The 57,671-nt window shown below is 45.8% G+C and carries 57 protein-coding genes, 2 pseudogenes, 2 riboswitches and 1 other annotated feature (2 of these 62 cut by a window edge); of the genes and pseudogenes, 15 read left to right on the forward strand and 44 right to left on the reverse strand.

Going from position 1 to position 57,671, the window contains the following annotated elements:
* From leuS to KNP94_RS08200, 5 genes are all read right to left on the reverse strand, one after another.
* Nucleotides 1–1,685 carry the 5' portion of a leucine--tRNA ligase gene (leuS, locus tag KNP94_RS08180; protein ID WP_214767963.1) on the reverse strand. Its footprint begins 721 nt before the window's first position, so 1,685 of the gene's 2,406 nt are visible here — the first part of the coding sequence; it begins with the start codon at nucleotides 1,683–1,685; the stop codon falls past the left edge of the window.
* 46 nt (nucleotides 1,686–1,731) lie between these two features.
* Nucleotides 1,732–1,954 (reverse strand) — a binding site (T-box leader).
* 39 nt (nucleotides 1,955–1,993) lie between these two features.
* The gene (locus KNP94_RS08185) at nucleotides 1,994–2,638 is read right to left on the reverse strand and encodes an HAD family hydrolase (protein WP_088837655.1); all 645 of its coding nucleotides are present in this window, start codon (nucleotides 2,636–2,638) and stop codon (nucleotides 1,994–1,996) included.
* A 61-nt stretch (nucleotides 2,639–2,699) separates the two neighbouring features.
* Nucleotides 2,700–3,428, reverse strand: a complete 729-nt coding sequence (locus KNP94_RS08190; RefSeq protein ID WP_088837656.1) for a peptidoglycan bridge formation glycyltransferase FemA/FemB family protein — start codon at nucleotides 3,426–3,428, stop codon at nucleotides 2,700–2,702.
* Between the two features lie 33 nt (nucleotides 3,429–3,461).
* Nucleotides 3,462–3,605, reverse strand: coding sequence for a hypothetical protein (locus tag KNP94_RS08195; RefSeq protein ID WP_215115538.1), 144 nt, complete (start codon nucleotides 3,603–3,605; stop codon nucleotides 3,462–3,464).
* A gap of 300 nt (nucleotides 3,606–3,905) precedes the next feature.
* Nucleotides 3,906–5,081, reverse strand: a complete 1,176-nt coding sequence (locus KNP94_RS08200) for an MDR family MFS transporter (protein ID WP_088837658.1) — start codon at nucleotides 5,079–5,081, stop codon at nucleotides 3,906–3,908.
* A gap of 126 nt (nucleotides 5,082–5,207) precedes the next feature.
* On the opposite strand from KNP94_RS08200, the gene mnmM reads away from it, so the two are divergent.
* Nucleotides 5,208–5,843 carry a tRNA 5-(aminomethyl)-2-thiouridylate-methyltransferase MnmM gene (gene mnmM / locus KNP94_RS08205; RefSeq protein WP_157898525.1) on the forward strand — a complete coding sequence of 212 codons (636 nt, stop codon included), beginning with the start codon at nucleotides 5,208–5,210 and terminating at the stop codon, nucleotides 5,841–5,843.
* 38 nt (nucleotides 5,844–5,881) lie between these two features.
* Here mnmM and KNP94_RS08210 read toward each other — a convergent pair whose 3' ends face one another.
* The 3 genes from KNP94_RS08210 to metK form a co-directional block, all read right to left on the reverse strand.
* Entirely contained in the window at nucleotides 5,882–6,586 is a 705-nt protein-coding gene (locus KNP94_RS08210) for an alpha/beta fold hydrolase (RefSeq protein WP_088837660.1), read from the reverse strand.
* Nucleotides 6,587–6,663: 77 nt separating this feature from the next.
* Complete coding sequence (locus KNP94_RS08215; protein WP_088837661.1) at nucleotides 6,664–7,152, reverse strand: GNAT family N-acetyltransferase; 489 nt, start codon at nucleotides 7,150–7,152, stop codon at nucleotides 6,664–6,666.
* A 141-nt stretch (nucleotides 7,153–7,293) separates the two neighbouring features.
* Entirely contained in the window at nucleotides 7,294–8,502 is a 1,209-nt protein-coding gene (gene metK, locus KNP94_RS08220; protein ID WP_088837662.1) for a methionine adenosyltransferase, read from the reverse strand.
* 128 nt (nucleotides 8,503–8,630) lie between these two features.
* Nucleotides 8,631–8,757: riboswitch (SAM riboswitch) on the reverse strand.
* A 232-nt stretch (nucleotides 8,758–8,989) separates the two neighbouring features.
* Between metK and pckA the strand changes: the two genes are divergently transcribed.
* Nucleotides 8,990–10,558 (forward strand): phosphoenolpyruvate carboxykinase (ATP), encoded by a 1,569-nt coding sequence (pckA, locus tag KNP94_RS08225; protein ID WP_214768776.1) that lies wholly within the window; start codon nucleotides 8,990–8,992, stop codon nucleotides 10,556–10,558.
* Between the two features lie 67 nt (nucleotides 10,559–10,625).
* Here pckA and KNP94_RS08230 read toward each other — a convergent pair whose 3' ends face one another.
* From KNP94_RS08230 to KNP94_RS08270, 9 genes are all read right to left on the reverse strand, one after another.
* Nucleotides 10,626–11,882, reverse strand: coding sequence for an EAL and HDOD domain-containing protein (locus KNP94_RS08230; protein WP_088837664.1), 1,257 nt, complete (start codon nucleotides 11,880–11,882; stop codon nucleotides 10,626–10,628).
* Nucleotides 11,883–12,046: 164 nt separating this feature from the next.
* A complete protein-coding gene (locus KNP94_RS08235; RefSeq protein ID WP_239456741.1) occupies nucleotides 12,047–12,787 on the reverse strand; it encodes an alpha/beta hydrolase family protein in 741 nt (246 codons plus the stop codon).
* Complete coding sequence (ytkD, locus tag KNP94_RS08240) at nucleotides 12,759–13,232, reverse strand: RNA deprotection pyrophosphohydrolase (RefSeq protein WP_029331221.1); 474 nt, start codon at nucleotides 13,230–13,232, stop codon at nucleotides 12,759–12,761. The genes KNP94_RS08235 and ytkD overlap by 29 nt, the downstream gene beginning before the upstream one ends.
* 133 nt (nucleotides 13,233–13,365) lie before the next feature.
* Nucleotides 13,366–14,715, reverse strand: a complete 1,350-nt coding sequence (locus tag KNP94_RS08245) for a glucose-6-phosphate isomerase (RefSeq protein WP_029331222.1) — start codon at nucleotides 14,713–14,715, stop codon at nucleotides 13,366–13,368.
* A 113-nt stretch (nucleotides 14,716–14,828) separates the two neighbouring features.
* Nucleotides 14,829–15,995, reverse strand: coding sequence for an iron-containing alcohol dehydrogenase (locus tag KNP94_RS08250; RefSeq protein WP_088837665.1), 1,167 nt, complete (start codon nucleotides 15,993–15,995; stop codon nucleotides 14,829–14,831).
* A 127-nt stretch (nucleotides 15,996–16,122) separates the two neighbouring features.
* Entirely contained in the window at nucleotides 16,123–16,515 is a 393-nt protein-coding gene (gene yugI, locus KNP94_RS08255) for a S1 domain-containing post-transcriptional regulator GSP13 (RefSeq protein ID WP_012371159.1), read from the reverse strand.
* 866 nt (nucleotides 16,516–17,381) lie between these two features.
* Nucleotides 17,382–18,425 (reverse strand): ribonucleotide-diphosphate reductase subunit beta, encoded by a 1,044-nt coding sequence (locus KNP94_RS08260; RefSeq protein WP_214766931.1) that lies wholly within the window; start codon nucleotides 18,423–18,425, stop codon nucleotides 17,382–17,384.
* Nucleotides 18,394–18,882: a flavodoxin domain-containing protein gene (locus KNP94_RS08265; RefSeq protein WP_029331225.1), complete on the reverse strand. Its 489-nt coding sequence runs from the start codon at nucleotides 18,880–18,882 to the stop codon at nucleotides 18,394–18,396. The genes KNP94_RS08260 and KNP94_RS08265 overlap by 32 nt, the downstream gene beginning before the upstream one ends.
* Nucleotides 18,883–18,898: 16 nt before the next feature.
* Complete coding sequence (locus KNP94_RS08270) at nucleotides 18,899–21,124, reverse strand: ribonucleoside-diphosphate reductase subunit alpha (protein ID WP_251132187.1); 2,226 nt, start codon at nucleotides 21,122–21,124, stop codon at nucleotides 18,899–18,901.
* Between the two features lie 317 nt (nucleotides 21,125–21,441).
* Between KNP94_RS08270 and KNP94_RS08275 the strand changes: the two genes are divergently transcribed.
* Genes KNP94_RS08275 through KNP94_RS08295 form a run of 5 tightly spaced genes read left to right on the forward strand, consistent with a single transcriptional unit; the run spans nucleotide 21,442 to nucleotide 24,467 of the window.
* The gene (locus KNP94_RS08275; RefSeq protein ID WP_215115539.1) at nucleotides 21,442–21,675 is read left to right on the forward strand and encodes a DUF1871 family protein; all 234 of its coding nucleotides are present in this window, start codon (nucleotides 21,442–21,444) and stop codon (nucleotides 21,673–21,675) included.
* A gap of 13 nt (nucleotides 21,676–21,688) precedes the next feature.
* Nucleotides 21,689–21,928 carry a NifU N-terminal domain-containing protein gene (locus KNP94_RS08280; protein ID WP_088837669.1) on the forward strand — a complete coding sequence of 80 codons (240 nt, stop codon included), beginning with the start codon at nucleotides 21,689–21,691 and terminating at the stop codon, nucleotides 21,926–21,928.
* 57 nt (nucleotides 21,929–21,985) lie between these two features.
* Nucleotides 21,986–22,780: a glycosyltransferase family 2 protein gene (locus tag KNP94_RS08285; RefSeq protein WP_214768784.1), complete on the forward strand. Its 795-nt coding sequence runs from the start codon at nucleotides 21,986–21,988 to the stop codon at nucleotides 22,778–22,780.
* A gap of 5 nt (nucleotides 22,781–22,785) precedes the next feature.
* Nucleotides 22,786–23,283 (forward strand): Lrp/AsnC family transcriptional regulator, encoded by a 498-nt coding sequence (locus KNP94_RS08290; protein ID WP_051667304.1) that lies wholly within the window; start codon nucleotides 22,786–22,788, stop codon nucleotides 23,281–23,283.
* Nucleotides 23,280–24,467, forward strand: coding sequence for an aminotransferase (locus KNP94_RS08295; RefSeq protein WP_215115540.1), 1,188 nt, complete (start codon nucleotides 23,280–23,282; stop codon nucleotides 24,465–24,467). Before KNP94_RS08290 ends, KNP94_RS08295 begins: the two co-directional genes overlap by 4 nt.
* Nucleotides 24,468–24,546: 79 nt before the next feature.
* Here KNP94_RS08295 and KNP94_RS08300 read toward each other — a convergent pair whose 3' ends face one another.
* Together KNP94_RS08300 and KNP94_RS08305 are read right to left on the reverse strand one after the other, a co-directional pair.
* Nucleotides 24,547–25,437 (reverse strand): MazG nucleotide pyrophosphohydrolase domain-containing protein, encoded by an 891-nt coding sequence (locus KNP94_RS08300; protein WP_251132453.1) that lies wholly within the window; start codon nucleotides 25,435–25,437, stop codon nucleotides 24,547–24,549.
* Entirely contained in the window at nucleotides 25,400–25,588 is a 189-nt protein-coding gene (locus KNP94_RS08305) for a hypothetical protein (RefSeq protein ID WP_214766923.1), read from the reverse strand. The genes KNP94_RS08300 and KNP94_RS08305 overlap by 38 nt, the downstream gene beginning before the upstream one ends.
* 85 nt (nucleotides 25,589–25,673) lie before the next feature.
* Between KNP94_RS08305 and ytvI the strand changes: the two genes are divergently transcribed.
* On the forward strand, nucleotides 25,674–26,798 hold the full coding sequence (gene ytvI / locus KNP94_RS08310) for a sporulation integral membrane protein YtvI (protein ID WP_088837672.1): 1,125 nt from the start codon (nucleotides 25,674–25,676) through the stop codon (nucleotides 26,796–26,798).
* Here ytvI and KNP94_RS08315 read toward each other — a convergent pair.
* Genes KNP94_RS08315 through KNP94_RS08325 form a run of 3 tightly spaced genes read right to left on the reverse strand, consistent with a single transcriptional unit; the run spans nucleotide 26,778 to nucleotide 29,030 of the window.
* A complete protein-coding gene (locus KNP94_RS08315; RefSeq protein ID WP_215115541.1) occupies nucleotides 26,778–27,449 on the reverse strand; it encodes a DUF429 domain-containing protein in 672 nt (223 codons plus the stop codon). The two genes, ytvI and KNP94_RS08315, sit on opposite strands and share 21 nt — an antisense overlap.
* Nucleotides 27,430–27,600: a hypothetical protein gene (locus KNP94_RS08320; RefSeq protein ID WP_157898492.1), complete on the reverse strand. Its 171-nt coding sequence runs from the start codon at nucleotides 27,598–27,600 to the stop codon at nucleotides 27,430–27,432. The genes KNP94_RS08315 and KNP94_RS08320 overlap by 20 nt, the downstream gene beginning before the upstream one ends.
* A complete protein-coding gene (locus tag KNP94_RS08325) occupies nucleotides 27,597–29,030 on the reverse strand; it encodes a leucyl aminopeptidase (RefSeq protein WP_214766919.1) in 1,434 nt (477 codons plus the stop codon). The genes KNP94_RS08320 and KNP94_RS08325 overlap by 4 nt, the downstream gene beginning before the upstream one ends.
* A gap of 355 nt (nucleotides 29,031–29,385) precedes the next feature.
* Between KNP94_RS08325 and ptsP the strand changes: the two genes are divergently transcribed.
* Nucleotides 29,386–31,110 (forward strand): phosphoenolpyruvate--protein phosphotransferase, encoded by a 1,725-nt coding sequence (ptsP, locus tag KNP94_RS08330; protein ID WP_214766917.1) that lies wholly within the window; start codon nucleotides 29,386–29,388, stop codon nucleotides 31,108–31,110.
* A gap of 690 nt (nucleotides 31,111–31,800) precedes the next feature.
* Here the strand turns inward: ptsP and KNP94_RS08335 are convergent.
* The 6 genes from KNP94_RS08335 to KNP94_RS08360 all read right to left on the reverse strand — a co-directional run bounded on the left by KNP94_RS08335 (nucleotide 31,801) and on the right by KNP94_RS08360 (nucleotide 40,040).
* Complete coding sequence (locus KNP94_RS08335; RefSeq protein WP_214804325.1) at nucleotides 31,801–33,324, reverse strand: MDR family MFS transporter; 1,524 nt, start codon at nucleotides 33,322–33,324, stop codon at nucleotides 31,801–31,803.
* 164 nt (nucleotides 33,325–33,488) lie between these two features.
* The gene (gene ptsG, locus KNP94_RS08340; protein ID WP_214766915.1) at nucleotides 33,489–35,582 is read right to left on the reverse strand and encodes a glucose-specific PTS transporter subunit IIBC; all 2,094 of its coding nucleotides are present in this window, start codon (nucleotides 35,580–35,582) and stop codon (nucleotides 33,489–33,491) included.
* A 139-nt stretch (nucleotides 35,583–35,721) separates the two neighbouring features.
* Nucleotides 35,722–37,245, reverse strand: a complete 1,524-nt coding sequence (ptsG, locus tag KNP94_RS08345) for a glucose-specific PTS transporter subunit IIBC (RefSeq protein WP_088837677.1) — start codon at nucleotides 37,243–37,245, stop codon at nucleotides 35,722–35,724.
* 223 nt (nucleotides 37,246–37,468) lie between these two features.
* Entirely contained in the window at nucleotides 37,469–38,326 is an 858-nt protein-coding gene (gene glcT, locus KNP94_RS08350) for a glucose PTS transporter transcription antiterminator GlcT (protein ID WP_215115542.1), read from the reverse strand.
* Between the two features lie 100 nt (nucleotides 38,327–38,426).
* Nucleotides 38,427–38,744, reverse strand: coding sequence for a YuiB family protein (locus KNP94_RS08355; RefSeq protein WP_029331243.1), 318 nt, complete (start codon nucleotides 38,742–38,744; stop codon nucleotides 38,427–38,429).
* 84 nt (nucleotides 38,745–38,828) lie between these two features.
* Nucleotides 38,829–40,040 (reverse strand): NAD(P)/FAD-dependent oxidoreductase, encoded by a 1,212-nt coding sequence (locus KNP94_RS08360; protein WP_088837678.1) that lies wholly within the window; start codon nucleotides 40,038–40,040, stop codon nucleotides 38,829–38,831.
* A gap of 243 nt (nucleotides 40,041–40,283) precedes the next feature.
* Here KNP94_RS08360 and KNP94_RS08365 point away from each other — a divergent pair, with 243 nt between their 5' ends.
* The gene (locus KNP94_RS08365) at nucleotides 40,284–41,279 is read left to right on the forward strand and encodes an NAD(P)/FAD-dependent oxidoreductase (RefSeq protein ID WP_214804324.1); all 996 of its coding nucleotides are present in this window, start codon (nucleotides 40,284–40,286) and stop codon (nucleotides 41,277–41,279) included.
* A gap of 81 nt (nucleotides 41,280–41,360) precedes the next feature.
* Here KNP94_RS08365 and KNP94_RS08370 read toward each other — a convergent pair whose 3' ends face one another.
* From KNP94_RS08370 to KNP94_RS08385, 4 genes are all read right to left on the reverse strand, one after another.
* Nucleotides 41,361–41,858 carry a GNAT family N-acetyltransferase gene (locus KNP94_RS08370; RefSeq protein WP_215115543.1) on the reverse strand — a complete coding sequence of 166 codons (498 nt, stop codon included), beginning with the start codon at nucleotides 41,856–41,858 and terminating at the stop codon, nucleotides 41,361–41,363.
* 58 nt (nucleotides 41,859–41,916) lie between these two features.
* Entirely contained in the window at nucleotides 41,917–42,426 is a 510-nt protein-coding gene (locus tag KNP94_RS08375) for a GNAT family N-acetyltransferase (RefSeq protein ID WP_215115544.1), read from the reverse strand.
* Nucleotides 42,423–43,289, reverse strand: a complete 867-nt coding sequence (locus KNP94_RS08380; RefSeq protein ID WP_088837682.1) for an NAD-dependent epimerase/dehydratase family protein — start codon at nucleotides 43,287–43,289, stop codon at nucleotides 42,423–42,425. The genes KNP94_RS08375 and KNP94_RS08380 overlap by 4 nt, the downstream gene beginning before the upstream one ends.
* Before the next feature lie 124 nt (nucleotides 43,290–43,413).
* On the reverse strand, nucleotides 43,414–43,764 hold the full coding sequence (locus tag KNP94_RS08385) for a HesB/IscA family protein (protein WP_029331252.1): 351 nt from the start codon (nucleotides 43,762–43,764) through the stop codon (nucleotides 43,414–43,416).
* A gap of 116 nt (nucleotides 43,765–43,880) precedes the next feature.
* A riboswitch (FMN riboswitch) is annotated at nucleotides 43,881–44,020 on the forward strand.
* 157 nt (nucleotides 44,021–44,177) lie between these two features.
* Here KNP94_RS08385 and KNP94_RS08390 point away from each other — a divergent pair.
* A complete protein-coding gene (locus KNP94_RS08390; protein ID WP_088837683.1) occupies nucleotides 44,178–44,744 on the forward strand; it encodes an ECF transporter S component in 567 nt (188 codons plus the stop codon).
* A 60-nt stretch (nucleotides 44,745–44,804) separates the two neighbouring features.
* Here KNP94_RS08390 and KNP94_RS08395 read toward each other — a convergent pair whose 3' ends face one another.
* Complete coding sequence (locus KNP94_RS08395; protein WP_088837684.1) at nucleotides 44,805–45,038, reverse strand: YuzB family protein; 234 nt, start codon at nucleotides 45,036–45,038, stop codon at nucleotides 44,805–44,807.
* A gap of 92 nt (nucleotides 45,039–45,130) precedes the next feature.
* Between KNP94_RS08395 and KNP94_RS08400 the strand changes: the two genes are divergently transcribed.
* A complete protein-coding gene (locus tag KNP94_RS08400; RefSeq protein WP_088837685.1) occupies nucleotides 45,131–46,183 on the forward strand; it encodes an NAD(P)/FAD-dependent oxidoreductase in 1,053 nt (350 codons plus the stop codon).
* Nucleotides 46,184–46,534: 351 nt separating this feature from the next.
* Here KNP94_RS08400 and KNP94_RS08405 read toward each other — a convergent pair whose 3' ends face one another.
* Nucleotides 46,535–46,837, reverse strand: a complete 303-nt coding sequence (locus tag KNP94_RS08405; RefSeq protein ID WP_215115545.1) for a DUF1462 family protein — start codon at nucleotides 46,835–46,837, stop codon at nucleotides 46,535–46,537.
* A gap of 109 nt (nucleotides 46,838–46,946) precedes the next feature.
* Here KNP94_RS08405 and KNP94_RS08410 point away from each other — a divergent pair, with 109 nt between their 5' ends.
* Nucleotides 46,947–47,174, forward strand: coding sequence for a NifU family protein (locus KNP94_RS08410; protein ID WP_012371190.1), 228 nt, complete (start codon nucleotides 46,947–46,949; stop codon nucleotides 47,172–47,174).
* 47 nt (nucleotides 47,175–47,221) lie between these two features.
* Here the strand turns inward: KNP94_RS08410 and KNP94_RS08415 are convergent, their stop codons facing one another.
* Together KNP94_RS08415 and KNP94_RS08420 are read right to left on the reverse strand one after the other, a co-directional pair.
* Nucleotides 47,222–47,986 (reverse strand): TIGR01457 family HAD-type hydrolase, encoded by a 765-nt coding sequence (locus KNP94_RS08415; RefSeq protein WP_088837688.1) that lies wholly within the window; start codon nucleotides 47,984–47,986, stop codon nucleotides 47,222–47,224.
* 6 nt (nucleotides 47,987–47,992) lie between these two features.
* The gene (locus KNP94_RS08420) at nucleotides 47,993–48,436 is read right to left on the reverse strand and encodes a DUF86 domain-containing protein (RefSeq protein ID WP_088837689.1); all 444 of its coding nucleotides are present in this window, start codon (nucleotides 48,434–48,436) and stop codon (nucleotides 47,993–47,995) included.
* Nucleotides 48,437–48,591: 155 nt separating this feature from the next.
* Here KNP94_RS08420 and glpX point away from each other — a divergent pair, with 155 nt between their 5' ends.
* Entirely contained in the window at nucleotides 48,592–49,572 is a 981-nt protein-coding gene (gene glpX / locus KNP94_RS08425; protein ID WP_088837690.1) for a class II fructose-bisphosphatase, read from the forward strand.
* A gap of 38 nt (nucleotides 49,573–49,610) precedes the next feature.
* Nucleotides 49,611–49,889, forward strand: a complete 279-nt coding sequence (locus tag KNP94_RS08430; RefSeq protein ID WP_088837691.1) for a DUF3055 domain-containing protein — start codon at nucleotides 49,611–49,613, stop codon at nucleotides 49,887–49,889.
* A gap of 47 nt (nucleotides 49,890–49,936) precedes the next feature.
* Here the strand turns inward: KNP94_RS08430 and KNP94_RS08435 are convergent, their stop codons facing one another.
* The 8 genes and pseudogenes from KNP94_RS08435 to KNP94_RS08470 all read right to left on the reverse strand — a co-directional run.
* Complete coding sequence (locus KNP94_RS08435; RefSeq protein WP_088837692.1) at nucleotides 49,937–50,389, reverse strand: general stress protein; 453 nt, start codon at nucleotides 50,387–50,389, stop codon at nucleotides 49,937–49,939.
* Nucleotides 50,390–50,477: 88 nt separating this feature from the next.
* Complete coding sequence (locus KNP94_RS08440) at nucleotides 50,478–50,843, reverse strand: YutD family protein (RefSeq protein ID WP_088837693.1); 366 nt, start codon at nucleotides 50,841–50,843, stop codon at nucleotides 50,478–50,480.
* Nucleotides 50,844–50,948: 105 nt separating this feature from the next.
* Nucleotides 50,949–51,848 (reverse strand): lipoyl synthase, encoded by a 900-nt coding sequence (gene lipA / locus KNP94_RS08445; RefSeq protein ID WP_088837694.1) that lies wholly within the window; start codon nucleotides 51,846–51,848, stop codon nucleotides 50,949–50,951.
* 64 nt (nucleotides 51,849–51,912) lie between these two features.
* Nucleotides 51,913–53,217 (reverse strand): bifunctional metallophosphatase/5'-nucleotidase, encoded by a 1,305-nt coding sequence (locus tag KNP94_RS08450; protein ID WP_215115546.1) that lies wholly within the window; start codon nucleotides 53,215–53,217, stop codon nucleotides 51,913–51,915.
* A gap of 20 nt (nucleotides 53,218–53,237) precedes the next feature.
* Nucleotides 53,238–54,080, reverse strand: coding sequence for a DUF72 domain-containing protein (locus tag KNP94_RS08455; RefSeq protein WP_215115547.1), 843 nt, complete (start codon nucleotides 54,078–54,080; stop codon nucleotides 53,238–53,240).
* Between the two features lie 187 nt (nucleotides 54,081–54,267).
* Nucleotides 54,268–55,028, reverse strand: a pseudogene (locus KNP94_RS16125) (transposase).
* 155 nt (nucleotides 55,029–55,183) lie between these two features.
* A pseudogene (locus tag KNP94_RS16130) lies at nucleotides 55,184–56,259 on the reverse strand (acyltransferase).
* Nucleotides 56,260–57,069: 810 nt separating this feature from the next.
* On the reverse strand, nucleotides 57,070–57,671 hold the 3' portion of the coding sequence (locus KNP94_RS08470; protein WP_215115548.1) for a glycosyltransferase. It continues 883 nt past the right edge of the window; only the last 602 of its 1,485 coding nucleotides appear in the window; its start codon lies off the right edge, out of view — the gene reads right to left on this strand; it ends in the stop codon at nucleotides 57,070–57,072.

A 57,671-nucleotide genomic window follows, 5' to 3' on the forward strand; every position in this document is an offset into this window, starting at 1 on the left:
TTTTGGAATGGCTCTTTCGTCGGAACAACGCCGATGTCGTATAACACTTTGTGCCAGAAACGTGCGTACAGTAAGTGAAGGACCGCATGTTCTGCCCCACCGATATAAATATCGACCGGAAGCCAGTATTTTAATTTCTCCGGATCCGCGAGTGCCTCTTCATTATGCGGATCGATGAAACGAAGGTAGTACCAGCAGCTACCGCCCCATTGTGGCATCGTGTTCGTTTCGCGGCGTCCTTTCATCCCTGTCACAGGATCCGTATAGTCGAGCCACTCTTCTGCAAGAGCAAGCGGCGACTCTCCTGTTCCCGACGGTTTGATTTCAGGAATCATCGGAAGTTCAAGCGGCAACTCTTCTTTATCCAGCGTCTTCATCGTTCCATCTTCCATATGGACGACTGGAATCGGCTCGCCCCAATAGCGTTGACGGCTAAAGAGCCAGTCACGCAGACGATACGTAATTTTCTTCCGTCCGACTTGGTTCGTTTCGAGTTCCGCGATGATGGTTTCGATTGCGTCCGCCTTCGAGAGACCGTCGAGCATTTGTGAATTGACATGCTCCCCTTCTCCCGTATACGCTGCTTCGTCGACATTTCCGCCTTTTACGACTTCGATGATTGGAAGGTCAAACTGTTTCGCAAACTCATGATCGCGTTCGTCATGTGCCGGAACGGCCATGATGGCACCTGTTCCATACGTCGCAAGAACATAGTCGGCAATCCAGATCGGAAGACGTTCGCCAGAAATCGGGTTGACGGCGAACGCACCCGTGAAGACACCTGTCTTCTCTTTTGCAAGATCCGTCCGTTCAAGATCCGATTTCGTCTGAACAGACGCGATATAACGTTCGACTGCTGCCTGATGTTCTGCTGTCATGATGTCCGCGACGAATGGATGCTCCGGTGCTAAGACGAGGTACGTTGCGCCGAAGACTGTATCCGGACGTGTCGTGAAGACCGTGACTTGTTTTTTGTGGCCGTCAATCGTAAAGTCGATTTCCGCACCTTCCGATTTACCAATCCAGTTCCGCTGCATTTCTTTCACCGACTCCGGCCAATCGAGTTCATCTAAATCGTCGAGGAGACGGTCCGCGTATTCCGTAATCTTAAGGACCCACTGGCGCATCGGGACACGGACGACGGGATGATTTCCACGTTCAGACAATCCATCGATGACTTCTTCATTCGCAAGGACCGTTCCAAGTGCCGGGCACCAGTTGACTGCCACTTCATCGACGAACGCAAGTCCTTTTTCGTACAGTTGTGTAAAGATCCACTGTGTCCATTTGTAGTATTTCGGATCCGTCGTATTGATTTCACGGTCCCAATCATATGAAAAACCGAGGTCTTTCAACTGACGTTTGAACGTTTCAATATTTTGTGCCGTGAACTCACGCGGGTCATTCCCCGTATCGAGTGCATACTGTTCTGCCGGGAGTCCGAACGCATCCCATCCCATTGGGTGAAGGACGTTATACCCTTGCATCCGTTTCATCCGTGCGAGGATATCCGTTGCCGTGTATCCTTCCGGGTGTCCGACATGCAGTCCTGCTCCCGATGGATAAGGAAACATGTCGAGGGCATAAAAGCCTTCCTTACTTGGGTCTTCCGTCGTTACGAACGCGTTATCCTGTTCCCAGCGCGCTTGCCATTTTGGTTCAATCTCACGATGATTATACGACATCTATTCTTCCTCCTCTGATTAAAAAAACCGGTCCTCCGCCCCTAAGAATAGGGACGAAAGACCGGTTTGGCTTCCGCGGTACCACCCACGTTGTCTGTCAATGACAGACCGCTTGACTCACAGATAACGGTGTGAAGGACCGGATTCGCTACTCGTTGTTCACGAATCATGCTCCCTGACGAGTTCATGGACAGTTCCGACTGGTTTGCACCACCCACCAGTTCTCTAAACGGAATGTCTCCACTACTACTTCAGTTCGTTGCATCTGACTATCTATTAGTTAGTTTAATCTGAATCTTAATCAACCGTCAACGTTTCCGTAAAATTTCTCCAATCGCAGCATGTGTTGAAACCTGATGATCCGCGTGATGTAACATCTGCCCCGGCATCCGGTCGTCGAGTAACGCGATGACTTCCATCCCAGCTTTTTTCGCCCCCATCATGCCGTTCGCCGCGTCCTCAATGACGATACATGACTCTGGGGCGAGACCCATCCGTTTTGCTGTCAGCTCGAAGATAGCTGGGTCCGGTTTAGAGCGCGGGACTTCAAAACCGCTCGTGTAGGCGTCGACTGTCAACCCATAAAATGCGATGACGCGTTCAATTTTTTCAAGCGAACTCGATGATGCAATTGCAATCCCGTAACCTTCGCTTCGAGCGATACTCATCAACTCATGAACCCCTTCCTTTAATCCACAGTCTTCCGGCTTGGCGTGTTGTTGAAATAAGTCATGTTCCTGTGCAAGTAACACATCCGTTTGATGCGGTAAGCGATGTTGTTCAATTAATTCCTGCCACATCTCGTCGCCCGTCTTACCCATGAAGGTCGCATATTGAACTAAATCAAGTGGAATCCCGAGTTGATGAAACATTTTTTTATGTACCCCAAAGTAGCGAATTTCACTATCTAAAATGACGCCATCCATATCGAAGATTAAACCCCTCGTTTGCATCCCATTCACTCCTTTTTTTGATTTTAACAAAAAAAACGACAGTGATGGACTGTCGTTTTTATCATTTCGAAATCAGTGTTGGTTGCGAACGATATCCCGGAAAATAATGTTCCAACTCTCCGTCTCCATAGAGCTGGCACAGTTGTTCATATTGAGCAGGCAGTAGAACATTTTTTCCTAAATGATATTCAAATAAACGATAGCCCGTATAGCGACACTTACTCTCGAACAGGCTATCACGCTCTTTATACCCGCCACCTAAATGCTGTTCGACCAACCCGGCATCTTTCGCACATAAAATAGCCTCAAATTCTAACCGTTGATTTGGATAGACCTTATGTTCATCCCGCTTACAGCCAATCAAATGACCATGTGCAAATTCTCGGCCAAGTAAAACGAAGTAACCTCCGATGATTTCCTCGTTAAGTTCTGCAATCAAGAGGAGCGGCGTACAGAGGCTCGTCGACTCAAATAACTGTTCGAAGTAGTCTCGAGAAAAGTAGTAATGGCTCGAGGCATCCTTTCGGTCCATCGTCTGATAATACAACTGAATGAATGATTGTAAATCTTCGTGTGTCCCTCGTCGGACAACTAAGTCAGAAGCCAATGATTTCCGAACCATACTCCGCGTCTTTTTATGAAATGTCTGTGTAATTTCTTCTACGGATGGTCGTAAGTCGATACTCGTAGTATGTCGAATAAATTCTTTTTGCGTCCAGTGGTGCGCAAACCGCTGATTTTCAGTCAACGGATTGTATCGGATCAACTCTGTGACAATCTTTTTCTGCAATGCCCAGTCATAAAAGGAAGTTCGAGCCTCTGCTCACTCCTTTTCAGTCAAATCACCCACCACTTCAGGACCGCCATATCCGTATGGAGTAATCAAATCCCAATACTCCGTATCAAAAATAGCTCGTTTTAAGAAAGGATAAAACAGTTTCCCGGCCTCTCCTTGAAAATAAATCAACCCGGGATGTTCCCCTTCTCGTGCATTTAACATAACGTATTCATAACTGTAAAAGATGTCTAGCGGCTGATTGCGAATAAGTGCTGTCCAAGTTGCCTAATCGTCGATGAAAACGCACTTTGCCATTATGGTACACCTCCTGTTAAAAAACAGACCATAAAAATAAAATTAAATTTCTTTAATTTGGTTAATTAATTAAATTTTACCTCTTTAAGTCACTACCCTGTTTGATTTCTTTTTATTCCGTCCAGCAAAAAAAGACCAACTATTTCTTTTTCGAAACAGTTGGTCTAAGATATCTTAATTGATTTTAGGAATTGCTCGAACAAATACGATACCTGCAAGTAAAATCAATCCGATTAGCGTCAAGAAGACCGCATTCATCCCAGATAAATCGTAAATCAATCCACCGACCGTCGGACTAATCATCCGTCCAGCGGAAGCCGCAATGTTGACGTACCCTTGGAATTCCCCTTCTTTACCGATCGGTGCAAGTCGTGCCGCCATCGCAGGGACAGCTGGCCAGATGAACATCTCTCCAACCGTTAAAATGACCATCGCAACAAGAAACATTTCAAACCCTTCAGCAAACGGTACGATGAGATAGGATAATAAGAAGATGCCCGTTCCCGTCAATAATTGACGTTTTAAATCATCTCCGAACCATCTTAAAATCGGCGTCAAGAGCGGTTGTGCGAAGACGATTAATGCTCCATTGATTGTCCATAAAATCGAGTACTCGGAAATCGTCACACCAAGTGATTTCGTGTGGACGGCAAACGTTCCTTGCCATTGTACGTAAACGAACCAAAGCAACGCATACCCGACTGAAACGTAGAGCATCGTCCGAACCGACTCCTTCGATAACGGCTCACGGACTTCTTCCGTCGTAAACTCTTTTTGTCGTTTAACCTGCGGCGCCTGAATCCAGTTCAAACCTATGAACAGAACAATCGCAAACACTACATAGAGCAATAAGTTCGCGATGAAGATAAATTGAATATCAATCGCAGCAATTTGACCACTGACTGCCGTACCGAGCGCAACTCCAACGTTTTGTGCTACATAGATTGCATTAAAGGCACGTCGTCCGCCTTTTGGCCAAATCAGACCGGTTAATGCGTAAATCGTCGGGAACACCATCCCCCCGACGAAACCGATCAATCCAAGCATCGTCACATAACCAATGAATGTCTGATGGAACAACAGCAGACCAATCGAAGCAATCACGAGTCCGATGACACTGATGATGAGCGTCCGCTTCCCACCTAAACGATCAAACGCTTTTCCACCCATGTAATTTCCGACGATTGCGAGCGCAGAGTTGACGAACAAGGCCATTCCTGCCTTGGTCATGGATTCGCCTAAGTATTCATGAATATATAATGTATTAAACGGCCATAAAAAAGAGGCTCCTGTCGTATTGATCGCCATCGCCAACACGAGGATCCAGACCGCACGAGGTAATTTCGGCATAATAGGTGTCCTCCAATATAGTTCTCACCCTTGCCACTTTACGAAATTGTTCTGTGCTCTGTCAAGAAACTTCATTTTGAATGAATTATCGGAATAATGGTATAATCAGGAACAAAAGAATACGTGATGAACGAACAAAGAATAATCTTACTTGAACAGGAGTCTGAACCCATGTCACTAGCCCGCGTCTTACCTTATGCCAAAGAACTCTTAGAATCTGTCATCCACGAAGGAGATTGTGTCGTCGATATGACTGCCGGAAATGGTCACGATACCTTGTTTCTTGCGGAACAAGTCGGACCAGACGGTCGTGTCATCGCCTTCGATGTACAAGAACAAGCGATTGAAGAAACGAAACGTCGTCTAGAAACCGCTCACGTCAAAGAGTGGGTCGATCTTTACCACGAAAGTCATATTCATGTTGGCGCACGCCTCGTTAATGAAGCCCGTCCGATTCGAGCGGGCGTTTTCAATCTTGGTTATTTACCAGGAAGTGACAAGTCCGTCACGACGACCGGTGAAGATACGTTAGAAGCGCTAGGTGCTTTGTTACCTGTCCTCGTACCCGGCGGTTTAATCGTCCTCGTCATCTATCATGGACATGTAGAAGGAAGACGTGAACGGGATGCTGTTCTCGATTATGTCGAAAGTCTTTCGCAGCAAGACTACGCCGTCTTACAGTATCGTTTTCTCAATCAACAAAACAATCCTCCTTTCATCATCGCCATCGAAAAAAAATTAAAAAAGCAAACACTCGATTAATAGTAAAAGACGCTGTCAGCACGACAGCGTCTTTTTTGTCATTCCTCAACCATCTTCAAAAAAAGCAATAATTTTTCAGCGAACCGCGTATTGAGACGTTCAAAGCTGAAATGCGGAAATCCATGGAGCCGTTGAAGATAGATTTGATCGCCACCCATTTTCCGGCAAATCTCTAACGTATATTTTACGTCCGCGAATTGATCGTCCGGTGCATAAAAACAAGCGAGGTTGACTCGTGGTAATTTCTTCCGCTCTTCATCATGTAGGACGATTTCTTCTTCAATCTCCCGGTACTGTGCATATGTCAACTCTCCGAGACGTGCCGTATCTTCACTATTTTGACCAAACGGCAACATCCCGAGTGGCGCATCCGGTCGAAAACGATCGAATGCACTTGCAAATACTTGTTTGACGCCACCGAGTTGTTTTGAATTATGCCAATCAAATAACGGCGAAATATACGACAAACTCGCAATCGGCAATTCATATTCCTGCAGTAGCCGGTTGACGACGAGTGCGCCCATGCTGCAGGCTATGATGTGAATCGGTAACTTTCGTTTTCCGGCTTCTCGTAAAGCATCCTTCAGCAGTTGTTGATGTTCCTCAAGCGATATCCGGCGCGGAGCATCTACACGTAACACTTCATAATCCTTTTCAAGGACTCGAATTAACGCATCGCTCGGCGTCGCTCGCAGTTGAAGGGGATAGACAAGTACGATAATTCCTGTTGCTTGATCTTCCACAAACTCACCTCTTCATACAAGTATCTCTGTATTATAACGTTTACATCTTGATGTCAAAACCATCTTAAGTTGGATTTTCATTCATATATACGCTTTAAGCGTGTCACAGGTTCCACTTGACCGAAAATTTCTTCAGTCGTTTCACTTTCTTCTTTAAAACCGAAAGAGACTAGAAACTGGCGCGCTTTATAATTTCTTGATTCAACGTAGACTTCAATTGGGGAAGCACCTTGGTGTTCAAGTTCACGAATCAACTTTCGCCCAATCCCATTTTGTTGATATTTCGGTAGTACGTACAAGCGAACGATTTCCCACGTGCCGTCAACATCGATTGCATGGATGAAACCGACGATTTCTTCCTCGATAATGGCGACATTGAAATATTCTCCCCGCGCTTCCTCCGCCGTCCGAATTGCTCGAACGACTTCTTCTTGCGGATACGCCTCTTGTACGAAATGGGCTTTCGAGCTTTCCGAGTAAATCTCTTCATACGTATCCATCCAAGAGGTGATGGCAATATCATGAATGCGTGCCGCATCAGTAGGAATTGCTTCGCGTATCTCCATATCGGACTCCCCCTTTTTTCCGTTTACCGGTACATGTTCTTTTACCCTGTTCTAGAAAAATCATTCGTTTCCCTCCAAAATTCGAGACAAACAAAAAAAGTTCAGAAACAAACTCGTGCGAGTCTGCTTCTGAACTGAAAATTAAGCGAATCGTTTCGCTTGTTCTTCAAGAATTGCTGCTTTATCAGTTTGCTCCCATGGTAATTCGATATCTGTACGACCGAAATGACCATAAGCTGCTGTCTGACGATAAATCGGACGGCGAAGATCAAGCATCTTGATGATCCCTGCTGGGCGAAGATCGAAATTTTCGGCAACGAGTTCGACGAGTTGTGCTTCTGGAAGTTTACCTGTTCCAAACGTATCAACTGCAATCGATACTGGGTGCGCGACACCAATCGCATACGCAAGTTGAACTTCTGCTTTATCTGCAAGACCAGAAGCTACGAGGTTTTTCGCGACGTAACGTGCTGCATATGCTGCAGAACGGTCAACTTTTGTTGGATCTTTACCAGAGAATGCGCCGCCGCCATGACGTGCATAGCCACCATACGTATCAACGATGATTTTACGTCCAGTTAATCCTGCATCACCTTGTGGTCCACCGATGACGAAGCGACCTGTCGGGTTAATGAAGAACTTTGTTTCCGCATCGATGTATTCTGATGGAATCACAGGTGCGATGACATGCTCTTTCAGGTCTGCTTGGATTTGCTCAAGCGTCACTTCTTCTGCATGTTGTGTTGAGATGACGATTGTATCGACACGAACCGGTTCGTTGTTCTCATTGTATTCTACAGTTACTTGCGTCTTACCATCCGGACGGAGGTAGTCAAGTTGTCCAGTTTTACGGACTTCTGCGAGACGACGAGCAAGTTTGTGTGAAAGTGAGATCGGAAGTGGCATCAATTCAGGCGTTTCTTTCGTTGCATAACCGAACATGAGACCTTGGTCCCCTGCACCGATTGCATCGATTTCTTCATCTGACATGTTACCTTCGCGTGCTTCAAGCGCTTGGTCAACACCGAGAGCGATATCTGCTGATTGCTCATCGATTGAAGTCAATACAGCACAAGTGTCTGCATCGAAACCATATTTAGCGCGTGTATAGCCAATCTCACGAATTGTTTCGCGAACGACTTTCGGGATATCGACATAAGTCGATGTCGTGATTTCACCTGCGACGAGGACAAGTCCTGTCGTGACAGATGTTTCAGCAGCGACACGAGCATTCGGATCGGCTGCGAGGATTGCATCTAAGATAGAATCCGAGATTTGGTCACAGATTTTATCCGGGTGACCTTCAGTAACTGACTCCGACGTAAATAGTCGGCGATTAAGGTTTGTCATGTTTGACCCTCCCAAAAAAGAATTTGACGGTGTACTCATTTCCCCTAGTTGAGTGGGACGGTAAAATGAAAAAAACCTCTCCATGTCCAAAAAATGGTCAGGGAAAGGTTGTGCGTTCTTCCTTTACCCTCTTATCGTTCGAAGTGTTTACTTCGCTTCAGGAGAGCACCTTTTCCTTCATTAATAGAATTCTTAATGTAGGACGGTTGCCGGGTTTCTTCGGGCCTTGTTCCCTCCACCTGCTCAGAATAAGAGTATCCGTTACGAATTACATGATATAAAGTTGTGACCACTCTGTCAAGCTACGTTTTAATTTCTAGTCGAAACTTTCCCGAAGAGATGTTAAACTGTTAATGCTGAAAGCGTTTCCAAATAAATAGAAATCAGCGCTAAAAAAGGATTGCTCATCCTTTAGTATGTCATATATAATAAATGTGTCATACTAAATGCCAGAGCTAAACCAACGTAGGGGAAAGGTGGGGTCAGGATGCCGATGACGGTCCTGAATATCGAAGAGCTACTCAAGAAGGAGCATGTGTTCAAACAACTATCTGTTGCTGAGCTAGTCGAACATGCAATTCGTAACGAAGAAGGGGTTCTTGCTGAAAATGGCGCTCTGTCTGTAGAAACGGGGAAATTTACAGGTCGTTCACCTAAAGACAAGTTCATTGTTCGCGATCAGTCATGCGAGTCACATATCGATTGGGGCCATGTCAATCAACCGATGGAAGCAGACAACTTCGAGCAACTTTTACAAAAAGTTCTTCGCTACATGAATGAAGCAGATCAGCTCTACTACACAGAAGCTGCTGCTGGTGCAGACACTCATTTTACCCTTCCGGTTCGGATCGTGACACAATATGCTTGGCATAATTTGTTTGCAAAACAACTATTTTTGCGTGAATATCCGACAGAAGCTGCTTTTGAGCCTTTCACGGTTATTTATGCGCCTCACTTCAAAGCAGATCCGAAAGTCGATGGAACGAATTCCGAAACGTTCATCGCCATGTCATTCGAACATCGGATTGTCTTAATCGGTGGAACAGAATATGCGGGCGAAATCAAAAAATCGATTTTCTCTGTCATGAACTACCTTTTACCTCAACGAGACGTCTTATCGATGCATTGCTCGGCTAACGTCGGTCATGAGGGTGACGTCGCCTTATTCTTCGGATTATCCGGTACTGGTAAGACCACACTGTCTGCTGACGACAGTCGTCAATTGATTGGTGACGATGAGCACGGGTGGTCCAACGACGGCGTCTTCAATATCGAAGGTGGCTGTTACGCAAAAACGGTCAACCTATCGCGCGAAAAAGAACCACAAATCTTTGATGCGATTCGGTTTGGCACTGTCCTTGAAAACGTCGTCCTCGATGATGCACGAATTCCTGACTATGATGATACGTCAAAAACGGAAAACACACGGGCCGCTTATCCGATTACAGCGATTGATAATATTGCAGTACCATCACGCGCCGGACATCCGAAAACGATTGTCTTTTTAACAGCTGATGCTTACGGCGTCCTGCCGCCAATCAGTAAGTTGACGAAGGAGCAAGCGATGTATCACTTCTTATCCGGGTATACATCGAAGTTAGCCGGGACAGAGCGTGGCGTAACAGAACCGGAAGCGACATTCTCGACATGCTTCGGTTCACCCTTCTTACCGCTCATTCCTGAAAAATATGCAACGATGCTCGGTGAGCTCATCGACCGGCACGGTGTCACGGTTTACCTCGTCAATACAGGCTGGACGGGTGGCGCATATGGGACGGGAAGTCGGATGAAGCTTGCATATACACGGACGATGGTCAATGCAGCTGTCAACGGCACACTCGCTGATATCCCGACGGAAGAGCATCCGATTTTCGGGCTACACATGCCGCTCGAAGTCCCTGGTGTCCCAAGCGACTTGCTCAACCCTGTCAAAGTTTGGTCGGATGCTGATGCGTATGAACAACAAGCACGGGCTTTGGCGACTAAATTCAAACAAAATTTCACACGGTTCGACAGTGCAACTACTGAAATCAAATCAGCAGGGCCACGTGTTTAATTAAATTAAGATAATTAAAAGGCACCAGACACTGTATGTTCAGTGAGCTGGTGCCTTTTAACGTCCATCAGACGATTGAATCTTCTTCATCCGGTTGCAAATGAAGTTCTTTTTTAGTCAACCAATCTTGACTCTCTTTTAATAGTGCATAGGCACGCTGTTTTGAAATACCAAAACGATGGGTTAGTTTTTCAAACTGTTCAAATTCACCACGGTCGGCACTAATCGCGAGCAATAAACAATCACGAAACGGATGATCTTTTCCTTGTAACACGATTTTCAACGTCGACTCGATTGGTAATTGATCAATGATTTCATCAATATCGACTGACAGTAATGCATCGATATGCGAGAGTAAGCCAATCATGTAGGCACTTTCCGGACGTAACGTCTTTGTTTCAAGTGCAAATAACTCGCATAACTTGGCACAATGCAGTGAAGAACGCAACAACTCGTCTGACCACTTGTACGGACTCGCAAGTCGCATCTCTCGTAAAACGATTAACGAAATCCAACTTTTAAGTTGTGAAAACCCGAGTAGTGAAATCGCTTGACGAACGGATTCGACGGTATTTCGAAGACCAATCCCGGGAGAATTGATGAGCTGGAGGACTTGCACACTAATGTATGGATTTCCTTCGATTTCATCGACGACTTGGTCATAATACTCATCTGATTCGAGCCACTTCAACATCTTTAACAATACAGGCAATTGTGGCGGAACAGCCTTCCCTTTCATCAACATCGGTTTTGCATAAAAATAGCCTTGGAACCAGTCGTACCCCATGCTCAAACTACGAAGATGATCTTCATGCGTTTCGACACGCTCTGCCAACAAACGGATATGCGGATAGTTTCGTTTAACGATATGTAAAATCGCACTTTGTTCACGTGGGTTGATTGCTTCGATATCAATTTTTATTAAATCAATTAAATCAAACAACTCTGGACCATGATTTCGTAATAAATCCGTCACGAAATCATCCAAGGCCAATTGAAATCCAGCCTCTTTCCATTTTTTCAAAACCGACAGCATATGTGAATCGATGACGACGGTCTCAAGCACCTCGATGACAAATCGTTCCGGATCTAAGTGATCAATCAGCTCACCTTGTAATAAATCACCGGTGAAATTGATGAATAAACGTTTTCCTTCTGCCACTCGATCGACACCTAAATGGACGAGCGTATTCGTCAACACGTCCATCGTCGCTAATTCACCATCAAAAATAGCAGGCGCTTCCACTGAACGATATAATAATTCAAATGCATCGATGGCACCGGATCGATTCACGATTGGTTGTCGTGCCAGCAAGATTTCCATCCCGTTCTCCCCTTTTGTCTTCCACCCTATTGTTCACTTCATATTTTCTAGTATACCAAATATTGTTTTTTGTTTAAAAAATGCTTTTTTAAAACATATCAATGTTACTGATTTCCTAAAAAAAGTCACCCCGGCTGTTCGAGGTGACTACATCCTATGTTCCATCAGCGCAACATCCAATCGATGATTTCCTTCGTCACAGCAAATTTTTCGTGCAACGGAAATTGATGGGCCTGCTCGTAAATACGAAGCCGCGTCTGACTCGGATAGCGCGCAGCATAATTCGTTGCATGACGTAAGCGAACCTTTTGATCGTACCGTCCGTGAATCAGCAAGACTTGCCCTTGTGGAGCGGCGTAGAGCGGCGAACGGATTTGATACGCTTGTTGTTGCGTCTCTGGCAATCCACCCGTGAAACGGCGTAACATTTTTTGCATCGTTCTCTGTTCTTCATATGTCCAGACGAGATTCGTCACCCCTGCCCATGAGACCGTGCGCGCGACCGGGCGATGATGTGCCAACAACAAGGCCATCTGCCCACCACGAGAGAAGCCAAACACCGAGACGCGTTCCGCGTGACGGGTTAACCAATCATATGCCCCTGTTGCATCACGAATATCATGATGACCAAAATCTTCCTTCCCTGTGCCTCCTAAGTTCCCTCGGTAAAAAGGGGCCATGACTAAAAATCCGGCTTGAGCAAACTGCATCAGTCGCGTCGGTCGAACCATTCCGATATTACGTGTCCCGCCACGTAAATACAGCATCCCTTGCCCATTCGGACGTGTCGGTAAAACGACATAGGCACCGACCCGTTCGTGATCAGATGTTTCATAGTATATACGAAACGTCCGGAAGGGACCTTGCTTCGGCAATTCAAACCAATCGGCGTTCGGCGAGTACACGAAGTGTCTCCGGAAGGACACGGTCCTTCATCATAAAGCTGTATTTTCGATTCGCGTCAAGACGCTGCGGGAGGTCGTCCAACAAAAAGGCTCCGTCTGTCTCATCGACAGCGAGATGCGGAACGAGTGATTCGATTTCGGCGAAGTAGATATTCTTAATGATTGTATCGCCTCGTCCTTCGACACGATATTGACCAATGTAGGCGAGGCTTGCGATGCTACCGCCTGTCTCCTCCATCACTTCCCGGCGTGCCGCTTCTTCCGCTGTTTCACCCGGTTCGACTTTTCCCCCAGGAAACTCGTACCCGCGCTGCTTATGATGCGTCAATAGCCATTTCCCCTCGTACACGGCAATGACCCAGACATGGAGAGGTTTTGTCGAGAAAGGATGATCATCGAAACTCAACTCAACTTGATTTTGATAGTAATCTAAAAATCTAATCACGTACGTGCACCTCATTTCTTCTTCTACCTTCACTTTACCTGTTTCGAAAGCATTCTAAAAGTGAAAGTGCGTAGGAATCGAGGAGAATGACAAAAAAAGGCATCCCCTGTCATCCAGGAGATGCCTTTCCAACTTATTTCAAGCGTGCTTCGAGCTCTGCTTTTTCTGCTTCAAAACCAGGTTTTCCGAGAAGTGCGAACATATTTTTCTTATATGCCTCAACACCCGGTTGGTCGAATGGGTTAACTCCAAGAAGATAACCGCTCATCGCGCAAGCTTTTTCGAAGAAGTAGAACAAGAATCCGAGATGGTACGGCGTCATCTCTGGTAATTCGACTGTTAAGTTCGGAACTTGACCATCTGTATGAGCAAGTAACGTCCCTTCTGCCGCTTTATCGTTGACGAATTGGATTGATTTCCCTTCGAGGAAGTTCAAGCCGTCAAGATCTTGTGCATCTTTTTCAATCGTCAATTCATGACGCGCTTGACCGACTTTAATGACCGTCTCAAACAAATCACGACGCCCCTCTTGCACGTATTGACCCATCGAGTGTAAATCTGTCGAGAAGTCGACCGCTGCCGGGAAGATCCCTTTGAAGTCTTTTCCTTCTGATTCTCCGTACAACTGTTTCCACCATTCTGATACATAATGTAACGCTGGTTCGTAGTTAACGAGAAGCTCGATCGTTTTTCCTTTTGCATATAATGCATTTCGGACGACAGCATATTGATATGCTTCATTTTCAGCCAGGTTTTCGTTCGCAAATTTCTCTTGTGCGTCACGCGCGCCAGCCATCAATTCTTCGATTGAAATACCAGCAGCAGCGATTGGCAAAAGACCGACCGGTGTCAAGACAGAGAAACGTCCACCGACATCATCCGGAATGACGAACGTCTGGTATCCTTCTGAGTCAGCAAGTGTTTTTAACGCCCCACGTGCTTTGTCCGTCGTTGCATAAATTCGGTTTTTTGCTTCAGCCTGACCGTATTTCTCTTCCATGAACGATTTCAACAATCGGAATGAAATTGCCGGCTCCGTCGTCGTCCCTGATTTAGAGATGATGTTGACCGAGACGTCTTTTCCTTCAAGCACTTCAAATAAATCGTGCAGATACGTCGATGAAATGTTATGACCCGCATAAATGATTTGTGGCGCCTTCCGCTCGTCTTTTGATAACAGGTTGTGGAAGGAATGACCTAACATCTCGATTGCGGCACGCGCTCCGAGGTAAGATCCACCGATTCCGACGACGAGCAAGACGTCTGAATCTGATTTGATTTTTTCAGCTGATTCTTGAATGCGAGCGAACTCCGCTTTGTCATAGTTCGTCGGTAAGTCGACCCATCCGAGGAAGTCGCTGCCGGCACCTGTGCCATTATGAATCGCTCCATGTAATGTCTTAACCGTGTCTGCCATGTAATCTACTTCATGTTGCCCTACGAATTGTAATGCTTTCGAATAATCAAAACGTACCGTTGTCATTCCATCGTCCTCCTTATTCATTCGCAAACAAATGCGACCTTCCTTCTCATTAAAACGCAAGAAGGAAGGTCGTTCAAGTCTTTTGTGAAAAGATTAGCAAATGTTAGAGAAACTTATAACGCTGCCGTTACGATTTCACGAACATCTTCATTACCAAGTGATTTGAAGTTACCGAAATCACCGCGCGTCATTGCTGACTTGACGATTGAATCGACTGTATCTTCTTTAATGTCGTAGTCCGCGAGACGGTTTGGTGCACCGAGTGATGTCCAGAATGCACTGATTGCATCGATCGTCGCATGAGCTGCTTCGATTTCTGATTTACCTTCTGTGTCGACGTTAAAGACGTTTTCACCGAGTGTCACGAAACGATGTGCGTTTGACTCGTCTAACACGTGGCGCATCCAGTTCGGGAAGAGGATTGCAAGACCACCTGCGTGTGGGATGTCATGAACCGCTGAGACGGCATGCTCGATATTATGTGAAGCCCAGTCACCGCGTGCTCCCATTTGAAGTACGCCGTTAAGTGCCATCGTACCTGCGAAGAGAATCGTTCCGCGAAGTTCAATGTTTTCAAGATCGTTGACGAGTTTTGGTGCTGCTTCGACGACAGCTTTCATGACGCCTTCTGTCATCCGTTCTTGGACAGGTGCGTGTGCTGTGTGGAAGTACTGCTCAAGACAGTGACTCATCATGTCGACAATCCCGTAAATTGTTTGGTCTTTTGGAACACTGACCGTGTATTTTGGATCAAGGATTGAAAACGTCGGGAATGTAAGCGGGCTACCCCAACCGTATTTCTCTTGCGTTTTCCAGTTCGTGATGACAGAACCAGAGTTCATTTCTGAACCGGTTGCTGCAAGTGTCAAGACGGTACCGAATGGAATGACTGTTTCCGGAGTCGCTTTCCCGATGACGAGATCCCATGCTGAACCTTCATACGGAATACCTGCTGCGATCAGTTTTGTACAGTCGATGACAGAACCACCACCTAGTGCGAGCAATGCATCAACATCTGCTTCACGTGCGATCTTAATGCCGCGCTCTGCTGTTTCAATGCGTGGGTTTGGTTCAACGCCATCACATTCGACGTATTCGATTCCTGCTTCGTTCAGTTCGCGTGTAACGTCGTCATAGACGCCGTTGCGTTTAATACTTCCGCCACCAAAGACGAGCATGACTTTCTTAGCATTTAGTGTTTTAAGTTCTTCTTTGATTTGGCTGACTTGACCGTCACCAAAAATTAATTTCGTTGGATTGCGATATTGAAAGTTTTCCATTGTGTGTTGCCCCCTCGATAAGTAATGAACATCTTACATTATCCACACATTCCCCTTTCGCATCTATTTTAATGCTTATAACGTAAAAAAAAAGAGAACCGACCGATGTCGATTCTCTTAAAGATTCTTATTTTTGGAAGTTTGATTTTTCAATCCATTCTTCCAATTTGCCTTTTAACACGTTGAAGCCAGGAGCTTCTTCTTGTTTGAAAGCAGGACCTGCATCGCGGCGTCCAGCGTTTTTGCGTGGGCCTTTAGCGCGTGCTTCGCGTTTTGGAGCTTCCTGAGTTGCTTTGATCGAAAGCTTCATTTTTTTGTTAGCTTCGTCGATGTCGAGAACTTTAACAGTTACTTCATCGCCAACTTTTACGTAATCGTTGATGTCTTTTACGTAATCGTGTGAGATTTCTGAGATGTGGACGAGACCTTGTGTTTGCTCGTCAAGTGCTACGAAAGCACCGAAGTTTTGAATACCAGTTACTTTACCAGTAACGACTTGGTCTTTTTCAAAGTTTGCCATAGTTTATACACTCCCTAACTAAATTCATCAACTTATAATAACATACTTTTTACGGATGGTAAAAAATATTTTTTAAATTGTTTATTTTTTATTTTCCAAGGGAACATTTTAGTAGCAAGACTTCAAGTATTCCCCCTGATTCTGCCGGACTTTTCGAGTCCGGCCCTTTTTTTGTTTCTTCTTACTCCTCAACGCAAAAAGGACCGGTTCGGTCTGCTCGCTTTCCGCGGACAAGACATCATGCCGCTTCAGATGCGTTGCATCTTCCAGGGTCATGATTGTCTTGTTTTCCCGCAGGAGTCGAACATGACCTCACCTGTCCTAGCGTAAAGGAAATTTTACGGTGAAGCAACCAAAATTTAATACAGATTGATTAGTCGATTAAAAGTCGAAACGCAATTGGCAATGGTCATTTACGAATGAACCTGAACGAAAGTGTTCTTCGATCCAGCGGGTTCCGCGATAATGACCGCATACCCAGTGTGGATTCCGATAGTGTGGCGTAATAAGACACATTCGAAACTACCTCCTTCCCTTTGAGCAGGGAAGAATGATTCGCAACATCAATCAAATAAGGTTTTACCTGAATACGCATATGTAGTATTGTTTGGTTAAGAAGATTTCAATACTATTCTTGTTCGAGTAGACATTGGCGTGTCTATTTGAACGCAACGCGCAGTTGAAAGTTCATTCTTTCCTGCCGTACTTAAGCAGTTGCAATTTTGCAGCTGCTTTTTTTGCGTTCTTTTCGGATCACCTCCTTAAAAATCAAAATTTTTAGTTTTTTTCGACGTCAGAAAAAGAACTAACTGATTTTGTAGATAAATTTTCATCAGTTAGTTCTTTCCACTTACATTTCATTCGACTTACAAATCGTCAAATCCGTTCGCATCCGTCACTTTTGCATACGAACGTGATTTTTGTTCGAAGAAATCGGATTTCGTCGCATTCATCGAGTCATCCGAATACGCACGAATCCACGGCATGACGTCCTCGTCATGTCCTTCATAGAGATCGGAGAGACCAATGACACGAAGGCGCTTGTTCGCGAGATATTTGACGTAATCACGCATTTCACTGACATCGAGTCCGTCCAAGTCACGCAGGACATACTCACTCCACTCGATTTCGAGATCGACGGCACGCTCGAATGTCGCATACACGAACTTCGTGAATGAACCATCGGCATCGATTTCCGAGTGTTCCGTCAAGACGGCACGCAACAATTGACTGATGAAGTACGAGTGTTGCAGTTCGTCTCGCTGGATGTAACTGATCATCGTCGACGTTCCGACCATTTTTTGATGACGCGCTAAGTTATAGAAGAAGGCAAAACCAGAATAGAAGTTGATTCCTTCAAGAACGATTGATGCGACGAGTGATTTCGCAAAGTTTTCCGGTGTCCGGTCGTTTTGGAAATCTTCATATAAATCAAGAATAAAGGCATTCCGCTTCATGACCATATCGTCATCTTTTGCGATATCGAAAATCCGGTTTTGTTCCGAAAGTGGAACGAGACTCGATAAGACATAGCTGTACGACTGGTTATGGACGACTTCCTGTTGCGCGATGATCGCAAGAATTGCATGAATCGATGCATCTGACGTGAACATCGCCGACTCTAGGATGTAACGCGTTTGGACCGAATCCAAGATTGATAGGAGACCGATGATCCGTTCAAACGCATCTTGTTCCCGCTCACTCAGTTGATTCCATTGCTGCATGTCTTTTGACATCGAAATCTCATCCGGAATCCAAAAGTTTGATAAAAGCTGTTTATAGATTGAGTAAAACTGCGGATAGGCGATATCGTTCCAGTTGACGATTGAACTCGTCTCCCCACCGATAATCGCTGTCGCACGATTCGGATGGCGGGCATCAAGCAGTTTGATCTTTTGTAACTGTTCCATGTTGTTCGACTCCTTCTTGCTGTAATTGCAGGATCGTTCGTTTCGTCCATTCTTTGACGGTATGCGGACGATTCCGTGGTGACTGTTCGATTTTTAACAGTTCACCGGCGAGCGGCACACCAAATTTCGCGAGATGGTAGGCCATTTCATCAACGGCGCGGCAGTACTTGACGAACATCTTATCGCCCGTACCGAAGACGGCAGCTTGCGGAATTTTGTGCGGACTTTCCTTTAAGACAAGCTTCAGGCAGTCGCGCATTTCATCCGGTAATTGACCGTCGCCCCATGTGTAAGAACCAAAATAGACGATATCATAAGGTGCTAATTGATATGTCGTCACATCATCAGCGAACATCATCGTTGGTTCGACGTGCATGTCGGAACAGGCTTTCGCAATCAGTTCCGCAACCTCCTCTGTGTTACCGCTCATTGACGCATATACGATTGCTGCCTTCATGATATCGTCTCCTCTCTTATGACGAACACGACTCACATTCATCGATTTCGACGGTTGTCGAACGTGTATAATAAATCGTCTTCATCCCGAGTTGCCATGCTTCCATGTGCATCTCGAGTAATTCAGTCGCTTTGACGTTGTTTTTGACATAGAGATTAAAACTGATCGCTTGGTCGATATGACGTTGACGTGATGCATTTTGACGAATGCTCCACAGTTGATCAATCTCAAATGCTGATTTATAGAACCAGTTCGTATCCGGCGTCAAATCCGGAACCGTCACAGGAATCTTGTAGTTTTTCTTTTCTTCTGCGTAGACTTTTTTATAGATTGGATCAATCGATGCCGTACTACCGGCGATGATTGCTGTCGACGAGTTCGGTGCGACTGCCATCAGGTAGGCATTTCGCATACCATGCTCTGTGATATCTGCTTGGAGACGATCCCAGTTCAGCTCGGCAGTTGATTTATAGTGACGACGTTTGATGTATTCACCTGTTTGCCATTCTGATCCTTCGAATAAACGGTATGCCCCTTTTTCTTTCGCAAGTTGCATCGATGCATCAATCGTCAAATAAGCGATTTTTTCGTAAAGACGATCCGCATACTGGACGGCTTCGACCGATTCCCAGCGAATCCCTTCGAGTGCAAGCAGATGGTGCCAACCGAACGTCCCAAGACCGACGGCACGGTATTTTTGGTTCGTGATTTGTGCTTGCGGGACGTCAATCGTATTCAAATCGATGACGTTGTCGAGCATCCGCATCTGAATCGGAATCAACCGTTCGAGGACATCCGAACGAACGGCGCGCGCGAGGGCGATCGAAGATAAATTACAGACGACGAAATCGCCCGGTGTTTTCGTAATGATGATTTTTCCATCTTCCGTGTATTCTTCCGTCACCGTCGTCGGGCTCATGTTTTGCATGATTTCCGAGCAAAGGTTTGACGAATAGATCATGCCGGCATGCTTGTTCGGATTGGCACGGTTTACCGCGTCACGGAAGAACATGTACGGTGTTCCGGTCTCGAGTTGCGAACGCATGTAACGTTTGACGAGATCAATTGCCGAAACTTTCGTCCGGCTGAGACGCGGTTCGTTGACACAGGCTTCATACTTTTCAGTGAAGCTGCCCCCTTGTTCCGTCTCATCGAAATGATCTTCAAGACTAAAGCCCATCACCGTCCGGATTTCGTGTGGATCGAATAAATACCAATCGCCACGCGCTTCAACCGTACGCATGAAGTGGTCCGGCAAACTCACGCCCGTAAAGAGATCATGTGTCCGCAATCGCTCGTCCCCGTTGTTGAGTTTCGCATCGAGGAACTCGAGGATATCTTTATGCCAAATGTCGAGATAGACCGCAATTGAACCTTGACGCATGCCGAGCTGATCGACACTGACTGCTGTGTTGTTCAACTGTTTCATCCAGGGAATGACACCACTCGAAACACCTTTGAATCCTTTAATGTCTGATCCGCGCGAACGAATTTTACCCATGTAGACGCCGATTCCGCCGCCGCCTTTTGAGAGTGTCGCAACGTCCGTATTCGAGTCGTAAATCCCCCGGAGTGAATCATCTACCGTATCGATGAAACAAGACGATAACTGTCCGTATGATTTCCCGGCATTCGAAAGCGTTGGCGTCGCAACCGTCATGTAGAGGTTCGACAAAGCCCAGTACGATTCTTTGACGAGCTCGACCCGGCGTTCTTTCGGTTCTGTCTGCATCAACGTCATCGCGATAATCATGAAGCGTTCTTGCGGTAGTTCATATAATTTTTTCACGTGATCCCGGGCAAGATAACGATCCGCTAACGTCCGGAGACCAATGTATGTGAAGAGTTGGTCGCGTGAAGGATCGATTGTCGCAGCGAGTTCTTCGATTTCATCCTTCGTGTAGGCTGAAAGTAAATGTGGTGTGAAAATACCAATTTCAGTGAGCTTTTCAATCAACGTGTAAAGCGATCCATAACGTTCATCTGCTACATATCCACGATTTTCACTTGCCTCGAGATAAAGACGATTTAAGTACGTTGCCGTCGCGACGAACGTCCAGTTCGGTTCCTCTGCTTTTAACATGTCGAGCGCATGCATCGTCAAAAGTTCGTAAACTTGATCGGCCTGGAGCGTTTTCCCTTCGAGCGCCCGAATCGCGCGTTCTGTATAACGTTCGATGTCGAGTTCTGGATAAGACGCTGTCACTTGTCGAATCACGAGATATACATCTTCTATTGTCATTGCACCCTTATAGATGCGTGCTGTATTCAGTGGAGATGCCACTATGAACCACTCCCATTCTCTATCGTTAAACAGGTTCGCATTGCAGTAAAAAATGCGCTAAACTAAAAAAAGACGTCCTACATATAGAAAGAACTATTAAAGTGTCACTCTATATATAGACGTTTTAAGCGTTTTTAAACCTATTTATGTACAAGATATAGGTTATCACTGAATCAGCAAAAAATAACCCCTTGCATTAAAAATCAGGTCAAACAAATTTAAAAACGCAGACCACCGCCTTTTGAGATATATTGAGATAAGGAGTTGAACGCGTTTTGAGTTCAGAAGAACTTTTAAATAAATATGATCCTTTTCTCCTAGGGTCAGGAAATTATCCAACGGAAATGTCTGCTATACTAGTGCTATTAACGATTCACGATCAAGTAAGCCCACTTGCACAAGCAATTGGTGAAATATTTGAAGAATCGTTTGGGGAACAACCTGATCAGCAGGAACTAACAACACTCGCAACGAATTTACTTTTGTGCGAAGATTCGTGTGAACTTTGAAAGGAGACTTATTATGCAAGTAGACTACACACCAAACCCGAACTCAGTAAAAATCACGCTCGACGGAGACCGTTTCGGCTCAAAAAGTACGAGTGTCAAAAAAGACGATACACCAGAGGACGCATTACTCGCAGCATTGATTACGATCGATGGCATCGATAACCTCTTCGCTTACGGTGATTTTGTCACAGTAACGAAAGAACCAGCCGCTGAATGGAATGAATTACTTCCAGTTATCGAAGAACAGATGTAAGGAATACATGAAGACACCTGGATGTTGCAGGTGTCTTTGTTGAAGGAGCCGATTCTCATGCCAATGGTATCTGTCATCATCCCGACGTACAATCGCCCACGTGAGTTATCTGAGGCGCTCGAAGCATTGACCCGTCAATACTATCAAGATTTCGAAGTGATTCTTTTGAACAACAACGGCGACTCGATTATTCCCGTCGTACGTGCTTTTGAAGACCGCTTAACACTTATCCATGTCGACTTACCTGAAAATCATCACGTCCGGGCTCGCAACCACGGCGTGACAATCGCGAACGGTCAATTCATCTTGCTCCATGATGATGATGATTTATTGTTGCCTTCTCATATCGAGGAATCGCTCGGCGATTTAGAAGCCGGGGCAGACTTGACGTATGCAGATGCCGAACTCTTTACGTATCGCTGGGAAAATGGACGCCGGACCGTCATCGATACGGAGCCATTCGCCTATCCATATGACCGTGACGCGATGAAGCAAGACTCGACGTTCATCCCATCCGGATCAATGTATCGCAAATCACTTCACCAAACACTTGGTACGTTTGATGAAGACGTCTTCAACTACTGGGACTGGGACTGGATTCTCCGTGTCGGGAAGGACCACCTCGTGCTTCATCCAGCACGCGCGACGGTCCTCTATGCCTTTAATCCGTCCGGTAATCATCAATCCGCTCAGCAAGATGCGGCACGAAAAGTCTACTTCGACCGTCTCGTCGCTAAACACGAGTTGCCAACGACCGAAATGAAAAATTTTCATATTGTTCAGTCTGAACGCCGTGCCCGGTTACGTGAGACACGCCGGACGTTTGACGGACAATTGACAGAAAGCGAGTGAATCCCGTGTATACAGAAAAACAATTAGAACTCTTAGAGTTACTATCACAAAGTGGTCCTGTCGATTCGACACTCGCTGCTCAAATGCTCGACCTGCCAGTCGACGAAGTCATCGACTCGATTGCCCGTTTTAAACAAGATGGTGTCTTGTTAGGTTATACGGCAGTCATCGATTGGCAAAAAATCAATTCCCACCATGGCGTCACGGCATTCATCGATGTCAAAGTTACACCGAAACGGGGCCGCGGCTTTGATGAAGTCGCAGAACGGATTCATCGTTTCCCGGAAGTCACGTCGCTCTACTTGATGTCAGGTGCTTACGACTTACAAGTCGTCCTTGACGGAAAGTCGCTTCAGGAAGTCTCGCAATTCGTCTCGGAAAAACTATCGACACTCGATTCCGTCATTTCGACGACGACCCATTTCCGTTTGAAGACATACAAACACGATGGTGTCCTCTTCAGTCAGGATGACGGCGATAAACGATTGAAGGTGTCTCCATGAAGTCACTTTCTGAACGCGTCGAACAATTAGCACCGTCCGGCATCCGTCGCTTCTTCGACTTAGCCGGTTCAATGGAAGATGTCATCTCGCTCGGCGTCGGCGAACCCGACTTCGTCACCCCGTGGAACGTCCGGGAAGCAAGCTTCGCAGCACTCGAGCAAGGGTATACGGCATATAGCGCCAATGCCGGTTTAGTCGAGTTACGGCAAGAAATCCGAAACTATATGCACGAAAAATTTGCAATCGAGTATCAAGTCGAAGACGAAATCATCGTCACGACCGGTGCATCCGAAGGACTTGACTTAGCTTTTCGGACGCTGATTAATCCTGGTGACGAGGTCATCGTCGTCGAACCGGCATTTGTCTCGTACGCGCCTTTAATTGAGCTCGCAGGCGGAATTCCTGTTGCTGCTGCCTGTCGCCTGGAAGACGGCTTCGCCATTCTTCCTGAGACGATTGAAGCCAAGATCACGGCACGGACGAAGGCCATCATTTTTTGTTTTCCGTCCAACCCGACCGGTTCTGTCATGACGCGCGATCAACTCGCAGATCTCGCCATCCTCGCAAACGAACATGATTTATATGTCATCAGTGACGAAATCTATGCAGAGTTGTCGTATGAGGAAGAGGCGACGTGCTTCGCGACGTTACCTGGAATGCGGGAGCGCACGATTGTCATCAATGGTTTCTCAAAAGCCTTTGCGATGACAGGTTGGCGTCTCGGTTTTACCTGTGCGCCAAAAGAAATCACGGCGTGTATGCTGAAAGTCCATCAGTACGGCATGATGTGTGCACCGACGCTCGTCCAATTCGCCGGGATTGAAGCACTCCGTTCACGCCACAAGACGGTTCCTGACATGGTCCGTAGTTATCGCCAACGCCGTAACTACTTCGTCAAAGCTTTGAATGAAGCCGGTCTCCCGACTCATTCACCCGGGGGCGCCTTCTATGCCTTTCCATACATCGGAGATACGGGTTTGACGAGTGAAGCCTTTGCAGAACAACTGTTACTAGCAGAACGTGTTGCCGTCGTTCCTGGTTCCGTCTTCGGGGCGAGTGGTGAAGGTTATGTTCGCGCAAGCTATGCCAGTTCAATCGAACAACTGCAAGAAGCCATCCATCGTATTTCTCGCTTCATGCAACAACTTGAACAACGAACGGCAGTTGCTGATCGTCTGACATGATTTTCCCGACCGTTTTCTTTCAACACACAAAAAGCGAACCACCTTACGAGGCGGTTCGCTTTTTAGCGTCATTTTCTAATTACGCATCAATATAAAGCAACAAAAACATCCGGTGTTCGTCCTCTGAGTGAAACGGTGACACCGGCCCTAACTGTGAAGCATATACATCGATTCGGTACGGGGCTTCTTTAAAGGACAAAGGGGTTTGTTCCTTGATGATCCGTCCGATTTCTTCTGCTTGTTCTTTGACAGCGACCAATTGATCACTTCGCTCAATCGGTGCTTCCAGAACAAATGCCTCGATTCCCTCATTACGAGCACACCGTAAAAAGCGTCGCAACGACGGTAGTGCCTGTTGGATGTTCTCTTCTAAGGAACGTTCCGCTTCATACACCGGCGCACCCCAGAGTCGCTCCTCACTGCCGGTCGCACTCCGGTAATGATCAATCGTCGCCTCCGTAATGGGGTCTCGTGTCAGTGCGAAACGCTTACTGTCACGCACGAGGTTCTTTTCATTCGTCCGATCGATTTCTTTTAACAAATCAAGACCTAATGGACGGGCAAACCGGAACAACTCGCGCTGTAGACGGGCGAGTGACGTACCGACCGTAAGCGTTGCATCTGTCTTTTTCGGTGGCTTGTCTCCTTCGTAGCCGTTCATGACCCGGGCGACCTGACCTGCTTCATGAACGAGTCGGTAAAACGAGGCATCCGCTTCGTCCCGTTCTGTTTTCAACTGCTGATGCTCCGAGGCTAAATCGGTCACGTATTGGTTTGACAGACATGTTGAAATCATTAACACGTCGACGAGTTCGGCACAAAGTAACGTCGTGTCCTCTTTTTCTAACGCTTCTCCCACTTCCCCGACTTCTTCAATCAAGCGCGCGAGGCCAGAGAGCGGACGAAAATAACCACCTAACGCTCGAATCGTCTCATCGACTTTTTGTTGAAGTAGAATCATCTCCTGCATCCGTCTCGACCTCCATCATTTCTTTAATCAACTGCTGCTGCGTTTGTCGTTGATACTGCTCAGTAAATTTTCGGTTTTTACGCCATTCACGGACGGCTACACCACTTGCGATCGCCAAGGAAACCATTAGTCCCACTTCTTTTCGTTTCATCGAAATTCCTCCTCTGTTTGAACTACGTTCTCGTTCCTTAACATGCTATGATGATGGTATTACATATATATAAGAGGTGTTGCTCGTGTCGACTGAACGTCTTTGGCAATTGGCTCGTTTCATCGGTGTCATACTCGCCTTGTTTCTCACAGGTTTTATCATCATCCGCCTGTCTTCGTTGATGTATCCGTTCGTCTTCGCATTTTTATTAGCCCTACTCAGTCGTCCGCTTGTCGACTTTTTCCAAAAACGTCTTCGACTCAACCGTGGTTGGGGTGCGTTATTGTCCATCATCTTAATGAGCGGTCTTTTGATTGGTTCACTCGTCTTGATTGTCATGCAACTGATTCGAGGACTCGTCTTCGTCGCCAATCAACTCCCGGACCAAATCCAGGAACTCAGTCTCTATTTCCAAAAGCTTTACAATGACAAATTGGCCCCGATGTGGAACGACGCTTCGGAAGCGCTCCGGTCACTCGGTCCATCACAACAGAATACGGTTCAAAACAGTATCGAATCACTCGGAAGCTCACTTGCAAGCTTCATCGGCGAGGGATCTAAAAGTATCGCCACGATGTTACAAAGTGTGTTAGCGACCTTACCTTCAATCGCCTTGATTCTCGTCATCGTTCTGCTCGCCTGGTTTTTCCTCGCGAAAGACTGGCACAAATATGAACTCAGGATGAAACAGTATGAGATGTTCCCCTGGTTCGCACGTGCAGAAACGGTCGTTTCGAGTCTTCGGTCCGCCCTGTTCGGCTACATCAAAGCCCAATTGACATTGATTACGATTACATTTTTCATCGTCTTAATCGGTCTTTTGGTTCTCGGTGTCGATCATCCGTTTGCGATTGCTTTTATTGCCGCTTTCTTTGACATCTTGCCGTATCTAGGTACAGGGTCTGTCTTTTTACCGTGGATTGCTTACTCGATCATCACAGGAGATACGGGACTTGCGATCGGACTTGGTATTCTGTATGCAGTCGTCATTTTGCAGCGTAATATCATGGAACCGAAAATCGTCGGTGACAATATCGGCATCCAGCCGATTACGGCACTGATTGCCTTGTTCGTCGGGATTAAATTTTTCGGGGTCTTCGGTCTGATCCTCGGACCGCTCGTCGCCGTCATCATCAAAGCGTTATATAATGCACAAATCTTTCATTATTTATGGGACTTTATTAAAGGATCACCCACACCATTCCGGTGAGGGTGATTTTTTAGGTGCTGCCGCATATAAGGGATGACCCGTCGCATCAACCGGTCGATGGTTCGGGAGATATTCCACCGGACAAGTCGCCGCGACGGCAAGCAGACAGGCATCAATCCAGTCGTCAGTCGCAACCCCTTTGACGGATTGTTCCCAAAAAGCAGGACATGCGAACTGTCGTAACAATTCTGTCCGCTCCTTTATCCCCTGGACCGTCTTTTTGTTATGGCGGGCCGGGTGACCGGTCAAGCGAGCAAAACAAACTTCCGGATGCGACTCGTACATCCCGTCCCGGTAATAACTACGCGCTTCCTGAATCTTCGGTAACAAGTACCAGGCTTGTTTTGATAAGCCAAGTCCTGCCGCTTGTTTTGACTGCGCGTTCGCGGTGGCATAGTCACATGCATCACGCGCCGACACTAATGGTGCATTGAAGACACTGCTCGTCCGTCCCGGCTTCAGCTCATTTCGTAACAGCTGATCGACGGTTCGTCTTGTGTCTGTTTCAAGCCCGATCGGCATGTCGATGTAGAGCACGTCGCTATTTTCGAGTTGATCGAGGTGTTCGACGATTTGATAGGAAAACTGCCCCTCTTCAATCGAGACCGCGACCCAGCCGGCTTTTGCCGCGTCAATCCCGGTGACGCGCATTCGTTTTCTCCCGTAGCACCTTCAGTAATGACAAGACCGTAAAGACTCCTAAAAACGTAGCCCACGCTAGCGAAACGCGTGAACCCGACTCTACATACCAGACGATGCTGAGCACCGTCATGATGAGTAAGAGGACGTTCAGCCATCTCATCCTTCTTGTTCAGCGAACCGGTAAAGACTTCGAACCATGACACCTGTCGCACCTTTCGGACCAAGCTCCGATGCTGATTTTTGCTCTGATGTTCCGGCGATATCAAGATGGAGCCATGGCGTTTTCCCGACGAATTCACCAACGAACGCTCCGCCAAAGATCATGTGTCCCATCCGTCCCGGTGAGTTATTTAAATCAGCGACTTCCGACCGGCGCACTTGTTTAATGAATTGATCGACGTACGGCATCTGCCAAATCATCTCGTTCGTCTCTTTTGTGATGGTTTCAAAACGGCTGTACAAAGCTTGGTCGTTCGTTAAGGCACCCGTGATTTCTGTCCCGAGCGCAACGAGCACTCCACCCGTCAATGTCGCGAGATCAATAATCATTTTCGGATTGTATTCTTTTGCATAGGTGACAGCGTCCGCTAAAACGAGACGCCCTTCCGCATCCGTATTCAAGACTTCAATCGTTTTTCCAGCCATCGATGTAATGACATCATCCGGCTTGAAGGCATCACCTGAAATCATATTGTCCGTTGCCGGAATCACTCCAAGGATGTTGACGTTCGGCTTGAGTTGACCGAGGGCTTCGAATAAGCCGAGGACGGCTGCTGCACCACCCATGTCCCCCTTCATGCCGACGATACCGTCTTTTGGTTTAATCGAGTAACCACCTGTATCGAACGTGACACCTTTTCCGACGACGGCGATTGGTGCTGCATCACCCGCCCCTTTATATTCGAGGACGATCATTTTCGGCGGGATTGTCGAGCCTTGATTGACGGCAAGCATCGCCCCCATTCCGAGTGCTTCCATTTCTTCTTTTTCAATGACTTTTAACGCATGTCCATGACGTTCCGCAATGAAACGAGCTTCGTCAGCGAGTGCCGGCGCCGTCAGGATGTTCCCAGGCATCGTGACGAGACGACGGGCTAAGTTCGTTGCTTCAGCGAGGGCATGCCCGCGTACTGCTTCTTGTTCCCCTTCATCGGACCAAATCGTCAAATCGAGTTCGTACGAAACGCTTGGACCTGTTTTGTAGTGTTTGACGTCATATGTAGCAAGTGCAAACGTCTCAGCGATCAACTCGACAGGTTTCCCCGGGAATGTCGCAGCATCAACCGTGACGTTCGATAGCTTCCGGACTTTTAAAAATTGGGCGGCTTTTCCTAACAGTCGACGTAACTCATCTTGAGATAGACGGTCCGCTTTACCAAGACCGACAAATAACACACGGGCAATCGTCCCCGTCAACGTCGGCAATAACCGGAGTTCGCCTTGTTTCGTCGAAATATCTCCACCGCGGACCCACTCATCAAACCGCTCCGGATAAAGTGCCTGAATCCGTTCTTCCATTTGTGCATTTCCTGAGATACCGACGACGAGTACTTCGATGTCTGCTTGCTGATCTACTTGTTTTAATCGCATCTTAAAAATCCCCCTTTAGTGTTACTAATAAGTATGAAGTGTTTTGCGCCATTTTCCAACTGATAGCCATCACGCAGCTTGAAAACGCTCTCATTTTTGACGTTCGGTAATTTGTCGAAATGCACGGCTCCAAACAATTGTTGCCCGTTTCACAATGTGATAGGATTAACAGGTGAAAAGTACAGGCACTTCATAGAAACGTTCATTTTGGTAACGACAGAAATGTCTACGTTTTCATTCAAAGGGAGAGTTCGCAGTCGACCCGTTAAGAGAGATGCGTTTATGGGTATCTATAGATAGCAGAGAAACGACGTCGTTGCGGCGAAAAAAACTTACTGAAAAGAGGGTAATGCACATGGCACAACATATCAAGGGAATTGGCGCTTCTGCAGGGATCGCGATTGCAAAGGCATTCGTGATGGAAACACCTGTCTTTGACATTCCAAACAATAAAATCGAGGATTCAGCAGCTGAAAAGGAACGGTTCCAGGCAGCGATCGCTCAATCAAAAGGTGAACTCGAAATCATCCGTGAGAACACATTAAAAGAACTCGGTGCAGACAAAGCAGAAATCTTCTCAGCTCACTTGTTGATCCTCGAAGATCCTGAAATCGTCAGCCAAGTCAACGCAAAAATCGACGAGGACAAAACGAACGCAGCGCAAGCACTCGACGAAGTCTCACAAATGATGGTGACAATCTTTGAATCGATGGACAACGAGTACATGCGCGAACGTGCAGCTGACGTCCGTGACGTAACAAAACGGACAATGGCACATCTTCTCGGTATTACATTCGTCACACCTGCACAAATCAACGAAGAAGTCATCATCATTGCAGAAGACTTAACACCATCAGACACTGCCCAACTCAACCGGAAGTACGCAAAAGGTTTTGCGACGAACATCGGTGGACGGACTTCGCACTCGGCGATCATGTCACGTTCTCTTGAAATTCCAGCAGTCGTCGGGACAAAAGTCGTCTTGACTGAAGTCAAACACGGTGATTTCTTGATTCTTGACGGAGCGGAAGGCGATGTCATCGTCAACCCTTCAAGCGAACAAATCGCAGAGTACGAAGAAAAACGCTCAGCATATATCGCTCAAAAAGAAGAATGGAAAAAACTCAAAAACGAAAAAACAGTTACAGCAGACGGTCATCACGTCGAGCTTGCAGCGAACATCGGAACACCAAACGATGTCAAAGGTGTGCTTGAGAACGGTGCGGAAGCAGTCGGTCTCTACCGGACTGAATTCCTCTACATGGATGCGGAAACGTTCCCGACGGAAGATGAGCAATTCACAGCATACAAAACAGTTCTCGAGTCGATGGGCGATAAAAAAGTTGTCATCCGGACACTTGATATCGGTGGGGATAAAGAACTTTCATACCTTGACCTTCCACACGAAATGAACCCGTTCCTTGGTTACCGTGCAATTCGTCTTTGCCTGGACCAAACTGACTTGTTCCGGACACAACTTCGTGCGTTGCTTCGTGCAAGTGCATACGGCAAACTTGCTGTCATGTTCCCGATGATTGCAACACTCGAAGAATTCCGTGCAGCAAAAGCGTTACTTCTTGAAGAAAAAGCGAACCTTCAAGGTGAAGGTGTAACGGTTTCTGACGACATCGAAGTCGGAATGATGGTCGAAATTCCGGCGACAGCAGTCATGGCGAAACAATTTGCGAAAGAAGTCGACTTCTTCTCTGTCGGAACAAACGACTTGATTCAATACACAATGGCGGCAGACCGGATGAACGAAAAAGTTTCGTATCTCTACCAACCGTTCAACCCTGCCATCTTGAACCTCTTGAACAACGTCATCACAGAAGCACACAAAGCCGGTAAATGGGTCGGCATGTGTGGTGAGATGGCGGGAGAAGAACTCGCACTCCCAATCCTCCTCGGACTCGGACTCGACGAATTCTCAATGTCTGCTTCTTCTGTCCTTCGCGCACGCAGCTTGATGACGCGCCTGAACAAAACAGAGTGTGAAGCAATCGTTGAGCAAGTCCTCGACATGGATACAGCCGAAGACGTCGTCAACTTCCTCAGCACGACATTCGATATTAAAAAATAATTTTTTCGGACACGTCCCATCTCGGGGCGTGTTTTTTTGTCGCGTCAAAAGGAACCGTTATTTATACAGACTGTAGACTAACCCTTATGAAGATTAAAAAGTTTTTATAGGTATGGCCTGCCCTGACCGCGCTTCCCCATCTCGACTCGTCTACATAACACATGTTGCCAAATGTCGCTTTTCCTACACCCTAGTTCGAAAGCTAATATTCATCTGTGCGCTTCCTGTAGGAGCCTCGATTTCTTGAATACAAAAAAAGGGTTGACTCCAAAGTTACTCTAACATCAGTCTTAGTGACGGACGGTTCCGACATCCTCGCTTTCCACGGGCGGAATGTAAGCCGCAGCAACCCGCGTTTCATGCGGTCATGCCGGGTCTTCCCTATTCCTGACGGAAGCGCTGATCGCGCTTCCTTTTCCCATAGGAGTCGAGGATGAACGTTCCGCCCTGTACGCAAAAAAACGCCGATGATTCCGTCTTTCACATACGGACTCATTGGCGTTTTCGATATCTATTCTTCTCGGTCCTGACTGATGTGTATCTAAGCCGCACATCGAAAAGGAAAAAGTATGCACTCGTTTTATTCGAATCCCACAGGAGAGCGTATCCTGTTTCCTGTTGGAGAAAAACACGCGTGTGAAAGAGTGATTCCTTTTACGTCAGTCTCTTTCCTATCAAAAATGACTTGAATTATGCTTGTTTCGTTTGTGGTCGATCGCCTTGTTCTTCTTTTAAGATTGGTCGTTCATTACCCATGAAGAACACGAAGATGACACCCAGTATCGCTGGAATCAACGCCCACATATAAACAGAGGAAATCGAATCTGCAAGTGCTGTTTTAATCGCTGTCGCCACTTCCGGTGGCATCTTCGCAAATGCTGCTGCTGTCGGGAACTGTCCACCGTCCGGTGCGCTGCCGCCAGGTAATTGCTCACTAACAGATGACGTAAACGTCCGTGATTGAACGATTCCGAGAATCGTTACACCAAGTGTCATCCCGATTGTCCGGAACGTCGAGCCCATCGATGTCGCCGCACCACGACGTTTCATCTCGATGCCATTGATGCTTGCAAGATTCAATAAAGAGAAACTGAAGCCGACACCAAAACCTAAGATGATCATATAAATCGTAACGGCAGTCCGTGTCGTCTCAAGTGACATCGTACTTAATAAATAAACACCAAGAACAAAGAACACGGCCGAGAGCATCATGACATTTCGGAACCCGTATTTATTCGGGAGACGTCCTCCGAGTTGCGCCGAAACTACTGAAGCAATCAACATCGGCATCAAGATCAGACCTGAGTTCGTCGCACTGCCGCCAAAGACACCTTGGACGAAAATCGGAATGAAGACACTTGCGGAGATGAAGACGAATCCATAAAAGAATGCGACTCCTTGCGTCGCTGCGAACAGGCGACGACTGAACAGACTGAACGTAATGACCGGATCAGCCGCCCGGCGTTCAATCAGACCAAAGAGGATAAATAACACGAGTGATAAACCAAACAAACCAAGAATTTGTGGTGAACTCCACGCATACTCTTTCCCACCGAGTTCAAGCCCGAGCAGGAACGTGACTAATCCAGCGACCAATGTCGCGGCACCCGCATAATCAATTTTTTGAGTCCGGTGGATCGGTGATTCTTTATAGAATAAAGAAACGAGCGCCAATGCAATTAAACCAAGTGGAATGTTGATATAAAACACCCAGCGCCAGTTAATTGCGTCCGTCAAAACGGCTCCAAGCAATGGTCCGAAAATACTTGAAATCCCGAAGACTGCTCCGAACAAACCACTGACTTTCCCTCGTTTCTCTGGTGGGAAAATATCAAAAATGATCGTAAAAGCAATCGGCATCAAGGCACCGCCACCTAGTCCTTGAACGGCACGATAAATCGATAACTCTGTAATCGAATCTGCGACACCACACAGGATACTCCCTACGATGAAGAGCAACATACCGAATAAGAAAAATCGTTTCCGCCCATACATGTCACTTAACTTACCGAAAATTGGCATCCCCGCGACCGTCGCGATCATGTAAGCGGACGTGACCCAGGCATATTGATCAAAACCATTCAGTTCACTGACAATCGTCGGCATTGCTGTTGCAACGATTGTATTGTCCATCGCCGCTACTAAAATCCCGATCAATAATCCAAGAACGACATAATTCGTCTTTGTCTTTGTTTCTGTTGTAGTCGAAGCCATCGACTCACCTCTTTCTTAAAATATAGCTAATCTTCATAATAGCTTACTCATTGTATCATCATATGTGCAAATTCTCATTACTGAATGTTTTGGACTACAAAAAAAATCGTATCCGACAATTTCGTCGAATACGATTTCGAGGTCCCATTATTTTTTAAATGACGTCATTTAATCTCATACGTGACTTTCTCTCCTGCTTCAACCGTCCGGCCAATATCAACCGTTACTTTTCGGTCACCACTGTTCGTGACAATGATCGGCGTTAAGAGTGACGGCACAAGCGGGCGAATTTGTTCGAGATCGACGTTCAGCAGTGGTGTTCCTGGCTCAACACGATCTCCCGCTTTCGCGAGTGCTTCAAAACCTTTTCCTTCGAGTGAAACCGTATCAATTCCGATGTGAATTAAAATCTCATCACCATTATCGGCCAGGATTCCAATCGCGTGTTTCGTTGGGAAGAAGGTCGTGATTTCACCGGACACTGGAGAAACAACATAACCTTCAGTTGGTTCGATTGCATACCCGTCCCCCATCATCCGGCCAGAGAAGACTTGATCTGGTACATCATCAAGCGAACGAATCGTTCCGCTCAGCGGCGAGACGTATCCGTCACTTGGTACATACTCTCCACCTGATCCTGCTAAGTCTTCCCGTTCTTCCCCACGTGACTCAGCTCCAGTCGGAACTTGCGGAATCGGGTCAGCTTCTGGTTTTTCAGGTGGTTGATAATTTGGATCGTTCATGATTTCTGCCATTTCCGTCTTGATGCCATCTGATTTCGGACCGAAGATGGCTTGGACATTATCGCCAACTTCTAATACACCGGCTGCGCCAAGTTCTTTCAGACGATCCTTGTTGACACCCGATTTATCATTAACGGTAATCCGCAGACGTGTGATACACGCATCGAGGTGTTTGATATTCGATGGTCCACCAAACGCTTGCAGAATCTCATATGGGAGCTCACCAGCCGTCGCACCAGCTGTTGCCGCCCCTTCCTTAATTGCTTCACGTCCTGGAATTTTTAAATCAAACTTCGTGATCACAAAACGGAATCCGAAGTAATAAATGACGGCGAAGACCAAACCAACCGGAATAACGAGCCACCAGGCGGTCCTGTTCGGTAAGATTCCGAATAAGGTGTAGTCAATCAATCCACCTGAGAAGGTCATCCCGATTTTAACGTTCAAGATGTCCATGATCATAAATGACAATCCTGCAAAAACAGCGTGGACTGCAAACAATAACGGTGCCACGAACACGAATGAAAACTCGACTGGTTCCGTGATCCCTGTCAGGAACGATGTTAAAGCAGCAGAGAAGTAGAGTCCTTCAACTGCTTTACGACGATCTTTCGCAACCGTATGATACATCGCGAGACAAGCTGCCGGAAGTCCGAACATCATGAACGGATATTTCCCGGTCATATACGTCCCGGCCGTGAACGGAACACCATCTTTTAACTGAGCGAAGAAAATTCGCTGGTCCCCGTTGATAACCGTGCCTGCTTTATCCGTATACTCACCAAATTGGAACCAAAAACTTGAATACCAAATATGGTGAAGACCGAATGGAATGAGTGACCGTTCGACTAAGCCAAAGATGAAGGCTGATAACGTTTCATTTGACTCGATGATTGTTTTCGAGAACGTGTTAATCCCACTCCCAATCGGCGGCCAGATGAAGGACAGTGCAAAACCAGCGACTAAACTGAATAGCGCTGTTGCAATCGGTACGAACCGTTTACCGGCGAAGAATCCAAGAAAGTCCGGTAGTTTGATTTTAAAGAATTTATTATAGCTATATGCGGCAATTAACCCCGCTATGATCCCTCCGAATACCCCCATTTGTAAGGTCGGTATCCCTAATACAGTTGCGTACGATAAGTCACTTGATTGTTGCGCTTCCGAAACTTTTTCCGGTGTGATTTGTAGGAATGAACTGATAACCTTGTTCATGATCAAGAATCCGACGATTGCAGCAAGCCCTGCGACCCCTTCCCCATTCGCAAGACCAATCGCAACCCCGACGGCAAACAGTAATCCTAAGTTCGCAAAGATGATATCCCCTGCGTCTTGCATGACACGCCAGATGACGACGAGCGAATCATTTTCGAGAAAAGGCAGATACTGCGTCAGGTTCGGGTTTTGAAAAGCCGTACCAAAGGCCAGTAGAAGCCCCGCTGCCGGCAAGATGGCAACTGGTAACATCAATGCTTTACCAATCCGTTGCAACACTCCGAATACATTTTTCCACATCAGTGATTTCCCTCCTTTTTTTGACCAGACTATTTAGTTCATACCCTGAATCTTTCTCCCGCAAAACTAATCACAACAATTCTTTGAAACACAAAAAAATGAGCCTCCCGATTTCGGAAGACTCACTTTACTTAAAGACTTAAACTGATTTTTCTTGTTTACGTGAATTGATGACGGCTTGGATCTCAGATTTGATGTTATCTGATTTTGGTCCGTAGATCGCTTGAACGTTGTTACCCACTTCAAGGACACCAGCGGCTCCAAGTTTTTTCAATTCGTTTTTGTCGACTTTCGACTTGTCGAGAACTTCAACACGAAGACGTGTGATACATGCGTCAAGATGTTTGATGTTTGATTCAGAACCGAGTGCGTCAAGGATGCCCGCTGCGAGCTCAGAACCTTGAGCCAATGAAGTTTCTTGTACTTCATCTTCACGACCTGGTGTTTTCAAGTTGAACTTGCGGATTGCAAAACGGAATCCAACGTAGTAAACGACTGCAAGAACAAGACCGACGACGATGACAAGCCACCACTGCGTACGTCCTGGAAGGACACCGAAGAGAAGGAAGTCAATCAATCCACCAGAGAATGTCATCCCGATTTTAACGTTCAAGAGTTGCATTGTCATGAATGAAAGACCTGCGAAAACTGCGTGTACTGCGAACAAGATTGGAGCAACGAATAAGAATGCGAATTCGATTGGCTCTGTGATACCTGTTAAGAAAGCTGTAAGTGCTGCTGATCCAAGAAGACCACCAACGACTGCGCGACGCTCTGGGCGTGCTTCATGGTACATTGCAAGTGCTGCTGCCGGAAGACCGAACATCATGAACGGGAATTTACCAGTCATGAACGTACCAGCTGTTAATTCAACGTTATCTTTTAACTGTGCGAAGAAGATTGCTTGGTCACCGCGGACAACATCTCCTGCTGCGTTCGTGTACGAACCGAATTCGAACCAGAACGGTGCGTAGAAGATATGGTGAAGACCAAACGGAATCAATGAACGCTCAATGAGACCGAAGACGAAAGCTGCAAGCGTCGGGTTTTTCTCCATCATGAAGTGAGAGAATGAGTTCAACCCGTCTTGAGCGAATGGCCATACGAAGACAAGTACAAGACCTGCGAATAATGAAACGACTGCTGTAACGATTGGAACGAAACGTTTACCTGCGAAGAATCCGAGGAACTGCGGCAATTCAAGATTGTGATACTTACCGTAAGCCCAGGCTGCGAGTAAACCGATGATGATACCACCGAAGACACCTGTTTGAAGTGTCGGAATACCAAGTACGTTTGCGTACCCTTGACCGTTTGCGACCATTTCTGGTGTAACGCCGAGCCAAACACTCATCGTTTTGTTCATGATCAAGAATCCGACGATTGCTGCAAGTCCGGCTGCGCCGTCCCCTGCTAAACCAATCGCGACACCGACCGCGAATAAGAGTGCTAAGTTACCGAAGATGATATCCCCGGCTGCTTCCATCAATTTTGCAACCTTGATGATCGCATCATTTTTTAAGAACTCGAGTTTTGACGTCAAGTTCGGATTTTGCATCGCGTTACCGAATCCAAGTAAGATCCCGGCAGCTGGCAAAATCGCAACAGGAAGCATTAACGCTTTACCGACACGTTGAAGAACAGCGAAAATCTGTTTGAACATGTGTGTTTCCTCCTCTTAATCTAAAATCTAGGAATAATGAATAATACCAATGACAGGTTGAAAAAAGTCAGACATCCGACCGATTTTTACAGAAAAAAATCAGGCACGAGCGGATTGTAGAACAAAATACACTTATCCCGCGAAATGAATCTAACGGAAATAAACCATTTTGTCCGACTTCCCACTCATGCCTGATCGTATCAGTAACACGTAGTCCGTGCGGTCATTTACCTAAATCGTACTGCACTAAGCGTTGCAGATGCATCGTAAGATACGTCGCCTCACCGCGCGGTACCGCTTTCTTCAACTGACGTTCCATGATGGACATCAGCTCCCAAGCAGTATCATAGCACAGGGGATATTCTTCACGCAATAGCTTTTCTACTTTTTTTGGCGCCTCTAGGTACTCCCCATTGGAAACCCTTTCAATCGCCGAGCGGAGATGGCGAATTAAACGCTTATAATCCAACGATTTTCGATCGATTTTAATTTCTAGCCGTTGTTCGATATGACTCGCAATTAATCCGACGAGTTGATGATGACGATTGACTTCGAGCACATCTTTAAAGTTCGTCGCCGAATGAATATGGAGTGCGATGAATCCTGTTTCTGCCGGCGGAAGATAAAAATTCATCTCGGCACTGATAAATTCAACGATTTCCTCAGCAAGCGCATATTCTTCCGGATACAAAGCTTCCGTTTCCGCTAAAAAGGGATTCGTGACCTCCATCCCTTGTTCGAGCCGCTTGAACGTAAACGTCAAATGATCCGTCAGTCCGATATGGATATGTTCATCAACGCGCTTACCGAACCGCGTTTCAATCATCGAGACGATATCATTCATCAAGGCGACGAAATTTTCATCTAAATGCCCGACGAGTGCTTTATATTGGTCTTGCTCTTCTTTATCCTTCAAGGTATAGACTTTTTCTAATTTTTCAAGATCCGTCAGTTGATCGCCTGGCTTCCGTCCGAAGCCAATCCCTTTTGCGAGGATAATGACTTCCTGATTTGCACCAGTCGAACAAATGACGACATTATTATTCAAGACTTTGATAACGTGGTACATTTGTTTATCCATTCGCTCTCAACCCTATCTGCTCTTACACATTTTTTAAAGACACTGTTTTTATTATAACGTGTTTCCACGCACTAAAAAAGCCTACTTACTCAAGTAGGCTTTAAAACATTTGGTAACCACTTTTACGCAGGAAACGAATCGACATTCCGGCAATGATGATACCGGCAAGTCCTGCCGCAAACATCGTAACGTCCGCTGTCTGCAAACCCATGATTCGATCACCTAACGCTGGAATTGCTTTTTTCGCATTCGTAAAATATTCAAGCGTCGACTGATTATCAATCATCATGATGATGATGACCGGATATAAGACGAGCATAATCCATGTGCTACGTAACAACATGTTTAAGATAAAACCAATACTAAAGAACATGACGAGATAAAGTACACTCCCGATCACGGCTTGGATAATATGCATAATGTTCCCCCTTTAAATCTCTTCGTCTAGTATAACCGACAAAAAAGGCAAATGCACGAGTGTACATTTGCCTAAAAGGTGAACTTAGAATTTACCTTTTTTGATCGCAAGACCAATTTTCTTCAGTTCAAGGAAATGTTTGTTGTCGATGACTTTTTTCATGAATGATGCGTTACGACCATAAATCTTCTTACCGAAGACCATACCGATCCCATCTTTATGACCAAGTGATGCGACTGTTCCTTTATTTTCATATGTGAACGTAGATGTTTCACGTCCACCGATGAGTGCTGAAATGTTTTCAGCGACTTTATGCGCTTGTTGTGTCGCGATTTGTGCTGTTGGCGGGTATGGACGGTTTGAACTTGGGTCCATGACTGCTGAACAGTCACCAATCATGAAGACATTGTCATGTCCAGGGACACGAAGATCTTCCTCAACGACAACACGGTTACGCATTGCTTCGAAACCTGATGCCGCAACGACCGGGTTCCCACTGACGCCACCTGTCCAAATGATTGTGTTCGCTTCAATCGTTTCTGTTGTATCACCTTGGAGTGGACCAAACGTAACCGTTCCAGGACCACATTCCTTGATGCCGTTACCGAGTTTGAACTCGATCCCTTGGCGCTCAAGCCATTTGTGTGCGTAGTTGACGAGATCCGCATCAAATCCAGGAAGGACAGTCGGAGCTGCCTCGATGTTGACGACACGCACGAGTTCGCGTGGGATATCGTATTGTTTACAAAGCTCTGGAATCCGGTTGACGAGCTCACCCATGAACTCGATTCCTGTAAATCCAGCTCCACCGACGACGATCGTCAGAAGTGAACGATCCGTTGAACCAGTCGTTTTGTATTCTGCAAATGAATAGTCGATGTGTTCTTTGATTTTCCGGACACTGTTCAATGAGCTGATCGTTAGAGCGTTCTCTTTCAATCCTTTGATTCCGAAAGTCTCTGGAACGCCACCGAGTGCAACGACGACGTAATCGTAAGGAACAGCTCCACCGTCTTGAAGTTTCACTGTGTTGCTTGCCGTATCGACTTTTTCAACAATCCCTTTAACGAGTTTGACGCGTGAAGGATTGATGACATCATTGATATAGATGCGCGCTTGTTCTGCTGACATCGTACCTGCCGCAGGTTCATGTAACCAAGTAGTTTGGTAATGATAGTCGTGTTTGTTGATCAATGTGATGTTGGCTTGATCGACGCCAAGTTTCTTTTGAAGGTTGACTGCTGTGATCAATCCACCGTAGCCGGCTCCAAGAATAACAATGTTAGGTGTGTTCATGTTCTGATACTCCTTACGAATGGTAGTTTTGTTGTGATTTTCTTCACATTCAATTACAAATAAATGCTCAAAAACTTTGTTCAAATAATGTTCACATGTCTATAAGCTTATTGAAACACTTTTTCTGACGGATTGCAAAAGAAAATTCTAGAAATGCTGAAAAAAATGTAAGATTTCCCGTACTTGCAACACCCGCCCCTCCTACCTATATAATAGGAGTATCCAACTATAGGAGGGAATCAGATGTACCAACCATATGATGTCACGATTATCGGGGGCGGTCCAGTCGGATTGTTCACCGCGTTTTATTCAGGGATGCGTCAGATGAAGACGAAAGTCATCGAAAGTCTCCCCCAACTCGGTGGGCAACTGGCGACGCTTTATCCCGAGAAATATATATATGATATTGCCGGCTTCCCGAAAGTCAAAGCTCAGGATTTAGTCGATCGTTTGCTTGAACAAGCAAATGAATTCGACCCGACGTATGTCCTCGGCGAAACGGTCGTCGCCTACGAGCGCCTCGAAGACGGAATCATCCGCCTCGTGACGAACAAAGGAGAACACTTCACGAAGACCGTCATCTTGACGGCAGGTAACGGCTCGTTCGCTGCCCGTCCACTTGGTGTTGCCGATGCTGAACGGTTCGAAACGAGTAACTTGCACTATTTCGTCAATGAAATGGATCGCTTCAAAGATCGTCAAGTCGTCTTACTCGGTGGTGGCGATTCCGCTGTCGACTGGTCATTGATGCTTGAGCCGATCGCGAAATCCGTCACGCTCGTTCACCGTCGCGATAAGTTCCGTGCACATGAACATTCAGTCGAACTGCTCCACAACTCATCCGTCAATGTCATGACACCGTATACGCTCGAATCCGTTACCGGTGAAGAGAGTATCGAAACTCTGACGTTCAAACATGCGGAAACGGAAGAAGTCGTCGTCGTCGGGGCAGATGACGTCGTCTGCAACTTCGGTTTCGTTTCGTCGCTCGGCCCGTTAAAAGAATGGGAAGTCGAGTTTGAACGCAATTCGATTCGCGTCAATTCGAAAATGGAGACGGCGATCCCCGGCATCTTTGCCTGTGGTGACATCGCGACGTACGACGGTCGTGTCAAATTGATTGCGACCGGCTTCGGTGAAGCACCGATTGCTGTCAATCAAGCGAAACTACTCGTCGATCCGTCCGCCCGTCATCCACAACACTCGACCAGCCTGTTCGAAAAAGTAAAAAATCATTAATGGACATGAAGAAGCGTTTCCTCGGTGTAAATCGAAGCAACGCTTCTTTTTTTGCGGTTCCTAAAAAATCTGTGTTCTTCTTTATGAAGCAGCAATCGGTAAAGCAACTCGGTATACATATTCCTCTAGCTCTTTCCCACCGCGTTCAATCACACATTCGGAAACACGGATACCTCCGAGTCGTTCATAAAAGTGGCAGGCTGGATTATCCGCGAGCACGGCAATGATGAGTGACGTAACACCATGTTCCTCCAACTGACGGACGACACGGTTGACTAAGGCGCGACCGATTCCGCGCCCTTGATACGAACGCAACAAATAGATCGCTGACAGTTCGCCTTCCGTCGATTCTGTTTGATTTTGCTTGCCGTGGGCAAAACCAATCAAACCTTTTGCGTCGACAGCAACAAAAACAAGTCCACCAACTAACAATTCCCGCCATGCAGCGGCACGCTTTTCTGTCGACAACTGATTGAGGTAGTCGTCAGGAATGATGCCGCGATAGGTCTCTTGCCACGCTGAAACATGGACGTTCGCGATTGCTTCAGCGTCGTCTACTGTCGCTTGGCGTATCTGCATAACTATCCTCCCTCAAATTAAAAATCATCCTAATCAGAGTAGGATGATTAGAATGATGTTAAGACAGCGGGACATTGAATCGTCGTACACGTGACCCGTCTTCTTTCATAAATGACTCCAGTTCTTCTCCGCCGTTCGCTTCGATGACACGTCCTGACGCGATGTTGTCTGCACTGCACGTAATCAAGACCGATTCTAGTCCACGTTCTTTTGCGACTTCAAGTGCTTGACGCAGACCTTCTGTCGCGTAACCGCGCTTCCGGGCGCTCGGCCGAATCCCGTATCCGATATGACCCCCGATTTGTTTTAAACCATCGCTTAAGTCATGACGGAAGTTCACAGCACCGACGATTTGTTTCCCGTCGTAAAACCAATACGTCGAGTGCGTCACCCAGTTCTCCGGAGCCGTCAATGCCTCTTGTTCCTGCTCTTCTAAAAAGTCAGCGAGGGGTAAAAACGTTTTGCTGACGACACTCGGGACAATCGGTTCCCTGGATTGTTCCCATTCTGCCAAAAAGTCTAAATACTCCGCTTCGAGATGGACGGACGGTTTTACTAACGTAATCATTTGTGATTTCGTACCTCCTCTTCAATGAGTCGATCGAGCCACTCGTCGACGTGTTGGAATAAATAGCCGGCTTTTTTCGCTGCTGACGTATCCATGTAGAAATCACGTTCCGGCGCCAGTGGTGATTCATCGTCGCCCGTCGTCGCGAACGTTGATTCCGTTCCTGCGACACGGTCAATCTTATCCATCAAATCTTGAATCGATAACACCCCGTCACTCGCTGCATTGATTGGTCCTGTCATCGTCGAACGACCACACCATTCAAGGAACGAGGCCGCTTCATAGCTTGAGATATATCCCATCTTCGCATAGAGGTTTTCAGCCACCACAGGAGTCCCTGCGAGCGCACGTTTCACATGGAAGACGAGACGTTCCGTGTAATCATCCGGTCCTAAGACGACCGGGAAGCGAACGGCGATAACAGGAAATGTCGCCCGTTGAAAGAAATAACTTTCTGCTTGGCGCTTTCCTTCCCCGTAATCATGTTCCTGTTCCAAGTCATATTTCCCGGGAAACGGATTGAAATCCCGCTCTGAAAGATTTGCTCCTCCCCCGTCATAGACGGACATCGTCGACGTTAAGATGTAGCGTCCGACCTTTCCTTCGAATGCATCGACGGCAAGTTTTGCTTGATATGGATTAAAACAAATATTGTCGTAGATGATATCCCAGTTTTGACTCCCTAAATCTTTCATCGTACTGCTTGACGTCCGGTCCCCTTTAAAGAATGTCAAGCCCTTCGCGACAGGTGGCGTATGTTCCCCCCGTGTGACGAGCGTCACATCATCGCCGGCGTCAGCGAGTCGTAATGCCAGGCGTCTTCCAAAATAACGTGTCCCACCAAAAATCAACACTTTTCGCATCGATAGTCCTCCTTAATGATGACGTACTCATTCCGTTGCCCTACTGTCTTCTCTACCCGATTCTTAAAATCCTGTATCGCACGAAAAAACAAAAAAACGCGGACTCTGAGGTCCACGTTGTGAGTTAGCAACCACCGGGTGTCCCGGCGTTCGTCGCTGTTCTAAATGATGTCCCGCAGCCGCATGTCGCGATTGCATTCGGATTCGTGATTGTGAATCCGCCACCAAGCATCGATTGTTTATAGTCAATTTCTAATCCTTTGACGACCGGATAGTCTTTTTCATTGACGATGACATTGACACCATGTTGCTCAAATGTCAGGTCCGTCTCCTTTTGGCTATCGAAACCCATTCCGTAGGAGAGACCACTGCATCCGCCACCTTGAACGAGCATGCGGAGATTTCTTTCATCGTCCGGCGCTTGTTGCATCATCTCTTTGACTTGAAGAGCAGCTGCTTCTGTTAATTGGATCATGTAATCACCTTCCCTTTTTCTATAGTATACGCAACTTTACGTAGATTCGAAACCTAGTTGCTTGAAACTATCTTGAATTCGTTGTATAAATGAATTGTATCAAAAAAATTAAATCGTTCCATCTTCAGGGCAGGGTGAAATTCCCGACCGGCGGTAAACAGACATTTGTCTGAAGCCCGCGAGCGAATAGGGCGCTATTTGCTGATTCTGTGTGACTCAGGAGCCGACAGTATAGTCTGGATGGGAGAAGATGGCGGCATGTATATAGACTTATTCCGATTTTGCACATTTCGGATAGGCTTATTTTATTGCGGACTTCTCCCCTGTTGAATCTTATTCAACGGGGGTTTATTTTGGACGCAGTCATGCCAATACTTCATCGAGAGGAACGAAAAAAAGGAGATTTTACTCGTATGAAACGCACTCAAAAAATGGTCACACTCTCAATGTTAGGTTCAATTTCATTTGTTCTTATGTTACTCAACTTCCCACTACCCTTTTTACCGAACTATTTAAAAATCGACTTCAGTGATGTCCCGGCGTTGATTGCTGCTATCATGTTCTCACCGGTAGCGGGTGTAATCGTCGAAGCATTGAAGAACGTTCTCTATTATATTTTCCGCGGAAGCGGTGTTCCGGTCGGCGAACTTGCAAACTTTGCAGCGGGTGTTGCTTTCATTCTTCCTGTCAGCTGGTTCTACCATAAAAAGAAATCAACGCAAGGTCTTGCAACCGGCTTAGTCGCAGGAACCATTACCATGGCACTTGGACTTGCGATTCTCAACTATGTGTTGATCCTCCCGGCATATGCTTGGTTCTTCGGGATGGACTACATGCTTGATCCGGCTGTCAAATGGACAACGATCATCGCTGGTATCTTGCCGTTCAACATCATCAAGGCCCTCTTCATCTCAGCACTCTTCATTCCGCTGTTCTTAAAATTAAAACCTTGGATCAACCGTCGTCAACAAGCTGCATAAGTCCTAGGCGCGCCCGCCGACCGACAAAATCCCCCACTTCATTTGAGGTGGGGGATTTTTTTAGAGTTCATTTTCTTCGATTTTAGCGTAGATGTTTTCTAACAGTTCTTCCGGTGTCTCTCCGATGACGGTCTGGCCGTCAACAAGACAAAAATGATCAAGCGAGCAGATGCCGCAGTAGCCAAGACAACCATACTCGACGACATCGACATTCGGGTCGCGTTCGAGTTGTGACATGACGACTTGGGTCCCTGCCGCTAAGTTACTGATACAAAATTCAATAATGGGATTCACTTTTTTTCCTCCTTTAAGCAGGAATTTACCTTCCTCTTGTCGTATTATACAAGGTCAGACTGATTTAGGGGAACTAAGGGGGATTTTAAGTTATGAAGCAACTAGTCGTTTTAGGTGGCGGATATGGCGGAATGCGAATTTGTGAACGCTTCAAGGATGAAGAGGTCGCCGTGACGCTTGTCGATCGATTGCCGTATCACGCACTAAAGACCGAGTATTACGCTCTTGCAGCAGGTACATTATCCGATCGTGATGTCCGGATTGAATTTCCGGAGGGGAAACATCTCACATATAAATATGGGCATGTCGTTAACATCTCGCCAGAGACGAATTCTGTGTTCTTGCAAGACGGGACAGAACTTTTTTATGACGATCTCATCATCGCATTAGGTTGCGAAGATAAATACCATAACATACCGGGTGCTCAAGAGTTTACTTATAGCATTCAGACACTCGAAGAGTCACGCAAAACGCATCAAGCGATTTGTGGACTGTCGCCCGGCGCGACGGTCTCGATTGTCGGTGCCGGTCTCTCGGGTGTTGAACTGGCAAGTGAACTCCACGAAAGTCGCAAGGACTTGAAGATTCGTTTATTCGATCGTGGTCCATCTGTCCTATCGTTCTTATCTGATAAAGTATCCTCTTACGTTCAGGAATGGTTCGAGGAGCATGACGTCGATGTCATCAACAATTCGAACGTCACCCTCGTCACAGCAGATGATGTCCGCAACGGTGAGGACGTCTATCCGACGAACTTAACGATTTGGACAGCCGGAACGCAACCCGTCAAAGTTGTCCGTGACCTTGGATTTGAAGCAGATAGCGGCGGACGGATTAAACTAGCGGAGCATCATCACGTTCCGGAATACGATAACTTGTTCGTCATCGGTGATTGCGCGAGCCTCCCGTACGCACCAAGCGGACAGCTCGCAGAGCATCAAGCGGATCAAGTCGTTGATGTCCTTGAAGCGAAATGGGCCGGAAAAAAACTTCCGAAATTACCGGAAATCAAATTACGCGGCATGCTCGGGTCACTTGGGAAATCAGACGGATTCGGAATCGTCATGGGCAAACAGGCCCTGACGGGAAAAGTGCCACGCCTCCTAAAATCAGGTGTCTTATGGAAACATAAAAAGATTAAATAAACGCAAAATCCCCAAAGTCCGCTTAGGTACTTTGGGGATTTTAGGCTGTATACACCACTTATGTAGAGTAAAGAGGCTTACATGCCTCTGCTTTCTCCTCACCTTTTCTTACACCGGCCTAAAAAGCTTTTCATTTCGTTGACTCCTGCGGGAAAAAGCGCGTTTTTTCGCGCTGCCGAGAGGCAGGCAAGACCCTGCTCGTTGTCCGCCAGGATCAAGGGGCTTGCGCCTCGCCCGAGGAAAGCAACGAAGAAGAAACAAGCTTTGATCACCCCATACTACTTTGTCTACACGCTGAAACCCCCCAAAGTCCGCTTAGGTACTTTGGGGATTTTTAAACGTCAATGAAGTTTACTGCGCAGCCTGATTCAATTTCAGATCAATCGCACGCGTGACTTTTTTCAGTTGAACATACCCTTCGTCAATCATTTCGCCATCGAGTAAGACGAGTGGGTAAAAATATTCGTCGTCTTTTAAAGCATCCACCCAACTGTCACGTGTCATCGCCTGTTCAAAATCGACGTAAACAAATGTTAACTCCGTTTCATATTTCCGTCCAAGTACAGCCTGTAACCAGCTGAACGTCTCTTCCGAACTCGGTGCCCCGAAACAGCTCGGACACGTCACAGCTGCCCCATATACCTTGATTTCCATCAGATATCCCCCTTCTTCCGTTTACTCTTTCTCAGTATACAAGTTTTCCAGATTGAGAACATTTTTCAACCCTGTTACAATGAATTTATAAGAAAGGATGTGTTTACGCATGGAAATGTTTGATCAAGTGAATGAAGTCCTCGAAAAATTGCGTCCGTTCCTTCTTCGTGATGGAGGAGACGTTGAGCTCGTAGATGTTGAAGATGGTATCGTTAAACTTCGTTTGATGGGAGCTTGCGGCAGTTGCCCAAGTTCGACAATCACATTGAAGGCTGGTATCGAACGTGCCCTGCTTGAAGAAGTAGCTGGCGTCGTTGAAGTAGAACAAGTCTTCTAATTCGAAAAAAACCCCCGATGACATCCGTCGTCGGGGGGTTTTTATGGTTATAAAATCCACTCGGCAAGCGAATCGACCATGTACGTCGGCTGAACATCCTGCCCTTGAATAAAGACAGGCGTATGAACACCCGAGTTGACATGCATCGTCCGAATCCCACCATTGATTCCGAATAAGATATCCGTATGGTAGTTGTCACCAACCATGATGACATCTTCCTTCGCAAGACCAATCATTTCAGCAGCGATGTTGACCATGACCGGTTCCGGTTTCCCGATGTAGAACGGCTCTTTTTCTGTCGTCACGCGTAAAACCGACGTCAAGGCACCGTTTCCTGGTAAGAAGCCGCGTTCTGTCGGAATTGCGATATCGCCGTTCGTCGAGATGAATCGTGCTCCTGCCCGAATCGCCAGTGCACCGATCGCTAACTTCTCATACGTGATTTGACGATCGAGTCCGATGACGACGTAATCCGCATGCTCATCGGCAACGACTTGAAGTCCTTGTTGTTCTAAGGCATCGAGCAACCCGTGTTCACCGATCGCATAGACGTTTGCACCTGGGTCGAGTTCTGCGATGTAGCGACCTGTCGCCATCGCACTCGTTAAGACATGTCCTGCATCGGAATGAACGCCCATGCCGCGTAGTTTTTCAGCGACGGCCTCTGCTGTCATCGATGCATTGTTCGTGACGAACAGGTACGGCACGCCTTCTGCTTGCAAGCGATTGACAAAATCAACGGCTTCTTGAACGGGTTCTGTTCCGTTATACATCGTGCCGTCTAAATCGAATAAATAACCTTTCGCTTTCATCCTGACTCACTCCTCGTTTGGTAAAAATGCCGAGACGGGTCCGAGTTCTGTCTCTAAGTATTGACGGACCGCGGACGGAAATCGACGAAGCTCTATTTCTTCTTCGCTCAAGACCGTCCGGACTTCTGCTGTACTCGACTTCGTAAACTCACGGACGATCGGTGTCCGCAGTGCGACGATTCGTTTTAAGCTCGTCGCGAGTTCTGCGTCAATCACCCGCTCGTCTTCTAAAATCAATACGATATCTTCATAACTTCCCGGATCACGCATGATGAAACCATCAATCATACTATTTCCGATATCAATGATACTTTCGATGACTAAAAACCCGATCCGTTCCAGCGCTAAAGCTGTCGTCACCGCATCCCCCGTTAACTCTTTGCTTTGACGAAGCGCTGTCTCGAAACAAATCACCGTTTGTTCAATCTTTTCCCGATTCACGAAATACATCTAGCATTCCCCCTCACATCTTCCATTTTAGACCTATCGGCGGTCCATGAAAAGCAGAAACGCCATTTGCATCACATTCCTCAATGTGTTATCCTCAATTTAGATTTTTACCCAAAATAGTATGTCACATTAAGTGACTTGGAGGTTATTTATACATGGAACGGGAACTTGCATTAGAAATCGTCCGCGCAACAGAGGCTGCTGCCCTCGCATCTGCAAAATGGATTGGTCGCGGGAAAAAGAACGAGGCAGATGATGCCGCAACGACAGCGATGCGTGAAGTCTTGAATACGGTCAATATGACAGGAACAGTCGTCATCGGAGAAGGTGAACTCGATGAAGCACCGATGCTGTTCATCGGCGAACAACTCGGCACGACAAATGGTCCGATCGTCGACATCGCAGTCGATCCGCTCGAAGGCACGAACATCGTCGCAAAAGGACTCGGTAACGCCATGGTCGTCATCGCTGTCGCTGATCAAGGCGCACTCTTGCATGCTCCTGATATGTACATGGATAAATTAACGGTCGGTCCGAACTTAAAAGGACATGTCTCGCTCGACGATCCACTCGAAGTCATCATTGAAAAGGCAGCTGAACTGAACAATAAACGGATTGAAGACGTGACGGTCATCATGCAAGACCGCCCCCGTCACGACCACTTCCGTGAAGCCGCTATGCGGATGGGCGCCCGCGTCCGGTTATTCGAGGACGGCGATGTTTCTGCCGGAATCGCCCCCCTTTCACCGGCAACAGGCATCGACATCTTCATCGGAACGGGCGGTGCACCGGAAGGCGTCATCACCGCTGCTGCTGTTAAAGCAATGGGTGGCGACATGCAGGCACGCTTGCACCCGATGGACGACGAAGAGACGGCCCGCGTCATTCGGATGGGACTTGCTGATCCGTTACAATTGTTGACGCTCGACGACTTAATCAAGAGTGACGATTGTATCTTCGCGGCGACAGGTGTCACGACCGGTGAAATGCTCGACGGGGTCAAGTTCATCACGGACGATATCGTAGAGACGACGTCGCTCGTCATGCGCTCAAAAACACGGACCATACGTAAAGTCATCGCGGAACACAGTCTGTCGCGCAAACCGTACTTGCAAAATGTTCCCCAAACCCTTTAATCTGAAAAGAGACTAGGAAATGAGGGACTTTACACGTCATGATGGAAGAACGCGATTTTTTATATGATGATGTCGAACAAACGAAAACACGGTTTATTTGCTGGATTGGTGAAACGAGCCGGTTCGATTTAGCAATCACGCACTCGGAACATTTTTTCGGAAAGATTTTAGTGCTGAATTTACTCTCGAACCGCTTCGCAATCATCGGTGCCGATGATTTTGACGAACCGGGTTATATCGCTCATGCCTTCGACCTCGAAGAAGACGCAGCTGATGAACTCGAACGGTATTTAAGTGAATACATTGGTCTCACATGAAAAAAAGCAGCTCCATCCGTGAAGGATGGAGCTGCTTTTTAAGCATTTTAGAGGAGACGATCATTGCGTTCATTCAGTGTATTCGGTCCACTGAACACATTCGTATTGTCTGAATCATCATGAGCTTTACGCTCTGAATGCTGATCTGCCTCGTCCCCGACGAGCAAGACGAATTGATGGTCTTCGACTGCTTTGTTTGCACGGTCGACATCTTCTTTACTTAAGCCACTCGCTTGCAACACATCTGTATGCGTCGTCGAAGCAGCTTCTTTCTTTTTGAAGATCCCTTTGATCTCATGCCATAGGTTCATATGCTCTTCTTGCGACAGCTTCGTTGACGTTTGGTGATTATGCAAATCTGCCATGTCTTCGATTTGATCTAAATCATAGCGGTCATGGGCAACGACTTTTAAGTCCGTTGAAATGACTCCGGCGACACGCAAATCATGAACAGCACTAACGATTTCTGGCACAGTTTTATAAATCCCGACGATTCTCATGGATGGTTCCCCCTATAGGTACGTGATACTTATAGTAATAGCCGAAATCAGCCCATCAGAAACGCTTTTAAATATGTCTTTTTGATTACTATGCTTCTTCAGTCGGAGAAAATTTACGTTTAAGCTTCAACGTATTGGCCGAAGATCCGTCGAAGCGAGGTGGTGCTTCTTCTCCTTCTACCGGCTCCATCCGCTTGACGATGAAATAAGCACAGCCGAAATTACAGTATTCATATAAATAATCCGCAACATGCGAAATCTTCGTATCAAACGTCGCCTTGATGTGATCGTCATTATAGAAGCCACGTAGTCGAAGTTGACCGTGCCCCCAATCTCCGACGATGTAATCATATTTTTCGAGGACATCACTGAATCGTCCGATGAAAGCTTCCTCATTGAAACCTTCACGCTTTTCTTCGACGATTTCATATCGTTCGCGATTGACTTGTATCATTTTTCCACCCCCTGCTCCTATTATCATAGCATATTCATTTCTGAAAACGAATCTCCGCGCAGACGAAAAACCGTCCCAGTCGGCTACTGAGACGGTTTCATTTACTCAATCGATTGGTAAAGCAGCTTTATTTTTTTTCGCTGCGTTGACTTGTTCATCCGCATGATAAGAAGAGCGGACGAGTGGACCGGCTTCACAGTGTGAGAAGCCTTTGCCAAGCGCAATTTGTTTTAGTTCAGCAAATTCTTGTGGTGTATAGTATTTGATGACATCCAGGTGTTTTTTCGTCGGTTGAAGATACTGACCGATTGTCATGATATCGACGTCGTTCGCACGAAGATCATCCATCGTCTGTAAAATCTCTTCCCACGTTTCACCAAGTCCTAACATCAAACTTGATTTCGTCGGGATTTCGGGAGCAAGCTCTTTTGAACGGCGAAGGAATTCGAGTGTCCGGTCATACGTTGCTTTTGCGCGGACCGTCGGTGTCAAGCGTCGAACCGTCTCGATGTTATGGTTCATGATGTCCGGTTTCGCTTCAATCAAGGTTTGGAGCGCATCAAAGTTTCCACCCATATCAGATGGCAAGACTTCAATCGATGTCTCCGGGTTCATCCGTCGTACTTCACGGACCGTTTCGGCGTAAACTCCTGCCCCGAAGTCATTCAGGTCGTCACGTGCTACTGCCGTGATGACTGCATGTTTCAAGTTCATCAGACGAACCGATTCTGCGACACGTGTCGGCTCTTCTAAATCGAGTTCATTCGGACGTCCTGTCGTCACAGCACAAAAACGGCATGCCCGTGTACAGATACTTCCAAGAATCATAAACGTCGCCGTCCGGCGAACGGCCCAACATTCATGGATGTTCGGACACTTCGCTTCCTCACAGACAGTATGTAGCTTTTTTTCTCGCATCATACTCTTAAGCTCTGTGTAGGTCTCGTTCGTATTCAACTTGATTTTTAGCCATTCTGGTTTCCGTTGAATCTCTCCTCTAGCCATAAATACACTTCCCCCTTCATCCCCAAAAAAAGTCATTTATTTTCTGTTTCAGTATACCAAACAATTATCGTTTAGGGGCATGCAATTCAGTGAATTCTGACTTCTCCGATAGCCGGTTAAATAGCAAATCTCGTAAAAGCTCCGGCATGAAATACTGTTTTGGCATGTCTTTGATTGCTGGGAAGAGAGGTCCAAACGTAAACATGTCTGGCATCGCGACCGTGTAGTGCGCCGACTCGTCCAGTGTGGCTAAAACGGAGTCACGTCCTGCGTAATGCATTTTCCCCATCAATTTCCCGCGAAACCCGAGTCCACGGACTTTTAACTGTTCAAACTGATTCGTTTCGACTTCTTCCATGAACGTCATCAGTTGCTGTCCTGTCATCGTGACGTTACACGGATTGATGGGATGCGGACATAACCGGTGCAGGTCGAAGGAAGAGACAGGACCCGGAGATAGCGAACCGAGCAACATACCAGCCGGGACACAAGCAATATCTGCTTTACACCAGTCCTGCATCGTCTCTGCTAACAGTTGGGAGAACGGTGACGGACTAAACCAGTCATTCGCTAGACCTGATGTCCTGCCAATCGGTTGTTTCATCACTTTTTCAGCCGCATATTGTTCCCGGTCGAGTAATCCGGAACTCGCTTCATCCGCCGCATAGTCGTGAAGCGGGTGCAAGACGGCTTCTTTTTCACCGGTATCCGTGTTGAGATAAATCTCACCTGCGTATTGACCGTGCTTACCGGCTTGAGCAATCAAGACACCATTCTTGACGACACCATCGTCTAAGACATGATGCGTATGGGCTCCGATGATTAAATCAAGCTCCGGGAACCGTTCTGCCAGTTCCTCATCCTGATAAAACCCAAGATGACTCAAACAAATCAGGACGTCGACCTGTCCGCGAAGCGACTCGATTTCACGCGCTGCTGCTTCGAACGGGTCTTCGATTGTCCACCCGAGCAACTCATACAGTTCATAGTAAGGGGCCGTCAGACCAAAGACTCCGACGTTACCGGTCGGAAGTTCCTGAATCATGCCAGACTTCGCGAACGGTGCTGTCATATTCGAGACGAGTACAGGGAACGTCGCTTCTGTATAGAGTGCCGCAAGCCAGTCATGCGGAAACGTGATTCCTTCATTGTTTCCGATCGTCACGGCAGTCGGTGCTAACTCATTTAAGAGATGGGTATTGATTTTTCCTTGCGTCGCTTCCGTCGCCGGTGCGACACGGTCTGCATGATCCCCTAAATCAAAGACAAGGGAGTCGTACGTCCGGTGTTCCTTGATGAACGACATATAGCGAGGCCACATATCAAAGTGTGAATGAAGATCATTATAATGGATGACGTGTAACTTCACGCTCAAAGCCTCCTCTAAAATTAAAACAACGAGATTTGCCGGGGAGCGAGTTCATAATCGAGATTAAGGATCTCAATCAGACGTTTCGCATTCGGCGCGGCATCGCCTGCTGAATTGTTATTAAAGAAAACATACACGTCTTTCGCTTGTCCTGCAAGCGTCCGGACATGTTCTGCTAATTCTTGTAATTCTTCTTCCGAGTACCGGTATAAACAACGGACCTTCCGCCAGTCGTCACTGCTTTGCCCCGGCTTTTTCAGCCAGCCGTTTTTGTTCCGACCATGCAAGCGGACGAACGCTGTTTCTTGCGTGACGACAGGAACGAACGGGACGGAACCGTCTTCCGTCTGCGGCTCATCACAAATCGTATGAATGAACTGATGCTCTGCTAAAAAACGAAGTGTCCGTTCCCGATATTCGCCGGAGTACCAGGACGGATTTCTGAATTCGATCGCAACCGGGAGTCCCGCAAGCGATTTACGAACAGTTTGCAAGTATTCAAGGTGAACTTTACTAACGTCGAACCAAGGTGGCAGTTGGACGAGAATCGCAGCAATCTTCCCGCTCTTTCGCATCGGCTCGATTGACGCGATATATTGTTCGAAAATCGGACCGAGCGGATCTTTGTTGTCCCGGTCATGCCCGCTCATCGCCCGGTGTACTTTGACGATGAAGCGAAAGGTGTCCGGTGTTTCTGCGACCCATTTTTGATAGTTTCGTTCCGGTTGAATCGCATAAAACGTCGAATCAACTTCGACTGCCGGAAAATGTCCCGCGTAGGCAGCCAGTTTTTCTTTTCGGTCTTGCGGTGTCGGATAGAGGCTATCATGATCCCCCCAACCGGTTACGCCGACATAAATCATCCGCTTATCCCTCCTTAAAAATTATATTTTAATCTGTATCTTTTCCCACCTACTATTATTCCTTAAAATCTAGGTGATAATCAGGAAAAACATAAAAAAACCCATAACAACCTTATGCAGACTACAGCCAAAAACTATATTCTGAAAGTATAAATTACGGGTTATTTTATATTTGCTAGACAGTTTGTCAAATTAAGTGTAGTACTTCTTCTGAGATGATTTCGTGCAGTTTTCCAATTGAGACACTCTTCTGCCCTTGTTTCAAGCGAGCACTTGAGTAAGTTCAGAACGACTGACCTTAACGAAATCCGTCTTCTTCGGGAAAAATTCATTGAGAAGACCATTGGCCTTCTTATTACTCCCACGTTGCCTAGAAGAATACGGATCCGCGAAAGTACATCGGTACAGCGAGATAGAAACGGCTCTTTCTCTAGATTAACGTTATGATACAGACCTTGGATTTTCCTCTGGCTGAGACGCCCCCAATTCCCGGACGTTTTGAACCATTTAACAATGGACGGACGTTTAGTCCGACGTTGAAGTATCCACTCTTCTCATATGATTTCTGACGTTTTCCCTTTTTACGAAGGAGTACAGAACGGAATCGACGAGACCCGTATAAATCCAGCGATAAATCGTCTTGAACGAGAGCTCTTCTTGGAATAAACGTCCGACACTCTATTTGGGAAACCATGTATCTCTTAACTTTTCGAGAATGCGGACTCCTCTTTCTAGCGTGAACTTTGTCCGCGCACCGCACTTCTTCTTTTGCTCAGCATAATTCTGGTCGGCACGGGAAGCACTGTTGTAAAGGTTATGTCTCAATTCTCGTGAAATCGTAGAAGGTTGATGCCCAAGACATCCTGCAATCTTTCGGATGGAAAAACCTAACTCGAGATACGTCTTTATTTTGACTCTTTCTAATGTAGTAAGATGAACATAGCTCATAACGAATCCTTCGTTGATTTTTTGTGGTAATTCTATTCTACACAAGGTCGTTATTTTTCTACATTTCCTCTTAGATGCTGCCTCTAATATTACAATTCGGAATTAATAGAAAAAGTATGTTGTTGTTATAAACCCCTACTCCCTCCACAAAAATATCATTTTACTTTTTGATTATCTATATTAGTTTTTAGTATTTTCATTTTTTGTTTTTGAGGTATTGGAACTATATAAGATCCATAAGGTAACAAACTGATCAAAAAAGTTAATAAAACAGATAATGCAATAGTTAATATCAGAGTAAATACAAACATATTACTAGAGTTAATGCTTTGGGTAAGTCCTATAAACCTCAGAACCTTAATAATTAATGGATGTGTTAAATATACACCCATAGAATAGTTACCTAAAAACGTAAATATTCTATTGCATATATTATCTCGTGTAACAAAATCATGAAAATAATTTAAAAAAACTAAGAAAAACGGAATATATATTAAATTAGATATATTTTCAGAAGTATACAATACATTTAAGTCTATGCTTATAAGAATATCTAAAAACAAAATAAAAATAACGATTACTAAAAAAGATTTATATTTAATCATTATCAACTTCAATTCTTCGTAATAATTAGCATAAATAATTCCTAACATAAAGTATGGAATCCAGTTTAAAATAAATGCTTTACTATTGATAATAGCGAATAAGAATTCATTGTTAATATCTACTCCATCATTTAGTATCCATAAGAAATTTAAAATAACTGAAATTAAAAGACCAGATATTAGAAATAAACCTTTTTTAATTTCTGCAAAATTGGAAACAAAAAATAAAATTGTATAACTGTCAAAATAAAATATAAATGAAAATTAGCATTTCCATATACGAAATATGAAACAATACTTAAGTCTTTATTTAAGCTATGTTCAATTGAACCTCTATAAATCAAGTAAATACTACTCCAAATAATATAAGGTAAAAAAATTTTTGTAAATCTTGACTTAAAAAAGTAATGAAAATTAAAACCTCTTCTTAATACAGAAGATGTCAATAGAAATGCACTGACTACAGCAAAGACAGGTGTTCCTAAACGGGCTATTTGATTTATATAACCAATAAATTCATTAGAAAAAACTTGATTTGAATAGTAAATCCCTGCAGTAACATGTACTGATACAACTAATATAGCTGCAATAGACCTAATTATCGGTATTTCTTCATAGTATTTCAAATTAATACTCCTTTGTTAATTCAATTGTTACGGACAGTTTATCAAATTAAGTGCAACACTTCTAGAGAAGTCCTCATATATAGTTTTACTGTCAAGACATTTTCTTAATCTACAATTGATCAAAGCGAGTGCCCCGGACGGCTTAAAACGATTGATCTTTTTAAAAACTATCCAGCTTAGGAAAAATTCACGGAGAAAACAATTCTCGTTTTGCTACGCTGACTTTTCCAAGAAGAGTTGGGATCGGAAAGTACAATGTACAACTAATGCTTCATGAATCCTTTCATGACAACTGAACTCTTTTCCACAATCTGTCTTAACGTTTGGAGTAGTTCTGCTGGGAAAGAAGCACAAAGTGCATGAAACACCTCTTTAATTGAGTCAGAAATCATACGTCCTCATGGTTTCTAACACTTTTCTTTTTTGACCAGAAGACCAGAACGGACCTCGATAAGGCAACTTTACATTATACGATAAACCGTTTTGAACGATGCTTTTTTCCGCTGGAAATAAATATCCTCTAACCTGCTCGAGAGACTATATCGCTTGTAACTTATCGAGAATGTAAATTTCTTTTTCCTTCGTTATCTTTATCCGTGCACCACACTTCTTTTTTGGCTCTTTCTGATTTAAAAAGATGAATATAGTTCGTAATGAATTTTCCATTAAATATGGTGTTGTAACTATATTCTATACGATTTCGTTACGGACTTCTTTTGGCTTTCTCCCAGGTATTTTACTTAATATTATAATTAGTAAACAAAAAATATAAAATTCACTAAAAATATTGATATTTCAAAATGAAAATAATTAGAATAAAATTTCTTTCCATTTATTCATTATTTTTTTAGAGTCATATAGATTTAAAATTGTTTCTTCAGCATTGTAACCGAGACGCAATAACTTCTCAGGATTTTGTATAAGATTTAGAATTTGCTCTGACATAGCTATTATATTTCTATTTTCAATTAAGTATCCATTAAAATCATTAACTAAAAAATCTTTAGGACCATAATTTATATCAAATGCAATTAAAGGTTTTCTATGAAGCATAGCTTCAATCATACTTAATCCTTGTCCCTCATATTGAGAAGTAGATATCACGCAATCAAATGTATTTATAACCTCTGAAGTCTTAGAGGTATACCCCATTAATTTAACGTTCGCATTCAGCATCTTATCAGAAATAAGCTTTTCAATATTTTCCTTTTCCGGACCTTCTCCATATATTTCAAAAATCACTTCATTATCTACTTTAACAACCTGTTCTGCTACTTCAATCAAATAATTTATGCCTTTAGTAACGACCATCCTAGAAATATGACCAATTTTTTTATTTGGAACTTTATCTATAATCTTATCAGGATTTTTTATAAAATTACTGATTACAAATATATTTTTTACTTTATATT

Origin of the sequence: Exiguobacterium sp. s80, assembly GCF_018618725.1 — a bacterium.
GTDB lineage: Bacteria > Bacillota > Bacilli > Exiguobacteriales > Exiguobacteriaceae > Exiguobacterium_A > Exiguobacterium_A oxidotolerans.

Bases quoted from the DNA above. Each gene is read 5' to 3' on its own strand.
- KNP94_RS08185 (WP_088837655.1), bottom strand. From the start codon at position 2,638: ATGCAAACGAGGGGTTTAATCTTCGATATGGATGGCGTCATTTTAGAT.
- KNP94_RS08200 (WP_088837658.1), bottom strand. From the start codon at position 5,081: ATGCCGAAATTACCTCGTGCGGTCTGGATCCTCGTGTTGGCGATGGCG.
- mnmM (WP_157898525.1), top strand. From the start codon at position 5,208: ATGAACGAACAAAGAATAATCTTACTTGAACAGGAGTCTGAACCCATG.
- KNP94_RS08215 (WP_088837661.1), bottom strand. From the start codon at position 7,152: ATGGAGATACGCGAAGCAATTCCTACTGATGCGGCACGCATTCATGAT.
- metK (WP_088837662.1), bottom strand. From the start codon at position 8,502: ATGACAAACCTTAATCGCCGACTATTTACGTCGGAGTCAGTTACTGAA.
- pckA (WP_214768776.1), top strand. From the start codon at position 8,990: ATGCCGATGACGGTCCTGAATATCGAAGAGCTACTCAAGAAGGAGCAT.
- KNP94_RS08230 (WP_088837664.1), bottom strand. From the start codon at position 11,882: ATGGAAATCTTGCTGGCACGACAACCAATCGTGAATCGATCCGGTGCC.
- KNP94_RS08245 (WP_029331222.1), bottom strand. From the start codon at position 14,715: ATGACAACGGTACGTTTTGATTATTCGAAAGCATTACAATTCGTAGGG.
- KNP94_RS08250 (WP_088837665.1), bottom strand. From the start codon at position 15,995: ATGGAAAACTTTCAATATCGCAATCCAACGAAATTAATTTTTGGTGAC.
- yugI (WP_012371159.1), bottom strand. From the start codon at position 16,515: ATGGCAAACTTTGAAAAAGACCAAGTCGTTACTGGTAAAGTAACTGGT.
- KNP94_RS08260 (WP_214766931.1), bottom strand. From the start codon at position 18,425: ATGGAACAGTTACAAAAGATCAAACTGCTTGATGCCCGCCATCCGAAT.
- KNP94_RS08265 (WP_029331225.1), bottom strand. From the start codon at position 18,882: ATGAAGGCAGCAATCGTATATGCGTCAATGAGCGGTAACACAGAGGAG.
- KNP94_RS08270 (WP_251132187.1), bottom strand. From the start codon at position 21,124: ATGACAATAGAAGATGTATATCTCGTGATTCGACAAGTGACAGCGTCT.
- KNP94_RS08280 (WP_088837669.1), top strand. From the start codon at position 21,689: ATGCAAGTAGACTACACACCAAACCCGAACTCAGTAAAAATCACGCTC.
- KNP94_RS08285 (WP_214768784.1), top strand. From the start codon at position 21,986: ATGCCAATGGTATCTGTCATCATCCCGACGTACAATCGCCCACGTGAG.
- KNP94_RS08295 (WP_215115540.1), top strand. From the start codon at position 23,280: ATGAAGTCACTTTCTGAACGCGTCGAACAATTAGCACCGTCCGGCATC.
- KNP94_RS08300 (WP_251132453.1), bottom strand. From the start codon at position 25,437: ATGCAGGAGATGATTCTACTTCAACAAAAAGTCGATGAGACGATTCGA.
- KNP94_RS08305 (WP_214766923.1), bottom strand. From the start codon at position 25,588: ATGAAACGAAAAGAAGTGGGACTAATGGTTTCCTTGGCGATCGCAAGT.
- KNP94_RS08315 (WP_215115541.1), bottom strand. From the start codon at position 27,449: ATGCGCGTCACCGGGATTGACGCGGCAAAAGCCGGCTGGGTCGCGGTC.
- KNP94_RS08320 (WP_157898492.1), bottom strand. From the start codon at position 27,600: ATGAGATGGCTGAACGTCCTCTTACTCATCATGACGGTGCTCAGCATC.
- KNP94_RS08325 (WP_214766919.1), bottom strand. From the start codon at position 29,030: ATGCGATTAAAACAAGTAGATCAGCAAGCAGACATCGAAGTACTCGTC.
- ptsP (WP_214766917.1), top strand. From the start codon at position 29,386: ATGGCACAACATATCAAGGGAATTGGCGCTTCTGCAGGGATCGCGATT.
- KNP94_RS08335 (WP_214804325.1), bottom strand. From the start codon at position 33,324: ATGGCTTCGACTACAACAGAAACAAAGACAAAGACGAATTATGTCGTT.
- ptsG (WP_214766915.1), bottom strand. From the start codon at position 35,582: ATGTGGAAAAATGTATTCGGAGTGTTGCAACGGATTGGTAAAGCATTG.
- ptsG (WP_088837677.1), bottom strand. From the start codon at position 37,245: ATGTTCAAACAGATTTTCGCTGTTCTTCAACGTGTCGGTAAAGCGTTA.
- glcT (WP_215115542.1), bottom strand. From the start codon at position 38,326: ATGGATAAACAAATGTACCACGTTATCAAAGTCTTGAATAATAATGTC.
- KNP94_RS08355 (WP_029331243.1), bottom strand. From the start codon at position 38,744: ATGCATATTATCCAAGCCGTGATCGGGAGTGTACTTTATCTCGTCATG.
- KNP94_RS08360 (WP_088837678.1), bottom strand. From the start codon at position 40,040: ATGAACACACCTAACATTGTTATTCTTGGAGCCGGCTACGGTGGATTG.
- KNP94_RS08365 (WP_214804324.1), top strand. From the start codon at position 40,284: ATGTACCAACCATATGATGTCACGATTATCGGGGGCGGTCCAGTCGGA.
- KNP94_RS08370 (WP_215115543.1), bottom strand. From the start codon at position 41,858: ATGCAGATACGCCAAGCGACAGTAGACGACGCTGAAGCAATCGCGAAC.
- KNP94_RS08375 (WP_215115544.1), bottom strand. From the start codon at position 42,426: ATGATTACGTTAGTAAAACCGTCCGTCCATCTCGAAGCGGAGTATTTA.
- KNP94_RS08380 (WP_088837682.1), bottom strand. From the start codon at position 43,289: ATGCGAAAAGTGTTGATTTTTGGTGGGACACGTTATTTTGGAAGACGC.
- KNP94_RS08385 (WP_029331252.1), bottom strand. From the start codon at position 43,764: ATGATCCAATTAACAGAAGCAGCTGCTCTTCAAGTCAAAGAGATGATG.
- KNP94_RS08390 (WP_088837683.1), top strand. From the start codon at position 44,178: ATGAAACGCACTCAAAAAATGGTCACACTCTCAATGTTAGGTTCAATT.
- KNP94_RS08400 (WP_088837685.1), top strand. From the start codon at position 45,131: ATGAAGCAACTAGTCGTTTTAGGTGGCGGATATGGCGGAATGCGAATT.
- KNP94_RS08405 (WP_215115545.1), bottom strand. From the start codon at position 46,837: ATGGAAATCAAGGTATATGGGGCAGCTGTGACGTGTCCGAGCTGTTTC.
- KNP94_RS08410 (WP_012371190.1), top strand. From the start codon at position 46,947: ATGGAAATGTTTGATCAAGTGAATGAAGTCCTCGAAAAATTGCGTCCG.
- KNP94_RS08415 (WP_088837688.1), bottom strand. From the start codon at position 47,986: ATGAAAGCGAAAGGTTATTTATTCGATTTAGACGGCACGATGTATAAC.
- KNP94_RS08420 (WP_088837689.1), bottom strand. From the start codon at position 48,436: ATGTATTTCGTGAATCGGGAAAAGATTGAACAAACGGTGATTTGTTTC.
- glpX (WP_088837690.1), top strand. From the start codon at position 48,592: ATGGAACGGGAACTTGCATTAGAAATCGTCCGCGCAACAGAGGCTGCT.
- KNP94_RS08430 (WP_088837691.1), top strand. From the start codon at position 49,611: ATGATGGAAGAACGCGATTTTTTATATGATGATGTCGAACAAACGAAA.
- KNP94_RS08435 (WP_088837692.1), bottom strand. From the start codon at position 50,389: ATGAGAATCGTCGGGATTTATAAAACTGTGCCAGAAATCGTTAGTGCT.
- KNP94_RS08440 (WP_088837693.1), bottom strand. From the start codon at position 50,843: ATGATACAAGTCAATCGCGAACGATATGAAATCGTCGAAGAAAAGCGT.
- lipA (WP_088837694.1), bottom strand. From the start codon at position 51,848: ATGGCTAGAGGAGAGATTCAACGGAAACCAGAATGGCTAAAAATCAAG.
- KNP94_RS08455 (WP_215115547.1), bottom strand. From the start codon at position 54,080: ATGATTTATGTCGGCGTAACCGGTTGGGGGGATCATGATAGCCTCTAT.